Source organism: Candidatus Enterovibrio escicola (genome assembly GCF_002464935.1).
In the GTDB taxonomy this organism is placed as follows: Bacteria; Pseudomonadota; Gammaproteobacteria; order Enterobacterales; family Vibrionaceae; genus Enterovibrio; species Enterovibrio escicola.
Window position 1 is genome coordinate 1 of sequence record NZ_NBYY01000022.1, and the last position, 57671, is coordinate 57671.

At 39.6% G+C, this 57671-nt stretch carries 36 protein-coding genes and 17 pseudogenes (1 of these 53 running past the window's edge); 35 read left to right on the plus strand and 18 right to left on the minus strand.

Annotation, left to right across the window (positions count from 1 at the left end):
• Together BTN49_RS22285 and tsaB are read left to right on the plus strand one after the other, a co-directional pair.
• Nucleotides 1-402, plus strand: a pseudogene (locus BTN49_RS22285) (transposase); the annotation flags it as partial.
• A gap of 824 nt (nt 403-1226) precedes the next feature.
• Entirely contained in the window at nt 1227-1943 is a 717-nt protein-coding gene (gene tsaB / locus BTN49_RS07630; protein ID WP_097356684.1) for a tRNA (adenosine(37)-N6)-threonylcarbamoyltransferase complex dimerization subunit type 1 TsaB, read from the plus strand.
• A gap of 171 nt (nt 1944-2114) precedes the next feature.
• On the opposite strand, the gene BTN49_RS20845 is transcribed toward tsaB, so the two are convergent.
• Nucleotides 2115-2279: a hypothetical protein gene (locus BTN49_RS20845; protein ID WP_158523688.1), complete on the minus strand. Its 165-nt coding sequence runs from the start codon at nt 2277-2279 to the stop codon at nt 2115-2117.
• Nucleotides 2280-2301: 22 nt separating this feature from the next.
• Nucleotides 2302-3177 (minus strand): annotated as a pseudogene (locus BTN49_RS22290) (IS982 family transposase).
• Between the two features lie 1174 nt (nt 3178-4351).
• Here BTN49_RS22290 and argS point away from each other — a divergent pair.
• Entirely contained in the window at nt 4352-6082 is a 1731-nt protein-coding gene (gene argS, locus BTN49_RS07645; protein WP_097356686.1) for an arginine--tRNA ligase, read from the plus strand.
• Between the two features lie 983 nt (nt 6083-7065).
• Nucleotides 7066-7682, plus strand: a pseudogene (locus BTN49_RS07650) (IS5 family transposase); the annotation flags it as partial.
• Between the two features lie 560 nt (nt 7683-8242).
• Here the strand turns inward: BTN49_RS07650 and BTN49_RS20855 are convergent.
• Complete coding sequence (locus BTN49_RS20855; protein ID WP_097356688.1) at nt 8243-8533, minus strand: transposase; 291 nt, start codon at nt 8531-8533, stop codon at nt 8243-8245.
• Nucleotides 8534-8707: 174 nt separating this feature from the next.
• Nucleotides 8708-8998: pseudogene (locus BTN49_RS07660) on the minus strand (hypothetical protein); the annotation flags it as partial.
• A 455-nt stretch (nt 8999-9453) separates the two neighbouring features.
• Between BTN49_RS07660 and BTN49_RS07665 the strand changes: the two are divergent.
• The 6 genes from BTN49_RS07665 to BTN49_RS07685 all read left to right on the plus strand — a co-directional run bounded on the left by BTN49_RS07665 (nt 9454) and on the right by BTN49_RS07685 (nt 15599).
• Nucleotides 9454-9567 carry a transposase gene (locus BTN49_RS07665; protein WP_263363879.1) on the plus strand — a complete coding sequence of 38 codons (114 nt, stop codon included), beginning with the start codon at nt 9454-9456 and terminating at the stop codon, nt 9565-9567.
• A 137-nt stretch (nt 9568-9704) separates the two neighbouring features.
• Nucleotides 9705-9827 (plus strand): hypothetical protein, encoded by a 123-nt coding sequence (locus tag BTN49_RS19190; RefSeq protein WP_263363874.1) that lies wholly within the window; start codon nt 9705-9707, stop codon nt 9825-9827.
• 219 nt (nt 9828-10046) lie between these two features.
• Nucleotides 10047-10541, plus strand: a complete 495-nt coding sequence (gene lrp, locus BTN49_RS07670) for a leucine-responsive transcriptional regulator Lrp (protein WP_097356691.1) — start codon at nt 10047-10049, stop codon at nt 10539-10541.
• A 301-nt stretch (nt 10542-10842) separates the two neighbouring features.
• Complete coding sequence (locus BTN49_RS07675) at nt 10843-13641, plus strand: DNA translocase FtsK (protein WP_097356692.1); 2799 nt, start codon at nt 10843-10845, stop codon at nt 13639-13641.
• Between the two features lie 14 nt (nt 13642-13655).
• The gene (lolA, locus tag BTN49_RS07680) at nt 13656-14252 is read left to right on the plus strand and encodes an outer membrane lipoprotein periplasmic chaperone LolA (RefSeq protein WP_097356693.1); all 597 of its coding nucleotides are present in this window, start codon (nt 13656-13658) and stop codon (nt 14250-14252) included.
• Between the two features lie 15 nt (nt 14253-14267).
• Nucleotides 14268-15599 (plus strand): replication-associated recombination protein A, encoded by a 1332-nt coding sequence (locus BTN49_RS07685; protein WP_097356694.1) that lies wholly within the window; start codon nt 14268-14270, stop codon nt 15597-15599.
• A 121-nt stretch (nt 15600-15720) separates the two neighbouring features.
• On the opposite strand, the gene BTN49_RS19195 is transcribed toward BTN49_RS07685, so the two are convergent.
• Entirely contained in the window at nt 15721-15846 is a 126-nt protein-coding gene (locus tag BTN49_RS19195; protein ID WP_263363875.1) for a hypothetical protein, read from the minus strand.
• Nucleotides 15847-16188: 342 nt separating this feature from the next.
• On the opposite strand from BTN49_RS19195, the gene BTN49_RS20860 reads away from it, so the two are divergent.
• Nucleotides 16189-16353 carry a hypothetical protein gene (locus tag BTN49_RS20860; protein ID WP_223823793.1) on the plus strand — a complete coding sequence of 55 codons (165 nt, stop codon included), beginning with the start codon at nt 16189-16191 and terminating at the stop codon, nt 16351-16353.
• A gap of 381 nt (nt 16354-16734) precedes the next feature.
• Here the strand turns inward: BTN49_RS20860 and BTN49_RS13180 are convergent, their stop codons facing one another.
• Entirely contained in the window at nt 16735-17016 is a 282-nt protein-coding gene (locus BTN49_RS13180) for an ISAs1 family transposase (protein WP_146679284.1), read from the minus strand.
• A 99-nt stretch (nt 17017-17115) separates the two neighbouring features.
• Here BTN49_RS13180 and BTN49_RS17955 point away from each other — a divergent pair.
• A pseudogene (locus BTN49_RS17955) lies at nt 17116-17955 on the plus strand (IS5 family transposase).
• A 2-nt stretch (nt 17956-17957) separates the two neighbouring features.
• On the opposite strand, the pseudogene BTN49_RS17960 reads toward BTN49_RS17955, so the two are convergent.
• Both BTN49_RS17960 and BTN49_RS17965 read right to left on the minus strand, forming a co-directional pair.
• A pseudogene (locus tag BTN49_RS17960) lies at nt 17958-18500 on the minus strand (IS982 family transposase).
• Nucleotides 18395-18781: a hypothetical protein gene (locus BTN49_RS17965; RefSeq protein WP_223823787.1), complete on the minus strand. Its 387-nt coding sequence runs from the start codon at nt 18779-18781 to the stop codon at nt 18395-18397. Before BTN49_RS17965 ends, BTN49_RS17960 begins: the two are co-directional and overlap by 106 nt.
• Nucleotides 18782-19528: 747 nt before the next feature.
• Between BTN49_RS17965 and serS the strand changes: the two genes are divergently transcribed.
• The 3 genes and pseudogenes from serS to BTN49_RS20865 all read left to right on the plus strand — a co-directional run.
• Nucleotides 19529-20806 (plus strand): serine--tRNA ligase, encoded by a 1278-nt coding sequence (gene serS / locus BTN49_RS07705; RefSeq protein WP_097356697.1) that lies wholly within the window; start codon nt 19529-19531, stop codon nt 20804-20806.
• Between the two features lie 291 nt (nt 20807-21097).
• Nucleotides 21098-22663, plus strand: a complete 1566-nt coding sequence (locus tag BTN49_RS07710; protein ID WP_097356698.1) for a methyl-accepting chemotaxis protein — start codon at nt 21098-21100, stop codon at nt 22661-22663.
• Nucleotides 22664-22824: 161 nt separating this feature from the next.
• Nucleotides 22825-23639, plus strand: a pseudogene (locus BTN49_RS20865) (IS982 family transposase); the annotation flags it as partial.
• Here BTN49_RS20865 and metG read toward each other — a convergent pair.
• Nucleotides 23576-25653: pseudogene (gene metG, locus BTN49_RS07720) on the minus strand (methionine--tRNA ligase). The pseudogenes BTN49_RS20865 and metG sit on opposite strands and share 64 nt — an antisense overlap.
• Before the next feature lie 922 nt (nt 25654-26575).
• Here metG and BTN49_RS22295 point away from each other — a divergent pair.
• Nucleotides 26576-27361 (plus strand): annotated as a pseudogene (locus BTN49_RS22295) (IS982 family transposase).
• A gap of 104 nt (nt 27362-27465) precedes the next feature.
• On the opposite strand, the gene BTN49_RS07730 reads toward BTN49_RS22295, so the two are convergent.
• A complete protein-coding gene (locus BTN49_RS07730) occupies nt 27466-28434 on the minus strand; it encodes a TerC/Alx family metal homeostasis membrane protein (RefSeq protein ID WP_097356699.1) in 969 nt (322 codons plus the stop codon).
• A gap of 409 nt (nt 28435-28843) precedes the next feature.
• Between BTN49_RS07730 and BTN49_RS22300 the strand changes: the two are divergent.
• Nucleotides 28844-29577: pseudogene (locus BTN49_RS22300) on the plus strand (transposase).
• Nucleotides 29578-29624: 47 nt separating this feature from the next.
• Here the strand turns inward: BTN49_RS22300 and BTN49_RS07740 are convergent.
• Nucleotides 29625-30422, minus strand: a complete 798-nt coding sequence (locus BTN49_RS07740) for a ParA family protein (RefSeq protein WP_097356700.1) — start codon at nt 30420-30422, stop codon at nt 29625-29627.
• 243 nt (nt 30423-30665) lie between these two features.
• Nucleotides 30666-31093 (minus strand): annotated as a pseudogene (locus BTN49_RS17985) (transposase); the annotation flags it as partial.
• An 86-nt stretch (nt 31094-31179) separates the two neighbouring features.
• On the opposite strand from BTN49_RS17985, the pseudogene BTN49_RS20875 reads away from it, so the two are divergent.
• The 3 genes and pseudogenes from BTN49_RS20875 to BTN49_RS17990 all read left to right on the plus strand — a co-directional run.
• A pseudogene (locus BTN49_RS20875) lies at nt 31180-32066 on the plus strand (IS982 family transposase).
• A 507-nt stretch (nt 32067-32573) separates the two neighbouring features.
• Entirely contained in the window at nt 32574-32912 is a 339-nt protein-coding gene (locus tag BTN49_RS07750) for a hypothetical protein (RefSeq protein ID WP_097356701.1), read from the plus strand.
• A 167-nt stretch (nt 32913-33079) separates the two neighbouring features.
• Nucleotides 33080-33786 (plus strand): annotated as a pseudogene (locus BTN49_RS17990) (IS5 family transposase); the annotation flags it as partial.
• Between the two features lie 526 nt (nt 33787-34312).
• Here the strand turns inward: BTN49_RS17990 and BTN49_RS07760 are convergent.
• Together BTN49_RS07760 and BTN49_RS07765 are read right to left on the minus strand one after the other, a co-directional pair.
• Complete coding sequence (locus tag BTN49_RS07760; protein ID WP_223823789.1) at nt 34313-34465, minus strand: hypothetical protein; 153 nt, start codon at nt 34463-34465, stop codon at nt 34313-34315.
• Nucleotides 34466-34632: 167 nt separating this feature from the next.
• Nucleotides 34633-35022: pseudogene (locus BTN49_RS07765) on the minus strand (DUF3164 family protein).
• Nucleotides 35023-35397: 375 nt separating this feature from the next.
• Between BTN49_RS07765 and BTN49_RS07770 the strand changes: the two are divergent.
• The 6 genes and pseudogenes from BTN49_RS07770 to BTN49_RS20890 all read left to right on the plus strand — a co-directional run.
• A complete protein-coding gene (locus tag BTN49_RS07770; RefSeq protein ID WP_097356702.1) occupies nt 35398-36318 on the plus strand; it encodes a manganese-dependent inorganic pyrophosphatase in 921 nt (306 codons plus the stop codon).
• Nucleotides 36319-36484: 166 nt separating this feature from the next.
• A pseudogene (locus BTN49_RS22305) lies at nt 36485-36676 on the plus strand (IS982 family transposase); the annotation flags it as partial.
• Between the two features lie 960 nt (nt 36677-37636).
• Nucleotides 37637-38326: a DUF2786 domain-containing protein gene (locus BTN49_RS07775; protein ID WP_097356703.1), complete on the plus strand. Its 690-nt coding sequence runs from the start codon at nt 37637-37639 to the stop codon at nt 38324-38326.
• 1030 nt (nt 38327-39356) lie between these two features.
• Nucleotides 39357-39545 (plus strand): hypothetical protein, encoded by a 189-nt coding sequence (locus BTN49_RS07780; protein ID WP_097356704.1) that lies wholly within the window; start codon nt 39357-39359, stop codon nt 39543-39545.
• Nucleotides 39546-40038: 493 nt separating this feature from the next.
• Nucleotides 40039-40317 (plus strand): hypothetical protein, encoded by a 279-nt coding sequence (locus BTN49_RS20885; RefSeq protein ID WP_339378841.1) that lies wholly within the window; start codon nt 40039-40041, stop codon nt 40315-40317.
• A gap of 392 nt (nt 40318-40709) precedes the next feature.
• Nucleotides 40710-41051, plus strand: a pseudogene (locus tag BTN49_RS20890) (transposase); the annotation flags it as partial.
• A 123-nt stretch (nt 41052-41174) separates the two neighbouring features.
• Here the strand turns inward: BTN49_RS20890 and BTN49_RS22310 are convergent.
• Nucleotides 41175-41845: pseudogene (locus BTN49_RS22310) on the minus strand (transposase); the annotation flags it as partial.
• 481 nt (nt 41846-42326) lie between these two features.
• On the opposite strand from BTN49_RS22310, the gene BTN49_RS07795 reads away from it, so the two are divergent.
• A complete protein-coding gene (locus tag BTN49_RS07795) occupies nt 42327-43220 on the plus strand; it encodes a hypothetical protein (RefSeq protein ID WP_097356706.1) in 894 nt (297 codons plus the stop codon).
• A gap of 681 nt (nt 43221-43901) precedes the next feature.
• Here BTN49_RS07795 and BTN49_RS07800 read toward each other — a convergent pair.
• Together BTN49_RS07800 and rne are read right to left on the minus strand one after the other, a co-directional pair.
• Entirely contained in the window at nt 43902-45461 is a 1560-nt protein-coding gene (locus BTN49_RS07800) for a SulP family inorganic anion transporter (protein ID WP_097356707.1), read from the minus strand.
• 245 nt (nt 45462-45706) lie between these two features.
• Complete coding sequence (gene rne / locus BTN49_RS07805) at nt 45707-48592, minus strand: ribonuclease E (RefSeq protein WP_097356708.1); 2886 nt, start codon at nt 48590-48592, stop codon at nt 45707-45709.
• Between the two features lie 501 nt (nt 48593-49093).
• Between rne and rluC the strand changes: the two genes are divergently transcribed.
• Complete coding sequence (rluC, locus tag BTN49_RS07810; protein ID WP_097356765.1) at nt 49094-50044, plus strand: 23S rRNA pseudouridine(955/2504/2580) synthase RluC; 951 nt, start codon at nt 49094-49096, stop codon at nt 50042-50044.
• A 650-nt stretch (nt 50045-50694) separates the two neighbouring features.
• On the opposite strand, the gene BTN49_RS20895 is transcribed toward rluC, so the two are convergent.
• Nucleotides 50695-50904 carry a zinc ribbon domain-containing protein gene (locus BTN49_RS20895; protein ID WP_097356766.1) on the minus strand — a complete coding sequence of 70 codons (210 nt, stop codon included), beginning with the start codon at nt 50902-50904 and terminating at the stop codon, nt 50695-50697.
• Between the two features lie 1581 nt (nt 50905-52485).
• On the opposite strand from BTN49_RS20895, the gene rpmF reads away from it, so the two are divergent.
• From rpmF to fabF, 7 genes are all read left to right on the plus strand, one after another.
• Entirely contained in the window at nt 52486-52656 is a 171-nt protein-coding gene (gene rpmF, locus BTN49_RS07825; protein ID WP_097356710.1) for a 50S ribosomal protein L32, read from the plus strand.
• Between the two features lie 9 nt (nt 52657-52665).
• On the plus strand, nt 52666-53691 hold the full coding sequence (plsX, locus tag BTN49_RS07830) for a phosphate acyltransferase PlsX (protein ID WP_097356711.1): 1026 nt from the start codon (nt 52666-52668) through the stop codon (nt 53689-53691).
• A gap of 5 nt (nt 53692-53696) precedes the next feature.
• A complete protein-coding gene (locus BTN49_RS07835) occupies nt 53697-54650 on the plus strand; it encodes a beta-ketoacyl-ACP synthase III (RefSeq protein WP_097356712.1) in 954 nt (317 codons plus the stop codon).
• A gap of 13 nt (nt 54651-54663) precedes the next feature.
• Nucleotides 54664-55587 (plus strand): ACP S-malonyltransferase, encoded by a 924-nt coding sequence (fabD, locus tag BTN49_RS07840; RefSeq protein WP_097356713.1) that lies wholly within the window; start codon nt 54664-54666, stop codon nt 55585-55587.
• Between the two features lie 56 nt (nt 55588-55643).
• Entirely contained in the window at nt 55644-56378 is a 735-nt protein-coding gene (gene fabG / locus BTN49_RS07845; protein ID WP_097356714.1) for a 3-oxoacyl-ACP reductase FabG, read from the plus strand.
• A 157-nt stretch (nt 56379-56535) separates the two neighbouring features.
• On the plus strand, nt 56536-56772 hold the full coding sequence (acpP, locus tag BTN49_RS07850; protein ID WP_097356715.1) for an acyl carrier protein: 237 nt from the start codon (nt 56536-56538) through the stop codon (nt 56770-56772).
• Nucleotides 56773-56869: 97 nt separating this feature from the next.
• A protein-coding gene (gene fabF / locus BTN49_RS07855) for a beta-ketoacyl-ACP synthase II (RefSeq protein ID WP_097356716.1) crosses the window boundary here: on the plus strand, nt 56870-57671 show its 5' portion. Its footprint extends 449 nt past the window's final position; the window shows 802 of its 1251 coding nt (coding positions 1-802); its start codon is at nt 56870-56872; its stop codon lies off the right edge, out of view.

Here is a 57671-nt window from a genome sequence, read left to right on the forward strand (position 1 = left end):
GCATTATCTCAATCAAAGTGACGACGACTAACATGGATGATAGAAATCCTGTATCAAAATGGCTAACGAGCTTTGAGGGGATTTATACGGAGATAAAGGTTATATTTCTAGTCCATTGGAGCGGGAGCTCGCAGACAAGGGAGTGACACTAATAACGGGTGTGAAAAAGAATATGAAACCCAAAGTAATGAAATTTTGGGGCCGCCTGATGCTCCGGAAACGATTTATTATTGAAACCATTTTTGACCAACTAAAAAACATATCTACATCAAGCATTCTCGGCACCGTAATTGTATCAGCTTTATGGTCAATTTGCTGGTAGGGATCCTCGCGTATTCATTCCAATCAAAGAAGCTGAGTATCAAGATGACTCGGCTTGATAAGCAAGCGCTTATGAAGATCGGAGGTTATGTTTGTTTGAATATTTATCCTCGTTGGTTGCAGGAACAATTCGCGAAAAAAACCAGTATCAATAAAGTACCTATATTTTAAACCGATCATATTTGCGGTGATCGATGATTACAGCCATTTCAGCTATCGATTTGCCTTGAATTGGCAGAGTCGTTAGCCTTACCGAGGACATTTAATTGTAACGCCTATACAATTTTGGGTGTTCCTTGTTTTCTACTGGAACTGAACAGTTAAAGATGTGTAGATAAACTGGTTGATATGTTGCTGTATGGGATTGAGAAAGAATGCGATGCTTCTCCTTTTGCAGCAGACCTAGTTGGAGAAGATTTATCAGAAAGGTTCCACGAGAAACTTGATTTTCTATCTTGGTACTAGTAAGAGAAAGGGAAGCGGAACTATTAGGTTAATTCAACGAAGACGGTAACGTACTATGAATAGTAATGGGGTATCGACATTAGAGGCAGAGCGTTGAGCTATGTTATTATTAACATATTACTGTTTCCTGTGTAGGATGAGCCCTTGTTAAGGCGAAAATTCAAGTCTGCCAGCTACAAGTCGTCCTTGTGGGGTTGAATCCCTGATTTAGTGATTATGTTCAAACAGGGTGGGGTATTTTTTACGATTAATCTGAGAAAACGCATTGATCAACTGCGACAACTCTTTATTGAGACTATATGATATTGTGGGAAGTTGTTACTACTCGGGTTACTGCGAATCTAGAGAACACAGTACTAAGTAAAACTCAGAGAATCTCTCACTGTATTAATATAATATTATTATGATGATGCTGAATTTTAGTATCGGTTAGGACGGAAATGACATCTAAAATTTTAGCTATTGATACGGCTACCGAGAACTGTTCCGTTGCACTCATGGTGGATGACAATATTATCGTGCGTTCCGAAGTGGCGCCACGCGAACATACGAGGAAAATCCTACCGATGGTAGACAGCGTACTTGCTGAAGCTCAGTTAACGTTGACGCAGCTAGACGCATTGGTGTTTGGACGTGGACCAGGTAGTTTTACAGGCGTTCGAATTGGCGTTGGTATCGCACAGGGTTTAGCGTTTGGTGCTGATTTGCCAATGGTTGGTGTTTCCACATTGGCCGCTATGGCTCAGCGCGCCTACAACTTGACACAGTCGGCACAAGTACTTTCTGCTATTGATGCACGAATGAATGAAATCTATGTTGGTGGGTTTCACTGCCTTGAGAATGGTGATTGGGTAACGATTCAAGAAGAAGCTGTGTTGGCGCCTGAGCTCCTTATCCAAGTTTTTTCTGAACGTGTACAAGCGTTCTCCATGGGTGCTTGGTCGATCGCAGGAACGGTTTGGAAAGCCTACCCAGAACTAGCAAGCCAACTACACCTACAAATAAGTGATAGCGGTGTACTTTACCCCGAAGCACAAGATATGTTGGTGTTGGCGTATCATGCGTTGGCACGTGGAGAAGAGGTGAATGCTGAACATGCTAGCTCTGTGTACCTGCGAGATACGGTCACATGGAAGAAATTACCGAATAGAAAATAAATCCAAGATAATTGCTGATAAGGTCTGCCATGGTTTCTATTCAAAAATTATCACAATCCATCCAGCATTCCCCTAACGCTAGATGTAAAAAGAACGACAATGTTTCTAGAAGCGTTGGAATACCAAAGCGGTCGCTTGTTGGAACTGTAAGATCAGCTAGTACTCGAAAGCTTAGTTTTGTCGAAGAAACACATCACCTAATTCAATATTATTTGCCTGATGGAAGAAGTCGCTTTGCGCTTGCGTCGTATATGGACGTAAAAAATCAAGCAAAACGTGAACAGTTGACGATACTTTTAGGGGTGGATGTCTTTGCCTGATATGGTAAAAAATCAACTAATCGTACCTATTTTTAACCTCAGATCTTCATAAGCGCTTGCTTATCAAGCCGAGTCATCTTGATACTCAGCTTTTTTGGTTGAAATGAATACGTGATGAACCTTGCCAACAAGTTGACCGTGAAGCTGATACAACTACGGTGCCGAGAATGCTTGATGTAGATATGTTTTTTAGTTGGTCAAAAACGGTTTCAATAATAAATCGTTTCCGGAGCATCAGGCGGCTCCAAAATTTCATCACTTTGGGTTTCATATTCTTTTTCACACCCGTTATTAGTGTCACTCCCTTGTCTGCAAGCTCCCGCTCCAATGGACTAGAAATATAACCTTTATCTCCGTATAAATTCCCTCAAAGCTCGTTAGCCATTTTGATACAGGATTTCTATCATCCATGTTAGTCGTCGTCACTTTGATTGAGATAATGCCACCTTGGTCATTGATAATAAGGTGTAATTTGGAGCCGTAGAACCACCCCCTCGTTCCTTTTCCTCGCTTCGTGGTACCTTTAAAACCTGATATCTGAAAATGCGTAGGTTGTGATAAACTTGTAGCTTGGACGAATCAACGAAGGAAATCCCTATCGGCCTTACCTGACGGTGAGTGAGGTAAGAGAAAAGCAGAACATCTTGCATGAGCTTGCGCATTTTCGTGTAGCTGATTAATTCAGGAAATTGATTGGTGAGGTAGCAACAAACAAAGTGGATGTAATAGGTTTTGAAGTCTCGATACCCCGATTGATGGAAAACTATCACTATCGTCATCACTCCGCTAACGGAGAGGAGAAAAGGCTTATTTCTTTGTTTGATAACGGAAGAAATTAGGTGTTTTTTCCATGCAGGGAGGAAAGTCTAGCAGAAGTCATCGACATCGACGAAAATAGCGTCTAAGTTATTCATGCACAAGTCCTTATGCAGGCAATAGTTTTTTAAATGATCAGATCGCGACTTGGATATTTAGTTCATTTCTTATGCGTAGTTTAGGTTGATTACCTCAACTACCCTACTGGGCAAACAGAAACAATGGCAAAAACACCACTGGTGTTGATTGAAAGCTGGTCTAGCATATCCCAGACAAATATCTTAAAATAATCCGCTATTACGATTTTTTAGCTACCAACCACTTCTGGGATATGCCATTTAAGACCTCCGAGGCGCTAAGCCTAGAAGTAAGGAAAAAGACGGTGACACTAGATTATGCCACTATACTGAAGGCATGTTATTAAAGTGTGGTTCCAGATGAATCATACTGTTCGGACGAAGGCTGGTTTGTACGGGGTACTGAGTGGAATATCAGGGGATTAGTTACCGACAAGTGCTATAACTAGGGATTAAGATGATGCAGGCTTCACGGATTAGGACGCGACGGGTGTGTCTAAATGATGTACCAACAGGCTGGAAACAGTCTATATTTATCTATAATTTATCCTGTATGGATTATTGTTAGGATCCAAAAACAATGAAGATAAGCCTTTTAAATCTGATCATTACGCCTGATAAAAAACATTAAATATGCCTTAGCTTCAAGCTAAAAGCTTTTATTACATAATGGGCAACGATATCGGTGGTATACACACCCCTACCAATGCCATATGCTTGAACAGCACTAGTTTGCTGACAAGAACGGCATTGAACGTCAACATTAACCACAATTAATTATCTTAATAAAATAGGTATTTTTAAACGAATATCAATTTATTGGATTCCTGACAGGAAATCTTATGGTCAACATTCGCTCTTCTATCCGTAATATCGACCGTGCTTCAGATTGTTTCCTAGCATAAAATCTAAGAAAGTCAATGGCTCTGATACACTTCGAATAAATCCGAAATTTTTAATGAGATTTGAGTTTCACCCCATACCTATTTAAGAGTATTATAATGGACAGTTTTACACACCAAAAATCAATATCAAAACTTTTCGCTCAACGCCGTTAAACATGTTCTGAAATTAACCAATCTCATTGAAGATTTCTGGCTAAATTGTCTTCAGCACCAAGTTAAAGTAACCCATAAAAGTGACCTGACTAGGCAACATTAGTTATCAGGTATCAAAATAAAAGTAAGGTACGTAAGTGAATATTCAAGCCCTTCTCAATAACAAAGTATCAGCAGCGATGGTTGTCGCTGGTGCACCAGAAGGCAGCCAAGCTGCCGTTCGTCAGGCAGTGAAATCACAGTTTGGTGACTACCAAGCGAATGGTATAATGAGCGTTGCTAAGAAATTAGGCTGTAACCCTCGCAAATTTGCTCAAAAAGTTCTAGATGTATTAACGCTTGACAGTATTGCTTCCAAAACAGAAATTGCAGGCCCAGGTTTCATTAATATCTTCTTGGATGAAGAATGGCTTGGTACTCAGGCTGACAAAGCACTTGCGGATCACCGATTAGGGGTATCGGAGGTTAAAAAACAAAATATAGTCGTTGACTACTCAGCTCCAAATGTTGCAAAAGAAATGCACGTTGGTCATTTACGCTCAACTATAATAGGCGACGCTGTTGTCCGTACGCTGGAATTTTTAGGTCATAATGTGATCCGTGCCAATCACCTAGGTGATTGGGGTACTCAGTTTGGTATGTTGATTGCTAACCTTGAACGTTGTGAAGTAGATGGTGGCAACATTTCAACAGATCTGCGCGATATCGAAGGATTTTACCGTGAATCAAAAAAACTGTATGACGAAGACGAAGAATTCGCAAAGACTGCCAGAAATTATGTTGTGCGTCTGCAAAGTGGGGATGAATACTGCACAGAAAAATGGCAAAAATTAGTAAAAATTACTCTTGAGCAAAACCAATGCAACTATGATCGTCTGAACGTGTCATTAACGAACAAAGACGTGATGGGTGAAAGCATGTACAATGTAATGCTATCTGGTCTAGTTGAAGACCTTAAAGAGCAAGGTCTAGCTGTAGAAGACGATGGCGCCATCGTAGTGTTTCTTGATGAATTCAAGAACAAAGACGGCAATTCTATGGGTGTGATCATCCAGAAAAGCGACGGTGGTTTCCTGTACTCAACTACGGATATAGCTTGTGCTAAATACCGCCACGAAGTCTTAAACACGGATCGTGTATTGTACTTCATCGATTCACGTCAACATCAACACCTGATGCAGGTATGGGCAATCGTTCGTAAGGCAAACTATATACCAAAATCCATGAGTCTAGAGCACCATGCAATCGGAATGATGCTAGGTAAAGATGGACGTCCATTTAAGAGTCGTGCAGGTGGTACAGTTCGTCTGGCGGATCTACTAGATGAAGCAGAAATACGTGCGTACAAATTGACTGAAGAAAAAAATCCAAGTCTATCTTCGGAAGAAAAAGTCAACGTTGCACAAACCCTTGCTATGGCAGCTGTAAAGTACTCTGAGTTATCTAAACATCGTACCACTGACTATATCTTCGATTGGGATAATATGCTGACCTTTGAAGGAAACACTGCGCCTTACATGCAATACGCCTACACCCGTGTCGCATCTATCTTTAATAAAGCTGGTATCGATCCAAGCAAAATTGATGGCAAAATATTTATTACGGATAAAAGAGAAAAGGCACTTGTGTCGAGACTCCTACAATTTGAAGAAGCCGTTCAGGCTGTCGCACGTGAAGGTCAACCTCATATTATATGTGCTTACCTGTTTGAACTCGCGGCTACATTCTCTAGCTTCTACGAAGCATGCCCTATATTGAACGCAAAAAGTAAAACCAAGAAAAGCCGATTAAAACTGGCATCTCTTACAGCAAAAACCATCAAAAAGGGTTTAAATCTACTCGGTATTAAAACGCTAGAGCGTATGTAATATAAAAATGAGCGTATTCAGAACAACATAAATCCCTAATTAGAAGGTTCTAAGTTTTGTCATTTAGGTGCTAACGTACGGTGTACTTTAAACGTACTATTGTTTTTTTTAAAAAAACTCGAGAAACAATACCAGCGCATCCATAATTTCTGAAGTGCTGTAAGTCTTCCAACATGTTGGGTCTCTAATTATCAAATACAAGATACAAGATACCAAACGACCCTCCCTATTTGATTTTTTGTATGTCCCTTAATTCAGATAAGGGCAGAGAAACTTATAGTTTAGCGAAAGTTGAAAAGCTCCCTTAATAGGGGTGTTTATTGCCATGAAATTGCTCAAGATCTATCGATGAATAAGCGCAAGAGAGCAAATAAATGCAACATACCTCCAGATCAAAAAGATTTCGTTTATCTGTTTTTCTAAAATGATCGGAGTCCAGAGCAAATATTGTACGTACTAACTAACTTAATCTGCATCTGCGCATAAAAAATCAACTAGATGCCTAAGGCACAATCTGATCGTTTAGATCAACTCATCAGCCGAGAAATGATTTTAGGATACATAAGTTGTACGGTATTTTTACCGATATCGACGTTTTATGTCAAATTTTCCTTCCTGCTTTAGGGAAACACAGGATTTCAGGTGTAACAATAAGAAATAAACCTTCTTACCTTTCAATCAGTGAAGTTATAACGATCATTATATCTTTTCATCAATCTTGCTTTCGCAATTTTTAAACGTATTACACGTAATTTGTCTACCGTCACCTAACAGGTGAATTTCCTGATGTGATCATCTATACACTGATACTTAAGTTGATGCAAAGTGCTCTGGTTCCCCTTAGCTCTTATGTCGACCCACCGACAAGCAAAACCTGCTGATATTGCATTCGTTGATTCTACCAAGTGGTGTTATTTTTCAAATATATGAACTTATCGCAATTTCTATGATTAGAACATCATGGAGTTAAGTAGGAGGTAATGATGGGAAAAGCCAAGCACAAGATCAGCTTTTGGAAACAATATAATCAAGCATTAGTAAACCGTGGGTTTATATTTTCGGATAGCGCGATTGAAACATCACTGATGATGAAAGGAATTTTTAAGCTCCAACTTCGTGGATTATACGGCTTTCTCAATTCGGTTTTTACGTTGATGAATGTCCCGCTGAAATACCTTACATACACCTGCATTAGTAAGCGTTCGAAGACCATAAAAGTTAAGTACTGTTTGCCGAGTCGAGGAGCAGTCGTCCACGTCATTATTGATGCTACAAACCGTAAAATATACGGTGAAGGTGAATGGAAAACGCGTAAACAAGGTAAGGAGAAGCGACGTATATGGCGTAAACGGTATCTTGCCGTTCATGTGTTTACCCATGAGAGGATTGCTGCAGAAGTTAGCCTGGTTTCTATGGGGTAATGAGGTTTTACCTATATTACTTAATCCATTACGACGAAAGACACAGCAAGTCAGTACTGATGGAGTCTATGACACAAGAGCATGTCACCACGTACTAAAGAACAAAGGAACAACGCCTAGTATTCCACTTAGAAGCAACGCGGGGTACTTAGGAGGAAGGGCATCCTAGAAATGTAGCCGATTGGCGTACACGCCAAGTATTTTTAATACGAGTCGTTTCTTCATTTTCTTGCTATAGTAAATATCGACGGCTAAGCGGGGGTGACTCGCGTATGCCAAATATCTAAGCCAACACCTGTTGTGTCAATGACGATGTGTGTCACATTATATCGCGCAAACATCATCTATCAATGCCTAATTGATATTAAAAATTGATCCTCGCTAAGTGTGTTTTTCTAGAATCCTGAAACAGTCAGATTCTGCAAAAGTCGGAACAATAACGAGAACAAAAACCATATCAATTAACCACTATCGGAAGCAAATAAATCGAAGAACACACTATGCTTTGGGTGGGAGAACCAAATCAACTCAATCTCTCTCCAAAAAACACTAATTTTAAGGGATTACGACCTGCAACCTCTTCGAGAAGCCCTACATAGCTGATACGTTTGGTGTAGTTCATCATTGTATCTACCAAGTCTCCTACTGCCCTCGCTATCACTTCATACCACTTCTTAAAGCTCGCTGTCGCTTGAACGCCTTAATATCTCACTCGTTGAAATTTTTTAGGAAGAATGTGCTAAACTAACCTGCCAACAAATACCTGAGCATCCACTGTCTCATACGTTTTTAACTTCGTTTTATGTGATTGATAGTAATACTTGAGTTGACGACCTTCATACCCAACTATCCTAGATAAGCCTATGGGCAGGGATGACAAATAGTTGGTTAAGTATCGTATTAACCTTCGGTAGCTTTTACTTGGGACTTTATTTCTATGACCATTTCTAGGATGGGCATAGAAACCATCAGGATAATTAATCCATAGGGTTCTAATCACATATTGACGTGCCGGAAACTCAATCTCCATTAACTTTAGTAAGTGTTTTTGTCAAAGTAATCGTAGCTGAGGTAATGATAAATGCTGAAATTATTTCTAATCCTAGTTTGAAGGAAAGCATGCACTTTTAGCCAGTATCACATGTAAATGCGGATTGTAGTTGCCATTACGACTATGGATATAGATGAAAACAATGACGGCGATTTAACACTCATCGGTCTTAAAATGTGTCAGAATTAACTCTGATAAGCAGGCTTCCGCCAAGACCATAAATCTAGAATACAAACGCTTCTGATTAAAGTTATTATGGAAAGAAATATGAAGTTGCTCAGGAAAGGTTAAGACAACTTGCGGATAGCTCACGCTAGGAAACGGGCGGATACCTATTTTGGCTATACTCTCCCGTGCATAACGCTTTCCACATTGCGAACAAACTTTCCCCTTATAACTAAAGTTAACTTTATGTTGTCCTTGACCGCAACCCAAGCATTGGTAAGTGGCAAAGCCTTTTTATGAGCTTCCACATTTCAGTATTTTTGCGATTTATGAATGATAATAATCGGTATCATAGTGGGGATGACTGGATACGAATATGGCCAAATTCATAGTGAAAATACGTTTAAATCGAAGCAGCTTCGATTTGATACCTTTAAAATTCATTCATGCCTTTTATCTGTTCAATCGTGTTCAGTCTATCACAGAAAGGGACATGCCTTAAGCCCCACCACATATAGTTTCTGGAAGGAAATTCCTAGATAAAATGAAATAAAAAGTTGCTGAGCCTGAAACTTACTCTTCGTAACTAACCTGAGCTACGCATAAGAAATGAACTAAATGCCCAAGTCTTTATGCAGTCGATAGTTCTTTTCAAAAGACTCAGATCGCTACTTTGCATTTAGTTCATTTCTTATGCGTAGCTCAGGTTAGTTATTAATGACTAAGGTGGCATTATCTCAGTCAAAGTGACGCCGGTTAACGTGGCTGATAGGAAGCCTATGCCAGAAATGTCTGACAAGCTTTGGGGATGTTCATACGGAGACAAAGGTTATATTTATGATCCATAGGAGCGGAAACTAGCAAACAAGGGAGTACACTGATAACAAGTATAAAAAACATGAAACCCAAAGTGATGAAACTTTAGGATCGCCTGATGCTCCGAAAATGATTTATTATTAAAACCGTTTTTGACCAACTAAAAGACATGTTCCAAATCGAGCATTCTTATCACCGTAATTCTATCAGCTTTACGGTCAATTTGCTGGTGGGGCTTATCGTGTATTCATTATCAACCAAAGAAACTGAGTATCAAGATGACTCGGTTTGATAAGTAAGCGCTCTTCATACGGGTTTAATTTTTTATGTATACCAATGATCATTCTAATTCCTTTACTGTTTATAGAGTTATTAGCTTTTTTTTTGTAATATTGCTATATTTTTTAATCGGTATAGTTTGTATGAAGCCCTATGTGATGCTAAAGATAACGGTCATGTTAGGGAAAAGGACATTTAAGATTGCAAGTATGAGTTAAAGGTGGAATAAGGAATGGTTGAGACCAACAAAAAATCCTCCAAGGAATTGGATCGTATTGACAGAAACATCCTCAATGAACTACAGAAAGACGGTCGAGTATCAAACGTTGAACTATCAAAGCGAGTAGGCCTTTCGCCTACTCCTTGTTTAGAGCGTGTGCGTCGGTTGGAGAAACAGGGTTATATTAGTGGATACACAGCGTTATTGAACCCAAAGTTTCTCGACGCATCCTTGTTGGTGTTCGTTGAGATCACCTTAAATCTTGGAGATTCCGACGTTTTCGAGCAGTTTAATAAGGCTGTTCAGCAGCTCGATGATATTCAGGAATGCCACTTGGTTTCCGGTGACTTCGATTACCTTTTGAAAACGCGTGTTTCTGATATGTCGGCTTATCGTAAGTTACTGGGGGAAACCTTGTTGCGTCTCCCTAGCGTGAATGATACACGTACTTACGTGGTCATGGAAGAGGTAAAACAGAGCAATTATTTGGTGATTAAAATGAGTTAAGATAATAACGCTGTTCGAATATTACCTGCGTAAGACGTATTATATTCAATAAACCAAGCAGGTTATTGCTCGGTTTGTTCCCTATTTAGTGTATTGGTGTAGACCTTTTTAGAAGGTCTCTGTTAACCGTTATTCGCGTTTAATGTTTAACCATTTACGGTAGGGGGTTTGCAACAGACTAGCTGGGTAATAACATGTAATTTTCCAATAGTATACAATATGGGAATTCAAGTGTAATAACTAAGCTGTCGTGTTCCCCTTGGAACTAAATATTCAAGATAGGTAACAATGGAGTTTATTTTTGCGTCAGGAGCATAAACAAACAGACACCACACGTCGATTAAGTGGAAGGCAACGCTTAAAAGAGACTGTACTCATTTTGGCATTATTATCTGCAGTATTTATTCTGGTTGCTCTTTTGAGTTACGACTATACCGATCCTTCGTGGTCCCAAACTGCATGGGATGGCGTTGTACAAAACGCTGCAGGTACTTTCGGTGCTTGGGTGGCGGATACATTGTTTTTCATGCTGGGTACGCTTGCCTATCCGTTTCCTCTATTTCTTGTCTTGGGGGGATGGGTCTTCTTCTATCGACGTGGTGATTCGGAGGCACCAAATTTTACGATTACGGCTACACGTTTACTGGGTGTTGTACTCCTATTTCTAACTAGCTGTGGTCTTGCAGACCTCAACTTTGATGATTTCTGGTATTTTTCTTCCGGTGGCGTGATTGGAGATGTACTGAATAGCATTACACTACCGTTATTTAACTTGTTGGGCTCGACGCTGGTTTTTTTATTCTTGTGGGCCACGGGTTTCATGCTTTTTACGGGCATATCTTGGTTAACGATTGTTGAAACTCTTGGTGAAAAAACTCTTTTATCAGTGACCTTGGTAGTGGATCGCCTACGTGGAGATAAGCCATGGACGCTAGGCATAATGGTGAATACGTCAAAATCCGTTGATGCAACTGACGTGGATAAAAATGATCCACTGTTTACCAAGTGCCTTGGCAACGATGCAAGAGAGGTGACTGATCAGAAGGAGTTTAATAAAATTAAACACATCAACCAATTTGGCAACAAATCCGATATTCCGAGCATCCATACTCCTTCTTCTGTACCAACCGAACTAAAACGAAAAGAGACTATTATCACCTCTGTCGTAATCTCTGAAGAAACTAAGTCTGATGAGATTAATGGATGTATTGAAGATGCATGGTCGCTTTCTGATAGGGCAACAACGGACTGTCCAAATGATACTGTGATTAAATCGAACGACGAAGACGTTCAGACGCAAGGTATAATTCACACATTATCAGGGTTATCGCCAGAGGCGCCGATGGTTAATGAGTTTCTGAATGATGGAATGTTTATTAAAGAAAAGTATGTAGACGCTTCATTTTCGGATGAGAGCAACAGTAAAATCAAGATTAACAATACCGACGATTTGTCTTGGTCTGACAGTGAACAAATAAGGCCGATGATACTGGATGAGTATAATCCGTTCTTTGGAACCCCTAGGGAAGACGAAAATAATTTTGCTGGCACATTGCATCCATTTTTGGTTAAAGACGAACCGAACTTGCTAAAACCTAAAGAATCACTGCCTACGATTGATCTTCTTGATCCACCACGAAATATTATGACCCGTGCATCTGACGAAGAATTGCAATATCTGGCTAAGCTGATAGAATCGCGCCTTGAAGATTACAAAATAAAGGTCACAGTGAAAGGGATTTTCCCAGGACCAGTCATTACACGCTTCGAATTAGATCCTGCTCCAGGTGTGAAAGGGAGTCGAATTGTCGGACTAGCAAAAGATATCGCCCGATCACTTTCTACTAAAGTGGTACGTGTTGTCGATGTGATCCCAGGTAAGCCCTATATTGGACTTGAACTACCAAACACTAACCGTGAAACTGTGTACATGTCTGACGTGATTGCTAGTGAACGATTCCAATCATCCAAATCTCCTCTAACTGTAGTACTGGGTAAAGATATTGCGGGGGATGTCATTGTTACTGACCTATCAAAAGCACCACATATGTTGGTTGCGGGTACGACAGGATCTGGCAAGTCTGTGGGCGTTAACGTAATGATTATCAGCATGCTCTATAAAGCTAGCCCTGAAGATGTTCGCTTTATCATGATTGACCCGAAAATGTTAGAACTGTCTGTATATGAAGGTATCCCACATCTGTTGACGGAAGTGGTTACGGATATGAAAGATGCAGGTAACGCACTTCGCTGGTGTGTAGCCGAGATGGAACGTCGATATCAACTCATGTCTGCACTAGGTGTTCGAAATATTGGCGGTTTTAATGACAAAGTAAAAAAAGCCAACGAAGAAAATCATCCGATTCCAGATCCCCTTTGGAAACTTGGTAATAGAATGGATGAAACTGTACCAGTTCTCGTTAAACTTCCTTATATAGTTGTCATCGTTGATGAATTTGCTGATCTAATGATGGTGGTGGGTAAGAAAGTGGAAGAATTGATTGCACGATTGGCACAAAAAGCACGTGCGGCGGGTATTCACTTAGTCTTGGCCACTCAACGCCCGTCGGTTGACGTGATTACAGGGCTTATTAAAGCAAATATTCCAACTCGTTTGGCGTTCACCGTATCGACGAAAATTGATTCTCGCACTATTTTGGATCAAGGAGGTGCAGAATCACTACTCGGTATGGGTGATATGTTGTTTATGCCAAATGGCTCGAACCACCCAGCACGCATTCATGGTGCCTTTGTTAACGACGACGAAGTGCATAGAGTTGTGAGTAACTGGAAAGCGCGAGGGAAACCTCAGTACTTCACTGATATTACTAACGGTGATCAAGGTTCGGAAGGGCTCTTGCCTAGTGAAGTGGCAGAAAGTACTGATGACGAAAATCTAGACCAATTGTTTGATCAAGTGGTTATTTTTATAACTGAATCACGTCGAGCATCAGTCTCAAGTGTACAGCGAAGATTTAAAATTGGTTATAATCGTGCTGCTAGAATTATAGAACAATTAGAAGCACAGGGCATTGTTAGCCCACCAGGGCATAACTCAAATCGAGAGGTGTTGGTACAATCCCCACCTTTAAAAAATTGATTGGAATAATACGAATGAAGAATATCCTGTTGTCTCTTCTGCTGGTCACATCAGTGGTGTTTGCTTCAGCACAGCAAGAACTAATTACTCGGTTAGATAAGATGAATAGTTTTACCGCGATATTTAATCAAACGGTAATCAGCCCAGAGGGTGAAGTAATCAGTGAAGCCGAGGGAAACCTAGCAATGCAGCGACCTAACTTGTTCAATTGGAAAACGATCTTTCCAGATGAAACGTTGTTAGTATCAGACGGTAGAACTTTGTGGTATTATAATAACTTTATTGAACAAGTAACTGCTATGTGGCTAGATGATGCTGCGTCACAAACTCCATTTGTTCTGCTCACTCGCAATAACCCAAGAGACTGGCAAAATTATAATGTACGGCAAAATGAGGATACGTTTGTATTGTCCCCGAAGAACTTATCAAATATGGGCAAATTTGTTGTCAGTGTACGTAAGGATGGTTGCATTATTGGATTCTCAGTGGTTGCAGAAGATGGTCAAACAAGCTTTTTTACACTGAAAAATGTCAAGGATGAGTTGCCGAGCATTTTACTTTTTCGTTTTACTGTTCCTGAAGGTATAGAACTGGATGACCAACGACAGTAAGACGAGTACCCAACAGTGAGTAATTTAATCTCCGACTTTATCGAAGATGTTCGTCCATTGGCTGCCCGCATGCGACCTACTACTTTGATTGACTATATCGGTCAAAAACATCTTTTGGGTAATGGAAAACCGCTCCGACGCGCGTTGGAAAGTGGTCAACTGCATTCGATGATCTTATGGGGCCCTCCGGGTACGGGAAAAACCACGTTTGCTGAAATGGCTACCAGCTATTCGAACGCTAAAATTGAACGTGTTTCTGCTGTTACTTCTGGTGTTAAAGATATTCGTCTTGCTATTGAAAAGGCCAAGAAAAGTCAACTTGTTGGTCGACATACTATTTTATTCGTTGATGAGGTACATCGTTTTAATAAAAGGCAGCAAGATGCATTTTTACCACACATTGAAGATGGTACAATTACGTTTATTGGTGCGACAACCGAAAACCCTTCGTTTGAACTGAATAACTCATTGCTTTCTCGCACCTGTGTCTACAAACTAAAATCCCTCGATAAAGACGAGATTTGCGAGGTGATTGATCAAGTACTTTCAGACACAACACGTGGTCTTGGTAATGAAAATATAATCTTTTTGTCTAATGTTAAAGAGCAACTTGCTAACATTACGTCGGGTGATGCTAGAATGGCACTTAATTATCTTGAGCTGTTATCAGATATGGCGGAGCCTGATGATAAAGGTATGAAAGTCATTACGCTAGCACTCTTAGCGGAGGTGGTTGGCGAAAACATATCGAGATTCGATAATAAGGGAGATTACTGGTACGATTTGATTTCAGCTTTTCACAAATCGGTACGAGGATCAAACCCTCATGCAGCCTTGTATTGGTATGCCCGTATCATTACCGCAGGTGGTGATCCGTTATATGTAGCAAGACGATTGTTGGCAATTGCCTCTGAAGACATTGGCAATGCTGATCCACGTGCGATGCAAATAGCCATTAATGCGTGGGATTGTTTCACGCGTGTAGGGTCGACGGAAGGGGAAAGAGCGATAGCGCAAGCAGCTGTTTATATAGCATGTGCCCCTAAAAGCAACGCAGTGCATTCCGCTTGGGAACATGCGTTATCTGATGCAAAAATGTATCCAAATTATGATGTCCCTAATCATCTTCGCAATACGCCAATTAAATTGATGAAAGAAATTGATGGTGACGGGTATCATTACCCACATGATGAACCAAATGCGTATGCTGTAGGGGAAAACTATTTTCCTGCAGAAATGAAAGGGAAACAGTATTACCAACCAGTGCATCGTGGGCTAGAAATTAGAATCTCTGAGAAACTGACATTCCTTGAACAGTTAGAGGCTAATAACTCCCAAAAATGCTAGGAAATAGATAGGTATTTGGTATTGCGGCATCTGCAGGAGTATTTATTATTGGGAGCCTTGTTGATTAAATCAGGCCTAAAAAGCACTGATCCAAATCTTTTTTACAGTCTTAATTTGTTTGCTAGCGAACAAGTATATAGAGTCTTATAACTTTGTTCATCACTTTCATATTTACCAGCGCTTTACTAACTGGAGCATTGTAATCAACCTCAGATCTGCATAAGTGCTTGGCTTTTCCCTTTCCCATTATAATTTCCCGCTTAACTCTAGGATGATCTTATCGTAGGAATTGCGATTAGTTTAGATATTTTGGAAACAACACCATGATCATGGTAGCTACCATTACCGTTGAATATCGTTTTTCCACGTATAAAAACGGTTAAAAATTAAGGTGTTGGCCGTGGTGGATATAACACTATCGTGGACAGTACTGTTTCAAAACCTTCCAGATTGGATATGCATCCACGGATTATCATGCGAGGATGAAAGACCAACTTGTTGAACTTGCTATGAACAATGGTTTCTCATGGATAACAAAAATAACCATCGCTAGCTCTGGTATGTTTAGAATCCTCGATTAAGAAACATAATTCCTTACGCATTCGTTTGTCATGGAAGAGAAAAAATTAATTTCCTTCTCAATTTGTTATCTATATGCAATATTGCATTTTATCACACGGATAGTGTCCATGTGTACGATATTATTCCTGAGAATAAACACATTGTTAGCAAACTCCATACTCAATGTATTTGAGAGGAAAATTTGCCTTCCGTACACGCTTGAAATGACTAAATCTAAAAAAATTGGGTACCAAAATAACTGGGGATGCACGATAAAGTGAATGGTACATTCATTAAATGTGAATATTATCTTTGATATATAATCAATTTATTGAATACATGACCAACATTCTCGGTATCGAATGTGGTGTGAGTTTTATAATCAACACGATTACTGGACTCATTGCTTATACGTTACAACAAAAAACTCGCCTTAAAATTGCTCGGCTTAAATAAAGATGTGCTTGTACAGATCTGAAGTTAAGTTACCTTTTTTGCCTTTAACTGCTCATAAATAGTCATCGTCCTGTATGGAGGATGTCCTTGATAAAATTAAGTTTTACATTCGATAGCATCAAGGGTGACAAAAGCACCTCTCAAGTCGAGCCTTTTTAATAAGGGCAGGAATAGCGGTGATTTTATTGCTTTTGTTGTTACTTCTCACGTGTCCATATACTAACTGACTGATATTAAAATAAGCAACCATATGGATAGCACTATGGCGATTATTTTGATTAAAGGAGCCACGTAAGGTTTTGCCATCAATTGCAATAACTTTTCTATTCATTACCCGATGAACGGTATTCATACATGCTAAAAAGCACTCCCGCAACTCTTTAGAGTTGATAGCAACAATGAGGAGAGAAAAGTATTATTAATAGGGACTTTGTTTCCTAACTATCTGAACTAATCGCAATGACTACGATAAGAACATCATGGAGTTAAATGGGAGGTTATAAGGGGAAAGACCAAGCACAAGATCAACAACTGGAAACAATATAATCAAGCATGAGTAAACCGTGGCTCAGTAACTTGTTAGATAGACGTCGCTGCTATTAAGGCATGGCATGGTCTAAAACATCACGGTCATCGTGGCTGTAGGTTTATATTTTCAGATACCGAGATTGAAACGGCACTGATGGTGAAAGGTATTTTTAATACTCCCACTTCGTGGATTCAAAGGCTTTCTCAATTCGGTTTTTACGTTGATAAATATCCCGATGGAATTCCCTACGTAGACCTGTATTAGTAAGTATTTGAAGACCGTAAAAGTTAAGTACCCTTTGCCGAGTCTAGGAGTTGTCGCCCACATCGTTATTGATGCCACGGGCCTAAAAGTATATGATGAGGGTGAATGGAAAATGCGTAAACACCGTAAGGATAAGCAGCGTATCTGACGCAAAATTCATCTTACCGTTGATGTTTATACTCATGAGGTTATTTTTGCAGAAATTAGCCTAGTATATGTGGGTGATAATGAGGTTTTACCTATATTGTTTAACCCATTACTACGAAAAATACAGCAAGTCAGTGCTGATGGAGCCTATGACAAAAGAGAATATTACCACGTACTGAAGAATAAAGGAATAACGCCCCGTATTCCACCTCGAAGCAACGTAGAGTCCTGGGAGGAGGGCATCCTAAAATGAAGCTGTAAAGACGTTAAAAGAGGACAAACTGTCGGAGTGGAGAAAGGACATGGGTTATCATAAATGCTCATTGAGCAGAGACAGCAATGTTTCGCTATAATCGATATAAACAGTTGCTCAGCCCTAAACTCACTCTTCGTAATTAACCTCAGATCTGCATAAGCGCTTGCTTATCAAGCCAAATCGTCTTGATACTCGGCTTCTTTGGTTGAAATAAATATGAGATGAACCCCGCCAGCAAGTTGATCATAAATCTGATACAACTACAGTGCCGAGAATGCTCTATTTGGGATATGTTTTTTAGTTGGTCAAAAACGGTTTCAATAATAAATCGTTTCCAGAGCATCAGGTGGTTCTAACGTTTCATTACTTTTGGTTTCATATTCTTTTTCATACTGGTTATTAGTGTCACTCTCTTAATCTGCAAGTTCCCGCTCCAATGGACCAGAGATATAACCTTTATCGCCGTATAAACACCCCAAAGCTCGTCAACTATTTCCGACACAGGCTTTCTATCATCCACGTTAGCAGTCATCACTTTAACTGAGATAATACCACCTTGGTCATTGATAATGAGGTGTAATTTTAAACCGTAGAACCACCCCATCGTTCCTTTTCCTCGCTTCTCTGTACCTTTAAAAACCTGATGTCTGAGAATGCGTAGGTTGTGATAAACCTGTAGCTTAGACAAATCAACGAAGGCAAGCCCTGTCGGCCTTGCCTTACGGTGAGTGAAGTAAAAGCAAAGCGGAACCAAAACACACCTTGCATGAGCTTGAGCATTCTCGCGTAGCTGCATAATTCAGGAAATTCATTGATGGGAGAGCAGTAAACAAAGTGGATATAATAAGTTTTAAAGTCTCGGTACCCCGATCGATGAAAAGTTATCACTAGCGTCATCACTTCGCTAACTGAGAGGCGAGAAGGTTTGTTTCTTTGTTTGACATCGGAAAAATTAGGTGTTTTTTCCATTCAGGAAGGAAAGTCTAGCAGAAGTCGTCGACATCGACGACAAAAAGCGTCTGAGTTATTCATGCTTAAGTCTTTATGCAGTCAATAGTTTTTTTTAAACTATCAGATTGCGACTTTAGCATTTACTTTATTTCTTATGCTCTGCTCAGGTTAATTGCAATTCTCAAGTTAGTGAAGTGCTGGCAAATATGAAAGCGATGAATAAAGGTATAAGACTCTGTATGCCTGTTTGCTAGAAGACAAATTAAGACTGTAAAAAACATTGGGAGCAGTGCATTCTAGGCCTGATCTAAGCAACACACCATTAACAAACCTCCTTTCTCAAACAGCTTTTTCTTGAAGAACCAATCGCGATGAGCAAACATATATTCAACCATGGGCGTCGGTAATCACGATGCAAATCGAGATAAAGAGTATGTCAAAAAATGGATCATCCACTTTCGTTCTTTTAAGTGGATTTCGAATCACACTTATATGCTATTTTATTTCTTTAATATTCAGGGTTCCTCCTTAAAATAGGAGCATAAGATTACAGGATCATCAGGAGGTGAAACTATTTTATAAATTGGATAAAAAATGTCCATAACCTTGCTCTAGATTTGGTATTGTTCAAACTCATGAATGCGGTGATAAAGTCTAGACATTCTCTATACAGGAACCTAAAATCCCATATTATTATAATATAATAGTGAATGGTGGGGCCACCTCTTTTTCAGGCACTGTTAGTTAACGATTTACAGGATTAACATGCTAGATTCCAAACTACTTCGTATCAAGCTGGATGCAACAGCTGAAAAACTAAAATGTCGTGGTTTTAAGCTTGACGTTGATAAACTCCGTGACTTAGAAGAAAAGCGCAAAATGCTACAAATCCGTACCGAGGAGCTACAGGCTGAACGTAATTCACGATCGAAGATCATTGGTCAAGCGAAGGAGAAAGGAGAAGATATTGGGTCTTTACTAGCAGTATTTGATAACTTGAGTGATAAACTTAACCGAGTAAAAGCAGAATTGTCTTCTCTTCAGGATGAATTGAACCGTATTGTACATTTCGTACCTAACGTACCCGACGAATCTGTACCTGTGGGTAAAGATGAGACTGAGAACGTTGAAATGTCTGTTTGGGGGAAACCTAAGCAATTTAATTTTAAAGTGAAAGACCATGTTTCACTGGGTGAGTTATCTGGTGGATTAGATTTTGCTAGCGCAGTTAAGATGTCTTGCTCACGTTTTATTGTGATGAAAGGTCAGACGGCGCGTTTGCACCGTGCAATTGCACAGTTTATGCTGGATCTTCACACTCATGAACACGGCTATACAGAAATGTATGTACCGTATTTGGTCAGTGCAGATAGCTTGTTTGGCACTGGTCAACTCCCAAAATTTTGTGAAGACCTATTTCAGGTTGAGCCTGTGACAAAAAAAAGTCTGGGTATGTTTTTAATTCCAACCGCTGAAGTTCCATTAACCAACATGGTTCGTGATACCATCGTCGATGAATCTGATCTTCCTATCCGTATGACAGCTCATACCCCATGTTTCCGTTCAGAAGTGGGTTCTCATGGTCGTGATACTCGTGGTCTGATTCGCATGCACCAATTTGATAAAGTTGAATTGGTGCAAATCGTGAAGCCTGAAGATTCAATGCAGGCACTAGAAGAACTCATTGGGCATGCGGAAAAAGTCCTGCAACTATTGGCTCTACCTTATCGTAAAGTGATCTTGTGTACAGGTGATATGGGTTTTAGTGCGGCTAAGACTTACGATTTAGAAGTGTGGCTACCTGCTCAGAATACATACCGTGAGATTTCTTCATGCTCAAACATGACAGATTTCCAGGCTCGTCGTATGCAAGCGCGCTTCCGTCGTAAATCTCAGAAAAAACCAGAATTTCTTCATACGTTGAATGGATCAGGTCTCGCAGTTGGTCGCACTATGGTGGCTATTCTAGAAAATTATCAGCTAGAAGATGGTCGTATTGAGGTACCCAAAGTACTCCGCCGATATATGGGCTCTTCTGATTGAGGAGAGTTGATTTCTCTCTTTATTTTTTGAGAAAAACACAAGCTATACGTTTACATTTATTGGTTAATTGGTCAATTAACTCAATTTATATCTATATTAGAATACGTATATATAGCGTACTATCTTGGATAAACCGCGCATCATATAGGTATGTACACTTGAAATTATGAATGATTATCTTAAAGTGCGATATAAGTAACTTATTTACCATCAACTTGTCATTTAGCTTTGAATAATTGGTCTAAAATTATATATAAGAATATTATCTTATTGATTAAATGGTAGTGTCGTATGCGAGTCAATAAACCTGTAACAGATAAGGAAGTTCAGTTTCCTCATGAGTTTAATTTGCTCTCCACAACTGATACACGCGGGATCATCAAATATGCGAGTAATGAGTTTTGTGAAGTTGCGGGTTACACACGAAAAGAGTTGGTAGGAAAACCCCATAATTTAGTTCGTCACCCTTCCATGCCCCCTACAGCGTTCCAAAATATGTGGGAACAGATAAAAAAGGGTCGTTCGTGGATGGGTATTGTTAAAAACCGTACTAAATCTGGAGATTATTACTGGGTTAACGCATTTGCTTCTCCAATCCTGTTGAATGGAAAGATCGTTGAGTATCAATCTGTACGGATGGTTCCAGATAGAAAAGCTGTTGAACGTGCCGAAACGGTATATCCAAAACTGTCAGCAGGAAAAACACCTGTGGCATTAAAAATGCCACGGAGTCGATTATGGCAACGTGTCTCTATGTGGTTCTTACTTGGTGTTGTTGCTGTCCTGCCTATTGGTTTTTTCTTTGGTTTTATTGCATCTATTTCGGTGCAATTTGTTTCTTCCATTATTGTGGTATTCATGCTTACTCGCCGTCTAGAAAATATCAGCAAGATTGCTAGGAAAGCATATGACAATTCACTGATGGAATATATATATACTGGATCAATTGACGATATTTCTGAAATTGAACTGGCATTAAAAATGCGGGAGGCACAATTGAATGCCGTGGTCGGACGAATTATGGATGGTAGTGATCAGGTATTGGCAGCGGCAAATTTAGCAAAGGAGAACGGTTTGAAGACATCGAGTAACCTCGATAAGCAAAATGCAGAAACAGATCAGATCGCAACTGCACTTAACCAAATGTCATCAACTGCGAATGACATGGCGAATAATACCAAAAGCGCTTCTGATGCTGCTATGGAAGCGCAGGATGCAACATTAGTAGGTATGGAAACAGTTGGAAAAACTGTGAATGCTATTCATCACCTTGCTAGACAACTGAACGGTGCATCTAGTGTTATTTCTGAGTTGGAAGCGCATGGAAAACGCATTGGTGCCGTATCTGATGTTATTCAAAGTATTGCTGAGCAAACAAATTTACTTGCTCTGAATGCAGCGATTGAGGCAGCTCGTGCGGGTGATCAAGGTCGTGGTTTTGCTGTCGTGGCAGATGAAGTTCGGGCATTAGCACAACGAACACAAGAGTCGACATCTGAAATTCAGGATGTAATCTCTCAAATTCAAAACGGAACGCAGAAAGCAGTTGATGCGATGGAACGAGGTACAGCATTGTCAGTGGAATGTGTGACGAGTGCTGAGAAAGCGGGTGAAGTGTTGCGCCGTTCGCAAGAATTAGTTTCGGATATCAATGGTCGAAATCAACAGATCGCGACCGCAGTACAACAACAAGCCGCAGTATCGACAGAAATGAGCAGCAGTATTCAATCAGTATCAGAACTATCACAGAAGACGATAAACATTGCAGGGGAATCAGTTGAAGAAGCAGGGAAATTGTATACTGCATTGGAAGAACAAAAATGCTTGGTATCTCAATTTAGACAAATGAGATCTTAGGTCTGCTTGTATTGGACGTTGAGAAACCTTGATTAACCAACCTAATCTGCGCATGAGAAACTTATTAAATGCCCCAGTCACGATCAGATCATCAGTTAAAAAAGGACTTTAGCATGAATAATTTAGTCGCTATTTTTACCTATAGCGACGATTTTTATTAGGTTTTTCTTCCTGCTAGAGAAAAAACTTAGATTTCAGATTCCAAAATAAGGAATAGACCTTTTTACCTCTCAGTTAGCGAAGTGATGACGATAGTGATAGCTTTCTATCAATCAGGGTATTGAGACTTCAAAACTTATTACATCCACTTTTTTTGCCACTGCCTCACCAATAAATTTCCTGAATTAGTTAGCTACATGAAAATGTTCAATCTCATGCAAGGTGTTTTAGTTTCGCTTTGCTTTTATCTCACTCACCGTCAGGGATTGCCTTCGTTGATTCGTCTACGCTATAGGTTTGTCATAACCTACGTATTCTCAAACATCAGGTTTTTAAAGGTACCTCGAAGCGAGAAAAAGGAACGATAGGTGGTTATACGGTTTTAAATTATACCTTATTATCAATAATAAAGATGGTATTATCTCAGTCAAAGTAACGACAGCTAACGTGGATGATAAAAAGCCTATATCGGAAATGGTTGACGAGCTTTGGGGTGTTTATACGGCGATAAAGGTTATATCTCTGGTCCATTGGAGCGGGAACTTGCAGATAAGGGAGTGATTCTTATAACGGGTATAAAAATATGAAACCCAAAGTGATGCAACTTTGGAACCGCTTGATGCTCCGGAAACAATTTATTATTGAAACCGTTTTTGACCAACCAAAAAACATATCTCAAATCGAGCATTCTCGGCACCGTAATTGTATCAGCTTTATGGACAACTTGCTGGCTGGGCTTATCGCGTATTCATTTCAACCAAAGCAACCGAGTATCAAGACGACTCGGCTTGATAAGAAAGCGTTTATACAGATCTGAGGTTCAAGCAACCATAAGTTTTTATCACCTGGCCCAGCTACTAGGAGCATTCCTTCAGACATGCCAAACCTCATCTTACGAGGCTTCATGTTAGCAACAATGACCGTGTACTTACCTACCAAGTCTTCTGCTTTCATACGCAGATTTAATACTCGAAAATACTTGACGGATTTCACCACTAATATTTAATTAGAATTTTAGCAAATTATCAGCCTGTGGTACTTCTTCGCATGAAATGAATTCTGCAATTCGCAGATCTACTTATGAAATCATTAAATCCAATTTCTGCAGCAATTAGTTTGTATTCGAGAAAGCCTCTAACTTTTACTGTATCAACCTTTTCTGCAATAACTTATTCATCAGTGATGTTTTCTTTTGATGCTTCGAGCATGGCTTCAACGTGATTAGGATCAATGCGTTTAAATAGTGTTTTGAAAGAATTAACACGGTGGTCGGTTAATGGTTGTGCAATACCATACCAGCTTAGGCTGTCATTTAAGAATACTTCTGAACGTGAAACCAGTCTCGGCATGACGGGTTTTAGGTAAGTCATTAAAACTCGGAATAGGTTGATACCTGTGGAGCAAATTGCTTGAAGCTCAGCTTTTTTACCTTTTTCTTTTGCAACAATCCAAGGTGCTTTTTTATCAACATATTGATTAGCTTTGTCGGCTAGTGCCATTATTTCTCTAATAGCACGGCTAAACTCGCGTTTTTCATATAAATAACCAATATGATCTGCTGCACCAGCGAATTCTGCATACAAGGCAGGCTCAGTACACTCAGCTGATAATTTTCCTTCGAAGAAGTTAGTTATGAAGCCTGCATTACGTGAGGCAAGGTTCACCAATTTATTTACTATATCTGAGTTAACACGATGAATAAAATCATCCAAATTCAAATTAAGATCGTCGATGCGGTTATCTAATTTTGCTGTGTAGTAGTAACGTAGGCATTCAGGATCCAAATATTTTAGATAAGTACTTGCTTTGATGAAAGTACCTTTTGATTTCGACATCTTAGCTCCGTTGATAGTTACGTAGCCATGTACAAAAATATTGGTTGGTTTTCGGAATCCTGAGCCTTCTAGCATGGCAGGCCAGAATAAGCTGTGGAAGTAAACAATGTCTTTACCGATAAAGTGATAGAGCTCAGTATCGCTGTCTTTGTTCCAGTATTCATCGAAATCGATGCTACTGTTCTTATCACAAAGATTCTTGAAAGAACCCATGTAACCTATTGGTGCGTCTAACCAGACATAGAAGTATTTACCTGGTTCGTTAGGGATACAAAAACCGAAGTAGGGTGCATCCCTAGAAATATCCCATTGTTGCAGACCTGACTTAAACCATTCATTCATTTTGTTAGCGGTTTCTTCTTGCAGTGTACCCGAATTCGTCCATACCTTTAACATGCCCTCAAATTGTGGTAAATCGAAGAAAAAGTGCACAGAGTCTTTTATCACTGGTGTCGTACCGGTAATCGTTGATTTTGGATCTATCAGTTCGGTTGTTGTGTAAGTTGCACCACAGTTTTCGCAGTTGTCTCCGTATTGTTCTTTTGTTTTACATTTTGGGCATGTTCCTTTTACGAAGCGGTCAGGTAGAAACATTTCTCTTTCAGCATCGAATAGTTGAGAGATGGTGCGGCTATTAATAAAACCATTGTTTTTAAGTTGTGTATAAATATAAGACGCTAGCACGCGGTTTTCATCACTATGAGTGCTGTGATAGTTATCAAAGCTAATATCGAAGCCCCTGAAATCTGTTTCGTGTTTTTTTTGCATCTCAGTAATCATGATTTCTGGTTCAATGCTCAATTGCTGAGCTTTCAACATTATCGGTGTACCGTGGGCATCATCTCCACAAATGAAGTTTATAGTGTTGCCACGGAGGCGTTGAAAACGAACCCATACATCTGCTTGGATATGCTCAAGCATATGCCCTAAATGAATAGGACCATTTGCGTAAGGCAAGGCACAGGTAACTAGAATTTTTCGGTGGGTTACAGACATAATTTAGAAAGTTTACCTTTGATAAAATTAATCGGAAGATTGATATAGATCTTACTTGATACAAGAGGCATTGCCTAGCTTGCGTTGTGTATGACTCATGGAGTCATACTTGTCAAAGTTGGGAGCTTTCTCTTAAATTTAAGTCTGAAGTGCAACACTGTCCAAGCAAGCTGCTAATGCCATTTTCATTGAAAAATAACGACATACTGCTTAAACCATAACCATTTCTTAGGCCAATGATTGATCCTTGTTTGAGCTAATGTAATATCTTCATCCGTGACCATTTTTGAGTCTGTTACTTTTTTCGTACTGTCTAAGAAGATTATTGGTTTTCTTATTTTCCCATCATTTTCCTATTGGAAGAGGAAGAGTGGAAAAGTAAGATCTTAACATCCAAAGATTTTACTATCTTTTCAGGGTAAGCAAACTCTCTACCATTAGTTGGTGTGGTGACATACGCTGCCCATTACGCTGCCAGTAATTTAATTAAATAAGAACGACTTTTACGTTCATAATAGAATTATGATAGCACCCATACCATTTTTCCTAAAACTGTATCAGTTTCTCAATTAACCTGAGTTTCGCATAAGAAATGAACTAAATACCCAACTCTCGATCTGATCGTTTAAATAAAATCATTAGTTGTAAAAGGACTTTATCATAAATAAGTTAGACAATATTTTTATCGATATTGACGACTTTTATCAGGTTTTTCTTCCTGCCTAGGTAAACACCAAATTTTAGATTTTAAAGTAAGAAATATACCTTCTTGCTTTTTTATCAGTGAAGAGCCCTTCGTTAAGTGAAATGCATAACCTAGCGGAGATTTAATCAACCTGAGCTACGCATAAAAAATGAATTAAATACCCAAGTCGTGATCCAATCGTTTGAAAGAAACCATTGACTGAACAAGGATTTGGGTATGAATAACTTAAACGATGTGTGCCATATTTTCCTCCCTACATGGGAAAAACACCTAATTTTTCCGGTAACAAACAAAGAAACAAGCATTTTCGCCTCTTAGTTAGCAAAGTGATGACGATAGTGATAGCTTTCCATCAATCTGGGTATCAAGACTTCAGAACCTATTACATCCACTTTTTTTACCGCTACCTCACCAACGAATTTCTTGAATTAGTTAGCTACATGAAAATGTTCAATCTCATGCAAGGTGTTCTGGTTTCTATTTGCTCTTATCTCATTCACCGTCAGGAATTGCCTTCGTTGATTTATCCAAGCTACAGGTTTGTCATAACCTACAAATTATCAGATATCAGATTTTTAAAGGTACCGTGAAGCGAGGAAAAGAAACGATGGGTAGTTCTACGGTTTCAAATTACACATTATGATCAATGATCAAGGTGGCATTATCTCAGTCAAAGTGACGACGGCTAACATGGATGATAGAAAGCCTATATCAGAAATGATTGACGAGCTTTGGGGGTATTTATACGGAGATAAAGGTTATATATCTGGTCCATTGGAACGGGAACTTTCAGACAAGGTAGTGATACTGATGACGGATATAAAAAATACGAAACCCAAAGTGATAAAACTTTAGAACCGCCTGATGCTCCGGAAATGATTTATTATCGAAACCGTTTTTGACCAACTAAAAAACATATCCCAAATCGAATATTCTCAGCACCGCTGTTGTATCAGATTTATGGTCAACTTTCTAGCGGGGCTTATCGCGGATTCATTTTAACCAAAAAATCCGAGCATCAATATGGCTAGGTTTGATAAGAAATCGCTTATGCAGGTCTGAGGTTAATTAGATACATCTTCGTTAGATGCCAAACATATATGGGTTTATGGCAGTATTTTTTCTAATTTCCATCGCTTCCAAATCGATGCAACAATCCCGACTACCAGTGATGTGATTATAACACCCAGAGACATAGATGTTGCAATGGCAAATGGAGTGTCGATGAGCAACATCTTCGTGCCGATAAAACAGAGCATAAATGCCAATGTATGGTGTAAGTATGCAAATCTTGTTAACATGCCACCTAGCACAAAATACAGTGAGCGAAGACCCAGCAAGGCAAAGACATTGGCTGCAAGTACCAAGTAAGGTTCTTGTGTTACAGCAAAGATTGCTGGGATAGAATCCAAGGCAAACATCACGTCTGTCATTGCTATAACTATCACAACTACCAGCATGGGTGTTGCTAAAATCCCAATGTCATCGCGAATAAATAGTTTATTCCCAGAATAATCAGGGCTGACACGAAGGACTCTTTTTATAAACACCACGGTGAAATTATCCGAAAAACATTTGCTCTCTTGACCATGTTGACTTTGATGTAACATTTTGATACCTGTCCAAATTAGGAAGAAACCAAATAGGTAGAGTATCATATGAAATTCTGCAATCAGGGGTGCACCCACAGAAATCATAAGGGTGCGCAGTATTAGTGCACCCAAGATACCTAACATCAGTATACGTGGTACGTTCTTATCGGGTACTTTGTATTGACTAAAGATCAGCGCAAATACAAAGAGATTGTCGACGCTTAATGATTTTTCGAGTAAGTAACCGGTGACGAATGCTGTAGCAGCTTCGCTTGAAGAGAGCAGACTTGCTGGCGACAGATCTGACCAAAGGAAGTACATAGCCCCTGCAAATAAAAACGCTAACGCAAGCCAAAATATACTCCAAATGGTTGCGGAACGAAAACTGATACTGCTTCTTGTTAGGAATAAATCGATGCCAAGCATCAACAGTGTCAGCATTAACAGGCCTTTGTAACCTGAAAAAAGTTCAGTTAAGAACATGGCACCTCCGTGTTACAGGGAAATAGTACACACCTAGTCAACCGTATAGCTGAACGATAAAATAAAATATATGTGATTGGTATTATCAAAACAATGTTACTGACATTTGATTGCAAAAGGAGTGGAATAACTACTATTGGTAGAATGAGTACTCCCAAAACTTCGCAAGTTTAGTGTGTTTATGACAAATAGAGAACTAAAAAATGGCAGACAGTAATTAAATATGGAAGAAAGATTGAGACAGCAAATAATGTTAGGGTAGAACATCTAAATAACCTGAGCTGTGCATAAGAAATGAACTAAATATCCAAGTCACGATCTGATCCTTTGAAAAAACTATCGACTGCATAAGGATTTGAGCATAAATAATTTAGACGCCGTTTTCGTCGATGTCGACGACTTTTGCTAGATTTTTCTTCCTACATGGAGAAAATACCTAATTTCTTCCGGTGTCAAAGCAATAAACCTTTTCGCCTCTCAGTTAGCGAAGTGACGACGATAGAGATATCTTTCCATCAATCGGGATATCGAGACTTCAAAACCCATTACATCCACTTTGTTTACTGCTATCCCATCAATGAATTTCCTGAATTATGCAGCTACACGAGAATGCTCAAGCTCATGGTAAGGTGTTCTGGTTCCGCTTTGCTCTTACTTCACTCACCGTAAGGCAATCCCTGTCGGCCTTGCCTTCGTTGATTTGTCCAAGTTACAGGTTTGTCATAACTTACGCATTCTCAGACATCAGGTTTTTAAAGGTACCGAGAAGTGAGGACAAGTGACGACAGCTAACTTAGATGATAGAAAGCCTGTGTCGGAAATGGCTGACGAGTTTTGGGGGTGTTTATACGGAAACAAAGGTTATATCTCTGGTCCATTGGAGCTAGAACTCGCAAACAAGGGAGTGACACCGATAACGGATATGAAAAAGAATATGAAACCCAAAGTGATGAAACTTTGGGACCGCTTGATGCTCCGGAAACGATGTATTATCGAAACCGTTTTTGATTAACTAAAAAATATATCCCAAATTGGGCATTTTTGACACCGTCATTATATTAGCTTTATGGTCAATTTTCTAGCGTGTCGTATTCGTTTTAACCAAAGAAACCGAGTATCAAGATGATTCGGCTTGATAAGTAAGCGCTTATGCAGATCTGAGATCACTTACTACTTTCAAAAAGGCAACGTTAACGGTATTCCAAGTTTCTTTCTTCAGCTTGCATTTCTAGCCTCTTATATAAAGTAGCAAAGCTTTGCGACAACTTGTGTTGTGGAGCGAAATGCACCAACGGGCATTGATTATAATGTGATTCCTTCATTTTAATCGATTGAGGAAGGAAAGGTTCCAATACAGGTAAACCAATATCTCGTACTTTTTGGATGATTTGAGTGGGAAACTTAGCCTGCGCATTAAACATATTTACCACAATACCTTCCAATATAAGCTTACGGTTATGATCGTCACGTAGCTCAGCTAAGTTATCTATCAAAGTTAGTAAAGCCTGATGGGAGAAACTGTCACAATCAAAAGGGATCAGTAGCCTATGCGCGGCAATTAGACCTGCCTTACTATAGAAATTAAGGTTTGGGGGAGTATCAATATAAATGCGGTCATATTCTCTTTCTAGTTCATCAAGCGCGTCTCTGAGCTTGTAAATTTTATAACGCCGTTCCAGCTCAACTTCAAGTGTAGCGAGATGAGGGCTGGATGAGATGATATCGAGATTTTCGTAAACTGTCGGTTGAGGAAATTGCTTAATCGGTGCAGACGTTGAAAACCATGATATGGTTCGATCGAGTAAACCTGCAACAGTTCTATCACTCTTCTCGTTGATATCAACACCTAGGTAATTACTACTATTGCCTTGTATATCTAGATCTATTAACAGTGTTTTCTTCCCACTCTCAGCGCTTAAGGCTGCAAGATTAACCGTGATGCTTGACTTTCCGACACCACCTTTTTGGTTAAAAATAATCCGTCGCATGATTCCTACCTTTTTAGTCTTTGAAAAGAACGATTACGAATTGTACGTATATATTAATAATATCAGTTTGTTATGCCAAAACTACATCAAGATGTTTGTTTTAATAAGATTAAATTGTTTCATGGAGAGGACACAGATTTACCAAGATAGTAGGCTATATTAATATAAGGATAACGTCCCTTCTAGGGGCGTTATTGATTAATTTATGCCTATAACGCACTGATCTAAATATTTCTTATGGTTTTAATTTGTCTGCTGTCGTACATGCATACCGAGTCTTAGAACTTTGTTCCTTGCTTTCACATTTACTAGCACTTCACCAACTTGAGTATTCGTAATTACGAAAAGTGAGTTTAGGGCTGAGTACCTATTCATAGCGAAATATTGCTGTCTCTGCTAATAAACGTTTGTGATAACTCCTGTCCCTTTTTCCACTCCGCTAGTTTGTCCTTTTTCAATGCCTTTACAGCTTCATTTCTAGGATGTCTTTCCTCCCAATACCCCGCGTTGCTTCGAGGTGGAATACTGTGCGTTATTCCTTTGTATTTTAGTACGTAGTGACATGCTTTTGTGTCATAGGTTACATCAGCACTGACTTGCTGTATCTTGTGTTGTAATGGGTTAAGCCATGTAGGTAAAATCTCATTGTCACCTACAGAAACTAGGTTAACCTAAGCTGCGCTTAAAACATAAACTAAATGCCAAAGTCGCGATCTGATCATTTGAAAAAACTATTGACTGTATAAGGACTTGGCCTTTGAATAACTTAGACGTTGTTTTCGTCAATGTCGACGACTTCTTCGAGACTTTCCTCCCTGCATGGAAAAAACACCTCATTTTTTCCGGTTCTAAATAAAGAAACAAGGCTTTTCTCCTCTCAGTTAGCGAAGTGATGACGATAGTGATAGCTTTCCATCAATCGGGGTATCGAGACTTCAAAACCTATTACATCCACTTTGTTTACTTCTACCGCACCAACGAATTTCCTAAATTATTCCGCTACACGAGAATGCTCAAGCTCATGCAAGGTGTTCTGGTTCCGCTTTGCTCTTATCTCACTCACCGTAAGGCAAGGCTGACAGGGATTGCCTTCTCGTTGATTCATCTAGGTTACAGGTTTGTTATAACTTATACGCATTCTCAGACATCAGTTTTTAAAGGTACCTCGGAGCGAGGAAAAGGAACGATGGAGTAGTTTTGTGGCTTCAAATTACACCTCATTATCAATGACCAAGGTGGTATTATCTCAGTAAAAGTGACGACAGCTAACGTGGCTGATAGAAAGCCTGTGTCGGAAATGTTTGATGAGTTTTGGGGGTGTTTATACGGAGACAAAGGTTATATCTCTGGTCCATTGGAGCTGGAACTCGCAAACAAGGGAGTGATAACGATAACGGATATGAAAAAGAATATTAAACTCAAAGTGATGAAACTTTGGGACCGTATGATGCTCCGGAAACGATTTATTAACGAAACCGTTTTTGACCAACTAAAAAACATATCTCAAATCGAGCATTCTCAGCACCTTAATTGTATCAGCTTTATGGTCAATTTTTAGCGGGTCTTATCGCGTATTTATTTCAACCAAAGAAATCGAGTATCAAAATGCCTCGGTTTGATAAGCAAATTCTTGTGCAGATTTGATCTTAAGTCAGAGACAGAAACAACAGCGAAAATGGCGCCAAAACAATGGGTTAGTCATTAAAAATGAGATCAATCATCATTGATGAACGCCCCGCGTTTGTAAATGGTCGGGAAGGGTCATATATTTAATAGGTTTTTCTTCGTGTAGAATACCTACTTTATGAATAGTGATAATTATAGTTAGCGGTGACATTAGATGTCGTTTTCACTAGGACACAAAAATAGTTAGAAAGCATGATATAGGACATGGTGGATACCAAACCTACCGAGATAGTTTTTTATTTGCTAAACGTGTGCGTAAATGATTTGTGTTTTACAGTGTAAGATCAAGTGACACTTAACTTATGAATTCAGTCTATAATCCTTCTACTCATTGGAATAGTAGTATTTTTAGCTGTGTGCGCCAATATAATAACGGCTATTTTAGAGTTTAAGGAGTAGTGATAAAAAGTGAGGTTGTATGTTCTGTATAACTTATTATGGGATTAAAAAGGAGTACTAATAATAATGCGTATGAAATTAATTTTCTTATTAAGCATAATCTACCTACCGGTTTCGGCACATTCAAAAGATAGCACTTGGGATCAAACAAAAGAATCTGCTACAGAAGCATGGAAATTGGCAAAAAAAACTAGTGATAGTAGTTGGAAGACTCTCAAAGAAAAAAGCAGCATAGTTTGGGAAAGAACCCTAGAAAAAATCGGTAAATGGGCTGACGAAGCTAATAGGAGAACCGATGAAATATTAATACAAAAACCGAAAAAGTCAGTGCCTGAAGAGACTGAAACTGTACCAGTAAATCCGTTAATTTTAAAGTCTTTAGGTGTATTTAATCAACAGGCTTGATTCAAGAAAGCACTTTATATATTCAAAGAATTTAAAGAGGTGTTGTTTCCAAAATATCTAAACTAATCGCAATTTCTACGGTCAGATCAGCATGGAGTTAAAAAGGAGGGGATGATAAGAAAAGCAAGCAAAAGATCAGTAACTGGAAATAATATAGTCCAGCATTAATAAACTGTGGCTTAGTCACTTTTTGGATAGACGACGTTGCCATTAAGGCATGGCCTTATCCAAAGTATCCTGGTCATCGTAACCGTGAGTTTATAACTATCGATACTGCAATTGAAACAGCACTGATGGTGAAAGGTACTTTCAAGTTTTGCCTTGAGCGTTAAAAGGCTTTCTCAATTCGGTTTTTACGTTGATAAATATCCCGCTGAAATCTCCTACATATACTTGTATTAGTAAGTATTTGAAGACCGTAGAAGTATAAGTAACATTTACCGAGTCGTTATTGATGCCAGAGGCCTAAAGCTATACGGCGAAGGTGAATGGAAAACACGTAAACACAGTAAGGAGAAGCGGTGTATCTGACTTAAACTTCATCTTGCCGTTGATGTGTTTACTTATGAGGTTATTGCTGCAGAAGTTAACCTAGTTTCTGTAGGTGATAATGAGATTTTACCTACATGGCTTAACCCATTATGACGCAAGATACAGTAAGTCAGTGCTGATGTAACCTATGACACAAAAGCATGTCACTACGTACTCAAACATAAAGGAATAACACCCAGTATTCCACCTCGAAGCAACGCTGATTACTGGGAGGAAAGGCATCCTAGAAAATGAAGCTGTAAAAGCATTGAAAAATGATAAACTAACAGAGGTTAAATCGGATAATGGTTATTACAAACGCTCATTAGCAGAAACAGCAATTGTATCTCTCATAAGCAGCCTACTTAACCGCATCGGTTTTTTTCGTATGAGCGACTTATAAACTCTGCAACACATCTTGGGTTCTCCTGTATAGCGACCAGAATAAGCTGTATTAAGGCCAAAACTCTTGTCTTGACAAGGGGGACACTATTTCTGCAAGCATAGTTCAGCATTTTGTGTCGTACTAGTTGATCATTAGTGCCTAGAGCGGTTGCTAGGCAGACAAGCCATGTTCGCTTATTCTTTAAAATACCTTTCTTTTGTAATTGGTTTGCTCATTCTTCATATTCCTTTTTATTGCTTGATATTGATGTTATTCGCTTCTCTTTGGGCAGTGTCGTATTGCGTCAATCACCGCAATTGTTATTTACCCATTGTTCTGCTTCGGGTTGAGAGCAGTGGAGAAACTTCATGATGTATTTAATTCATTGGTTAGGCCGCTTCACTTTCGTCTTTCCATTAGAGTTCCTACCTCATCTCGTCGTACTTTTCGCGAACGTTCGAACCTGAGTGATCTAGAATGAACTTCAGTGCTGCGATGTAACATTTTTCAAATGTGCAATCTGAAAACGAAATGCCGTTTTTTCAATTAAGGCTTCAGCCATTTCAATTTCTCGACCAATCATGCTGCGAGTTTGTGCGGTAGTGAAAAAACCTTGCAGTGGGTTAGCTCTATGCATATTGGAACCCTCAATTCCGTTAGTCATAAATGATCACGATGTTGTTGTTTCTCATAGGGCAACTCACGTTTATCTCTCCATGTAGGGTGCTTATCAGTAACATTTACACCTCGCTACAGCTTGGCGATATCAAGGACGATTTGTTTATACTGACCATCACATTGGTGTTAATAGATGAGTAGGTAAGGCCTTTTTCCTCCATCGTAAATTGAATTAGCAATGGTATTCATAGCTTTTAACCAATCTTGGTCGGTAATGTTCAGTTGGCGAAGGCTAAGCACTTGGTTTACAGCGATGTGACCTTGCTTGTTTATACGGAAAGACAAATCAACTAGGGCTTTAACCGCATCACTTGAATTCTCATTCTAGCGGTTAATTCCTTCGTCAATTTTTGTCTTAGCAGCTTGGATGTGTTCATCGAATACACGGTGTTCTCCGATTGAGCGTTGCTCTTTATTTTTTCCATCAAATGAAAGCAGGATAATGTTTCTTTTGATGCCACCGTATTTCACATTAAATTCGGCATAGCTTAAGTTTATAAAATAGTGGTTCTTAATGTGCTTGCTGCAAAAGCTTCCCTAACTGAAAGTTGTGTAAGAAAAATTCCTTGTCTCGATTGCTTTAGTTGACGAACCTATCTATCAATCGTGGACTCACCCAAATTCATTACTCTGCTGTTTCATCAACAAAGTTGTTTTGATCAAGAATACGTAGGGTAACTTCGTGGTTACATTTTTGGTTAAATATTATTTTGGTACGTTTATGATTATTATCACCTGTTCGCATTTAAGAGGATGATGTCACCATAAATCGAATGGCATAATTGAATGTGTCACTTCAAAACTTAAATCAAACAGCGGGATCAATGTACATTTTATGCCACTCTGATAAAGTTCTATTACATTTAAATATAAGCATGATGAGAGATAACTATGCCAATCTATGTAGTGGGACACAAAAACCCAGACTCTGATTCAATCTGCGGTGCTATAGCACTTGCCTACTTGCAAAACGAAATTAACCAACCTGCGGTTGCTACCCGATTAGGTACCTTGTCTCCAGAAACAATATTTATTCTGGAACGCTTTGGTTTCGAAGCACCTGAGTTAAAACTTAGCTATGCGAGGGAAACAGTATACATTGTTGACCATTCGGAACTTATTCAGGCACCAGACGATATCGAACAGGCGACCATCATGGGTATCGTTGACCACCACAAATTGGGTGATCTAACCACATCTACCCCATTGGAATGCTGGATCCGCCCTGTGGGCTGTTCCAATACTGTCATAAAAATGATGTACGACTTTTATGAAGTGGTAATTCCAAAAAACATCGCCGGAATTATGCTGTGTGCAATCCTAAGTGATACAGTTATCTTGAAATCACCAACTTGTACTACAGCAGATATTCGTTGTGTAAAAGAACTTGCTGAAATTGTGGGTATTGAAGATACCAAAGCACTGGGTATGGAGATGTTTCACGTAAAATCTGCAATTGCAAACACCCCAGCTCTCGATCTGGTTATGCGTGATTTCAAGGACTTCAATATGAACGGTAACCTAATTGGCATTGGTCAATTAGAAGTGATTGATTTAGAAGTATTTAATGAAATAAAACCGGCTCTGGAAACAGAAATCGCTTCACTGAAAGAAAAAGGAAATCGACACTCTGTCATGCTGTTACTAACCGATATCATGAATGAAGGCTCTGAGTTGCTGGTTGTTTCTGATGACATTACGACCATCGAACATGCATACGGTATCAAAATAGAAAACGGTCGTGTTTGGCTAGAAGGTGTATTGAGCCGAAAGAAACAAGTGGTACCAGCGCTTCAAAAAACGTTTGCATAATACCTCTTTGTTCCAAATAACGGCAGTATCTACTGCTATCTCTAGTGATGTTTTCCCTGTTTCATCCTTATTTAATTAACCTGAGCTGCGCATAAGAAATGAACTATATGCCCAAGTCGCGATCTGACCGTTTGAAAAAAACCATTGACTGCATAAGGACTTGGGCATGAATAACTCAGACGCTATTTTCGTCAATTTCTGCTAAACTTTCCTCCCTGCATGGAAAAAACACCTAATTTCTTCTGGTGTCAAACAAAGAAATAAGCCTTTTCATCCCTCAGTTAGCGAAGTGATGACGATAGTGATAGTTTTCCATCAATCGGGATATAGAGACTTCAAAACCTATTACATCCACTTTTATCTTCACGGTACGTTGTATGGTTCTTTTATAGCAGGATTCTTTCAACCTCTTGGTGTGTGTAAGTAACATCTAGTTCATTGACAAACGCTGACCGTAAAGATCTTGATTATCGAAGTGTGTTTACTTCTCTTTAGAAATTAAGCCAATAACGCAAATTCAACGTCTTCCGGTAAAAATTTCCTTTCTATCTCTTCGCGGATAATAATCCGTGAGAGGTTTCCCGTACTGGTTTATGGAGCCAGCTCTTTTTTAAAGCCAAAGACAAGGATAGCTACTGGCGCCATGCCTCAATTTTATCTGCTATTACGGGCTTTTATCGACACGCCGTTGCGGGGATCTGTTGCCTAAGGTTTATGGTACCTTAGGCATGGCGATAAGAGAGAAGACGGAAACCTTGAATTATACGGAGATACTGAAGGGATATATGAAGGTGAATCAGTATGAATGCATACTGTGGAGTAACAGGTTGATTTTTTAGTGTTACGGTACAGTACACTGGTGGTTGAATTAGTGGTAAGCGATCTAACATAGACCAGTGTGATGCTAGGCCGAAACCCGAAGACAAAATAGGTGCATATTAAGAGGTAAAAACTAGCAAAATGATAGGCCATTATTTATTTTGTATGGTGTTATCATACTCCGAGTATAAGAAGATTGATCTTTTTACTCTGGTCATTATATCCAATTAGAAATATTGAGATGCCTTACCTTTTAACACACTATATTGACAACCTGTTTACATCGATGTGCCTCGTTCTTTTATTTTCCACACTTCTGCTAGAAAATCAGATAAGCACATCTATCAGACTCTAATTGAACCTTTCTATACTGTGATTCCTCGCGAATAACACAGAACAAGTGCCAAGTAACACAAGATTTTCTAATCAATGTAGTTATACGCGTTGGTAAAATGCGTCACAATAGGTAGAATAATGCTCTTTTTTTGTGGTGAAATGAATGTCTGAAGCAAAATGTAAGGCTCTTAAGAAGATTGCAAAATGTCTTGAGCTAAGTAATTCGGCTAACATCAACGAAGCTGCACAAGCTATTAAAATGGCTCAGAGTTTAATGAAAAAGTATGGATTAGATCAAGATGACATTGATTTTATTAAGATGGGTAAAACGACATCTAAAACCATTTTGCCAACGTCTATTAACGAATCAATTTTAAGAATCATTCGTGGTATTAATACTAGATTTGGGGTAGAATGTGTCCTCACTAATTTTAAAGGACTAAAAAAAGCCGAGTTCATTGGTGATGCCGATCGTGCTATTTTTGCTGCCTTTGCATTTGATATCGTTTATCGTGAAATGAACGAGCATATTGGACAATTCCGTAGTAGCTTTACGGGTTCTGGTATGCCTCAAACAGAATTGACGCGTCGCATTCAATCATTTACCTTTGGATGGTTGGAAGGTGCACTAGAAAAACTGCCTAATATTACACCAGACGGAGATGTGAATAAAAAGATCAAAGACTATATCGACAGTCAATTTAAAAATATTGACCGTGAAACTTTTAAACAGCAGTTGAGAGATGTTATGAAGGGTATCACAGACGACTATAAAAAAGGCATTAAAAAAGGACAGCAAATTTCAGTTAACCGTCCCGTATCTGGTTCAAAAGAACCCAAGCTTCTTGGGTAACCGCCTTAACCACCTTAATCGGTGAGTGTCAGCACTTTTCAGTTTCACAGAGGAATAATACGTATACACCCTTAATTGAATTTCAAGCATTGATTACATAATTCTATCAAGTCAAGTATATCGTTTGTCTATGCTCAAGATATTTTGTTAACTCGATGCCGTTTCCAATCACTATCATGTCTGTAACAGACTTATTAATAAGGGTAGATCTACCTAAGTGTTAAGATTTGGTACCTTTACGATGGTTTCCTGATTTTAGACGACTTTGCCCCTGTTAAGAAAATGACCGTCGGTTTTGTATATCTTTCTCTAACCTTATTTTTACTAATATATCTCGACATAAATATTCTTCTAACCGTATAAAAACAGTCTTCCTAATCATGCGTTCAATAGATTATTTTTTGTGTAAAATACCTGTTTTTGCATGGTCACCTTGCTAGCTACCGTTAATGTTAAATGTCGTTTTTACCAGCAGATAAAACGGTTAAAAACCATAGTATCAATATTGGTGGACACCACCGCTATCGTTGCACTTCATGTTGCCCCTGAATTTAGATAATAACTGCGACACTTAGGGTCTAGCGTAGAAGAGGAAACCAATTATAGAAAGTGGTACATTATTCTCTCTGAGGAAACAAGTAGTACTACGATCAATTAACCTGAACTGCGGATAAGAAATGAACTAAATGCCAAAGCCGTGATCTGATCGTTTAAAAAACTATCGACTGCATAAGAACTTTGGCATAAATAACTTAGACGCTGTTTTCGTCAAAGTCGGCGACTTCTGCCAGATTCTCCTCCTTGCCTGGGCAAAATACCTCATTTCTTCCGGTATCAAACAAAGAAACAAGCCTTTTCTTTTCTCAGTTAGCGAAGTGACGACGATAGTGATAGCTTCCCATCAGTTTGGGTATTGAGACTTCAAGACTTATTACATCCACTTTATTTGCTTTTGCCTCACCAACAAATTTCCTGAATTAGTCAGCTACCCGCGAATGCCCAAGCTTATGCAAGGTTTTCTGGTACCGCTTTGCTCTTACCTCACTCACCGTTAGGGATTGCCTTTGTTGATTCGTCCAAACTACAGGTTGATTACAATGATCAAATTGGTAAAGCGTTGGCAAATGTGCAAGAGATGAACAAAGTCATAGGACTCGTATACTTGTTCGACAACAGACAAATTAAGACTGTAAAAAAGATCGGGATTAGTGCGTTATAGGTCTGATTGAATCAACAACTTTGGTCGATTATAGAAATGACGTGAGCAAAAGTATCATCAATAGATGACTCTCTTATCAAACAGCTTCTTCTTGAGGAACCAATCGTGATGAACGAAGAGATATTCGTGAATATTTGTCCAACCCAGAGTACCCACAATCACCACGCAGCCTGAGACAAAGAGTCTACCAAACAATGTTTAATCCACTTTTACATTTTGTGATTCATATCGAATCACATGAAAATACTGTTTTATCGCTGTGATATTCATGGTTTTTTCTAAAAATAGTCGTATAAGATTACGAGTTATAGTGATTTCTGGTAGACAGGTAGGAAATAATGAGGTGTAACCTGTTGATTGATCTCACCCGATTAATAACCAACAAGGAAGACAGCGCAGGGACAATAATCATCATGTTACCGAGCTTAATGAACTGCTGAAATAAAGCGCACAGCAGTTGTTGACTCAAGCTATAGAAACCGAGGTTCAATCCTTGCTCGATAATTTCACATCACTCCAAGCTAACGGAAAGCAGGGAGTGGTTTGCAGTGGCCATTTGCCTGATCGGTACCTACAAACTTGGTTCGGCGACATTACCATCAAAGTTCCAAAGGTTCAAGATAAAACAGGGAGCGGGATCAAGTTCAATAACACACTGGTTCCACCCTATCTCACAGTGAACCAAAAACATAGAAGAGCTTATCCCTTGGCCCTATCTGCATGGGATCTCAACGGGAGATATGTATCCAACCTAGAAATCGCTCTTAGATAAGCAAGCCAAAGGGTTATCAGCAAATAGTGTTTCTCGACTCAAGAAGCAGTGGGAAGCAAAATACAACCAGTGGCATAAGCGCGACCTAAGTAAACGGCGGTATGTCTACATTTAGACCGATGGTATTTACTGAAAAGTTTGGATGGATGACAAGCTTTTTCTTATTGTTGTCATCGGCATCTATGCGGTTGGCCGCAAGGAAGTGCTAGACGTTATCAATGGGTATAGGGAGTCAGAGGTCAGTTAGCTTTAAGTTCTGTCACAGCTGATGTACCAAGGTGTCAGTATCGCTCCTGAACTCGCCCTTGGTGATAGCGCTTTCGGTTTTTGGAAGGCAGTGATAAAGCATTTGGCTAACGACGCGTCATCAGTGCTGCTAGGTACACAAAACGGGCAATATATTAAACAAAGTCCTAAAATCTGTTCAACCAAAAATAAAAGAAACGCTTCACGATATCTGGATGACGGAGACACAACAAAAGGCACATAAAGCCTTCAGACAGTTCGAAATACGATATGGTGCTAAATATCCAAGAATAGCGGAGTTCCTGACCAAAGACAAAGTGGTAATGCTGATATTTTGTGATTTCTCCGCTGAGCACTGGACACCTATTCGAACGACAAACCCCATTGAATCAATGTTTTCAACGGTGAGCTTACGAACAAACAAAACCAAGAATTGTGGAAATCTAAAAACAACACTGGCAATGGCCTGCAAACTACTGAGGCTTTAAATTACTCGCGGATATCATCAAAGGTATGAAAATTAGAGATAGCATTCGTAAAAAACGTCAATCATTAGGATACGGCTCTGGAAGCCGTACACTAGATTTAACCATAGCTCATAAGAATTACAGGATGAGCCCCGCCAGCAAGTTGACCATAAAGCTGATACAACTACGGTGCTGAGAATGTTCGATTTGGGATATGTTTTTTAGTTGGTCAAAACAGTTTCAATAATAAATAATTTCCTGAGCATCAAGCAGTCCTAAAGTTTCATCACTTTGGATTTCATATTTTTTTCACACTCATTATTAGTGTTACTCTCTTGTCTGCAAGTTCCCGCTCTAATGAACCATATATAACCTTTATCGCCGTTATAACCACTCATTGTTCCTTTCCTCGCTTCGCGGTACCTTTAAAAACCTGATGTCTAAAAATGCGTAGGTTGTGACAAACCTGTAGCGTGGACGAATCAACGAAGGAAATTCCTGTTGGCCTTGCCTGACTGTGAGTGAGGTAAGACAAATCGAAACCAGAACACCTTGCATGAGATTGAGCATTCGCGTGTAGCTGACTAATTCTCGTTGGTGAGGCAGAGGCAAACAAAGTGGATGTAATAGGTCTTGAAGTCTCAATACCCAGACTGATGGGAAGCTATCACTATCGTCGTCACTTCGCTAACTGAGAGAAAAGAAGGCTTGTTTCTTTGTTTGATACCGGAAGAAATTAGGTATTTTGCCTAGGCAGGGAGGAGAATCTGGCAGAAATCGCTGACTTTAACGAAAACAGCGTCTAAATTATCTATGCCCAAGTTCTTATACAGTCAATAGTTTTTTAAACGATCAGATCGCAACTTAGGCATTTAGTTCATTTCTTATGCGCAGCTCAGGTTAAGTTAAACTAATTTATAAATTGAATGAAAAACGCTTTATGATTTTGCCTTTATGTTTGAAATAGTTAGCGGTGTATTCACAAAGTTACTTTGTAATGGCACACCGTTATTATTTGAATATAGGTGTTGATTTCTTTAAACGCCTCACAAAAAATATATAATGAACTAGGTATATTTATTCTGCTATCTAGTTCTATGTACAGATAGTTAATTGGAGAGTGTATTCGATAAGTTTAAAAGTGTGACTGTTAACTCGGTATTCTTGGTGTCTATCAATGCAGATATCATGTTTTTTAATAAAAGTTGTCACCATTAATCAAATAAGGACAAGTTCTGCACTGAAACTAACTTATTGAACAGACGATCATTAATGTATCTAAAAGGATGATTATAAATGACTATTATAACGAAAGATCGTGACCAACAGTTTGACACGTGGCTAAGTGACGTAAAGGAACTACGGGTACCGAAAGAGTTAATGCCTGTACGAAATAATTTTGTACTGTCGGATTTATTTAGTGACAGTACTGTCACGGGACAAAACTCAATAGGTTGCGGTATTGATGCAAATGAGCAATCAAAACAAGGTAAGTTGGTCGATGAAGCGAAAGAAAGAGGAGACCTAGTTGAATTAACTAATCTATTAGCTTCTTCAACAGGTAATGCTGTATCGAGTATTTTAGGTTTAGCACAATCACGTACTGACTGGAATCCGCAAGATCCTTGTAATATTAACAATCCTAATGGCTTCATAAAATTTATTGAAAAATTACTTACAATGCCTTACTTTCTTGCGGCTAAATCAGAGAAAACAGGTGTTCATTATGATAATAATAATTATGATAGTCTTATAAACAATATAGTGGATCTCTATACTGGACTTACTGAGTCTGATAAGACTCTAGTAAAATCTAGTGTTATAAGCTTAGCGAAAGCTTGTACGAGTCGCGTAAATACAAAGAATACAAAAACTTTGTTCATTCAACAGACCTTAGATGCATCGGATCGAAACATAGTAGTGAGGATTCATCAAACCTTTATGATCATGGAGTACGACAAGCAAAATAACAAAGGATGTCCTACATCCCATTTTGGGACTGATCTGGACGTTAATGTTTTAGAATTAACCTTTCAAGGTAATTTGTGGTCTAAAGAGGCCGCTAAAAAATTAGCGAACGTATTTGTACAAAGTTGGGATGACTGGCTCCAATACACAACAACTCCGAGTTTGGATGAGAAACAACCAAAAAAATACTGTTTCGATAAACCTGAACTGATAATGGAGTAATCTTATTATTTTAATGTTCTAATAAAATCTTGGAGAGTGTTCTGAATTCTGTATAAGTGTCTAAACTTTAGCTATATCGGCTAAAGATAGACTTAATTTTAGGACATGCCTCCAATTAATTGCATTAGTGGTAAAATTCACGTTCGATAAGAGTGTCTATCATCTTGTCAGGTATTATTGTGGATTTAGAGAAACCACATGATACTTCAATAATTGCCATAGAAACCTCTAGATAGAAACATTTAAACGCAGATATTCTATCAGAATTTTAAGAATTGGAGGCATGGTCCATGCTTCGACTTGTCATAATGATCACTATAATATTAAGTTGCTTTGTGTTGTTTTCTAAATGTTTGAACTAATCGCAATTCCTACGATCAGATCATCATGGAGTTAAGGGGGAGGTAATGATGGAAAAGGCTAGGCATAAGATCAGCAACTGAAAATAATTTAATCAAGCATTAGTAAACCGAGGGTTTATATTTGCGGATACCACGAGATTGAAACGGCACTGATGGTGAAAGGTATTTGGAGCCTATTGACGCAAGAAGATGTCAGCATGTACTGAATAACAAAGGAATAACACCCAGTATTCCACCGAGAAGTAACACGGGTTACTGGGAAGAAGGACATCCTAGTAATAAAGAGGACAGGGTTTATCACAAATTATTAACTGGAATGTCATTGTCCTCGAATATTATCAGTAACTTTATAGTTTTGATCTTCAATATGGTTGATTTCAACCAAACTCCCTGCTTTAGTAAGCAGGGATAAACAGTCTTGGGAAAGATGGCGTAAGTGCAGAGTCTTGTCCACCTTAGTGTAACGTTCAGCCAGAGTTTCAATCGCTTCAATGGCAGAATGGTCGGCAATGCGTGATCTATGGAAATCGATAATTACATCCTTCGGATCGCTTTCTGCGTCAAATATTTCAAGACAATTAGCGACTGAACCAAAGAACAGAGATCCGTTAATTTCATAGATTTTCGAGCCATCTTCATTGATATGACTTACTACATAAATGTGTTTGGCATGTTCCCACGCAAACATCAGGGAAGATACTATAACACCAATGATCACTGCAATGGCAAGATCAGTCGTGATAGTGATGACTGTTACCAATACGATGACAAAAAAATCCTTCTTGGGAACACAGCCAGCAAGTCTAAAAGACGTCCATTCGAATGTGCCAATAACAACCATGAACATCACACCAATCAGCGTAGCAAGTGGAATAATTTCAATCAATGATGACGCAAACAAGATGAAACACAGTAATGTTAGTGCAGCGATAATACCGGACAAACGTCCACGCCCGCCTGATTTCACGTTTATCATTGACTGACCAATCATAGCACAGCCTCCCATGGCACCGAACACTGCGCAGGTTATATTTGCCACACCTTGACCAATACATTCTCGGTTACCGCGACCACGGGTTCCTGTCATTTCATCTATAACAGTTAGTGTTAGCAGTGATTCAATCAAACCAACTGCAGCAAGGATTAGGGAATACGGCAGAATGATGTAAAGGCTTTCAAGGTTGAATGGAATATTTGGGATTGATAGTCTTGGCAGACTACCTGCCAGCGTTGTGTTGTCATCACCACTCATTGAGTGTAGGTAGTCAATTACGGTGTAGGTATCTAAATCTAGTAGTATCATGGCAGATGTGACCGTAACTATTGCGATAAGCGATGAAGGTACGGCCGTAGTTAACTTTGGTAGGAAGTGGATTATTGCCATTGTGATAGCGACTAAACTCAACATAAGGTAAAGCTGTTCGCCTTGTAGCCATTGAAGTGAGCCTGATGTGTCTGGTATTTGGAACAGCCTAAGCTGTGCTATAAAGATCACGATGGCAAGGCCATTTACAAAACCAATCATCACTGGATGTGGTACCATGCGAATAAATTTACCCAGTTTGAAGGTACCAAATATGACTTGAATTAAACCAGAAAGCAAAACTGCAGCAAAAAGATATTGAACACCGTGTTCGAATACAAGTCTAGCCATAACGACAGCCATGGCTGCAGTAGCACCAGAAATCATACTGGGTCGTCCGCCTAGAATGGAGGTCAAAAGACCCATAATGAAAGCAGCGTATAGACCAACCATCGGATCAACGCCTGCAACAAAAGCGAAGGCAACCGCTTCAGGAACAAGAGCAAAAGCGACAGTTAACCCCGATAATACGTCATTTTTTACTGAGTAGTGTGGTAACTTGTAGAATTCAAACATTATAATGGCTTATTTTTCTTCTTTTTTATAAAAATTGTAGTAAATCGAGATATCCAACGATTAATCGGTATTTGTTCGGTGATACCCTAAAAATACTAGAGAAATACGCTGTATCGTGAATATTGATGTGATGTTGTTTTGTTAAAAAATTAACTTTCATCATCACATCTAATAACTGAACAAATTATAGGGTACCGTACCAATACACCTGTTCAGATAGGTTCTTTTTCCAAATTAGTAAAACTTTATAAGTTTGGCTTAGTTATTGGAGAAGTCGAACGGTTTGTTGCCGCCTCACAGCCAGCTTTCTTAGTTTGTTTAAGCTCAGTACGGAATTGTGCAATTGTGAGGATAATAGGTATAGAATTTCTTCTCGGTGCGGGTGCTCTCGCCATTGGTGCTGTTGAGTGATTGCAACGGATAATAGGTGAACCTTCTGATGTAATAACTTTTACTATAGGGTTTTCACTGGATTCAATCACATCTGGTTCCTTTAACCTAACTGGAAGTTCTCCACTTAGCATTTCCTGAATTTCTAATTTAGTTTTTACCTCCAAAGTCGTTGACACAGAATAACGAGGGAATACTCTACCCATAGCTATTTCTGGAAAAGCAACACCGCCAAGAGAAGGTGTTGTTTTAACCATATCTTTTACTTGTACGCTCGTTACCACTACATCATCAATCACATTTTTGGCACTGACAGGAACTTTAGTATCTGTCTTAAATTGTCGTACTTTATCCACTGCTATTTCTGGCGATGTGAGGTTTGTTTTCAGATCAACGTCGTTATGTTTATCAAAAATATAGATTGATGTTTCCATCATGTTGAGTTGATCAAGAGTATGTTTTGTATATTTAGCTTCGTTTTCTTCTTGATTGTTAGAATGATGCCGCTGGCTACTTATGCGTAAGTGACGAGGAGAACGGCGGTTACGGCGTTTATCGCCATGTTGTTCAGTTTGCGTTGTTGTAGTTGTAACCCTGATATTTATATCCGCTTGTTTGGTTTCTATTGCTAAGACTGGATCTATTTCCTGCAGTGAAGTTACTGCAACAACTGCCTGCTCTTGTAAGATATCGACAACACGTATTCTTTTATCGAGTTTACGTTGTTGACGGCGTTGATTCACTTTTTCCGTATGCTCTGTTTTCACTGCAGCTGTAATTGGAGTAATTTCATTCATCTTTTCTTGGCGCAAATCAGTTTGCGCAGTTGGATTAATATTCCGGTCTTTACTAGAATATTTCTGATGTTCCGAAGACTCAGGTTTCTCTGTATGACGCTGTTGCTTCTTCTTGGAACGTTCTTGTATTCTGCTGTCTTCATCCAGCTGGCGATTACGTGAACCATGAGGAGTACGATCTTGTAAACATCTGTTATCACGACGTTTGCGATTATCTTGTTTTTGACTTTTTTGCTTTTCTTTTTTTGAATCAGCAGTAAATAGATATGATATGAAAGATACTAATTGTGAGAATAAACTAACTTTGTTTTCTTTCGTCGCTGATTTAGCAATAGGAACTGGTTTGGCTGGTACCGTGAAACCTTGTAGCGCAGGCTTTTCAAGCTTTTTTACTAAATATGCTATTGGAGCATCGTATTTTCCCTCAGCTTCGCGTATTGCTTCTAGTTGTTCAGGCAAACGGTAAGATACCGTTGTGTTCTCATCACCACTACGGATACGTATCACTTCAAAGTGAGGTGTTTCCATGTAAGCATTAGGCACAATGATGACACGTACATTGTGGTACTTCTCAACGTATTGTACAGAACGCCGTTTTTCGTTCAATAAGTAGGAAGCGACAGGGACAGGTACCACAGCCATGATTTGTGCTGAATTTTCTTTCAGAGATTCTTCTTCGATCAAACGAAGAATAGACAGTGATAGTGATTCATTATCACGAATTACACCTGTACCAGTACAACGAGGACAGATATGGTGGCTCGCTTCTGACAGAGAGGGGCTTAAGCGTTGACGAGACATTTCCAAAAGGCCAAAACAAGAGATGCGACCGATTTGAACGCGAGCACGATCCATTCGTGCCGATTCACGTAGGCAATTTTCTACCTCACGTTGATTACGGACAGGGGTCATATCGATGAAATCGATAACAACCAAACCACCTAGATCACGCAGACGTAGTTGGCGTGCGATTTCATCAGCAGCTTCTAAGTTTGTTTGCAGCGCAGTGTCTTCAATATCAGAACCCTTAGTTGCACGGGCTGAGTTGATATCAATAGAGGTCAGTGCTTCAGTTGGGTCGATAACAATCGAACCACCAGAAGGTAAACGAACCTCACGTTGGAATGCGGATTCAATTTGAGTTTCGATTTGGTAGTGGCTAAATAAGGGGACTTCGCCTTCGTAGTGCTTCAAGCGTTGAATGAAGTCAGGGCGAGTTGCTATAATGCGCTCACGTGCTTGATGGTATATTGTTTCGTTATCAATGAGTACTTCTCCGATGTCACGGCGCAGATAGTCACGAAATGCACGTGCAATTACATCGCTTTCTTGGTAAATGAGAAAAGGCGCTGGTGCGCCTGCAGCATCGATAATACGTTTCCAATTATTAAGCAGATAGTTCAAATCCCACTCGAGTTCTTCGGCAGATTTCCCCACACCAGCAGTGCGGACAATAAGACCCATACCCAGTGGTAACTGGAGACCGGACATAGCCTCTTTCAACTGGTTGCGCTCTTCACCCTCAATGCGACGAGAAATACCGCCAGCACGTGGGTTGTTAGGCATAAGTACGAGATAGCTACCTGCAAGAGAGATGAAGGTTGTCAGTGCGGCGCCCTTGTTGCCACGCTCCTCTTTATCGACTTGAACAATGACTTCATGTCCTTCTTTTAGGACATCTTTAATGTGTGGACGACCTCTGTAACTGTAATTGTCTGAAAAATATTCTCTTGCAATTTCTTTTAGGGGAAGGAAACCATGTCGGTCTGAGCCATAATCTACGAACGCTGCTTCAAGACTTGGTTCAATACGTGTTATACGTCCTTTATAAATGTTAGATTTTTTCGATTCATGGCCGAGGCTTTCAATATCTAGATCGTACAAGCGCTGACCGTCAACTAATGCGACGCGCAACTCTTCTTTTTGAGTTGCGTTGATCAACATTCTTTTCATATCAAACTTTTCTCAATTATCTTTCGTTGTTATTAGTTGTTGGCTTCGAGGTTAAAAACGCAAAGTTTCTGGGTTCAAAAGCTGACATTAATATAACCGCATAGCTGGGAAATTAGGGGATACTTTTACCCCAAGATACAAAAACATTTCGGTCGACTCAGTCGGCTCTACTTCACATAATGACGATCGTTTCCTCAACTATTGGTTATTTATTCCATGTGCCAACAAACTAACGGGTACTTTATCCATCATGTCTTATGCCAATTGCAGCACGATTAAAACTCGTTGAACTATCAGTGAATCAGCACTATTTAGAGATATTGCCATGAATGGACAATCTGTTTTGGATAAAGCGGTAAATTTACTATACTTTGCCGGTATTCTTACCGTGGTGTGCAAAAAATCTGCAAACTTATCTGCATTACGGCGCAACTATAGCAGGGACATTTTTTTGCAGCAAATTTGTTTGTTACGATGTAGTATATGTCTCTTATGAATAGAGAAGAACCCAAAGTGCAGTTTATCAAGATTTCTGATGACATTGCGGGCCAACGGATCGATAATTTTCTCCGAAATAGGTTTAAAAAAGTCCCTAGCAGTATGATTTATCGTATTCTCCGTAAAGGGAGGGTGCGCGTAAATAAAAAACGGATAAAACCGGAATATAAGCTAAAAAATGAGGATGTTATACGTCTTCCACCGATTAAGATCCAAGAGACCATGGAGGTTACGGTACCTAACACCAATTTAGAGTTTGTGACTAGACTAGAAAAATGTGTGGTGTATGAGGACGATCACATACTGATTCTCAATAAACCATCTGGAACTGCCGTACACGGTGGGAGTGGTTTGTGTTTTGGCGTGATTGAGGCGATGCGTGCGCTTCGTCCATATGTACGTTTTCTGGAATTGGTGCATCGTATTGATAGAGATACATCAGGTATTCTTTTAATTGCCAAGAAACGTTCTGTACTGCGCCATCTTCAAGTACAGTTCCGCGAAAAAACTGTAAAGAAGCACTACTTTGCTTTAGTAATGGGAAACTGGAAACCTACAATGTGTAAAGTGACTGCTCCATTGTTAAAAAATGAAATGAATAGTATTGTTCGTGTTAACCAAAGCGGGAAGAAATGTGAAACACGCTTTAAAGTACTAGAACAGTTTGAAGAAGCCACCTTGGTGCAAGCCACTCCGATCACGGGACGTACACATCAAATCCGTGTGCATGCGCAGTACTCGGGTCACCCAATTGCTTGGGATGGTAGGTATGGTGACCAACGCTTTGACGCATACACTAAGCAGTTTGGATTGAGTCGATTGTTCCTGCATGCTGCAAATATTAAGTTCACGCATCCGGTAACTGAGGAAAAAATGGATATATCTGCACCAATGAATAAATTATTGGAAGGTGTAATTGAAGGACTAAGATCCTGTTGTAGCTAGATCAAAATAAATGGGCATAATCCACGTGCTGATAAAATAACTGATCAATGGAACAGCGCTCTTTCCTTCTTACTAGACTTCACCTCTGCCCATTTATGTTCTATTGGGTTAAGATCTGGATCTGTAAGGAGGAAGCCATTCTAAAGTACAAACACGAGCTTCAGTATTCTTCCAGTGTATCGCTACGTTTATGAAAACTCGCATTATCCATAACAATCACAGCTTGCTCTGGAACTTTCGGAAGTAAATCTTATTCGATTCCTGCATTAAATACCTCCGTATTAATACTTTCAATTACTAAGCTAACCTGAGCTGCGCATAAGAAATGAACTAATTGCCTAAGTCACGATGTGATCGTTTGAAATAAACTATAAAAAGTGTCCCTTATTTCAGCAAATATAGTAAAAAAATCGTCGAAATAGGAAATATCAGAAAACCAGCTTTGTTACCAATTTCCATCCGGTTGCAATTGCTGAGAACGAAGCTCGGAAAGTAGTAATGACGAGAGAAAAAACTCTAAATACAGTTGTATCCCCGAAGCAGGCTTTTAAATCCTTCCAATGTTAACATCCTCCCCCCACGTTCGTGCTTCGCGACTACTTAAGGGGATTCTCATTACTGGGTGATACTAAATGGATTTAGTGGCGGTTTCATGTTGCTGTCGGCATTGTTGTACCTCTCACTTCACAGGCTAATAAGCGATGTCCTCGCTCTAAAACATTTATAGAGCCAACAACATCAGCGTTGTTGGCGTAATTATACCCTACGCATTCAAAGATCGCTTGTGTCTTCCGATTTTCCCGTGAGACATGACCGCAACACAGACAAGTTTGACTTATGTAATGAGCAGGAACGGCAATAACTAAGCCACCCTTTCAAATTTGCTTATACTCAATCTTCCTTTTGAACTCATACCAACCATGATCTAAGATGGATTTATTAAGTCCTGATTTTACCCTGATATTTCTACCATATTCTTCTGACACCTGAAATCCGGCATTCCCCCTAAGGAGGAAGGGAAATCTAATAAAATCGTCGATCTCGGTGGACATTGTGTTTAAATTATTCATGTTCAAGTCTTTTTATGGCGGATGCTTTGATTCAAACGATGAGATCGCGACTTGGAAATTTAGTTCATTTCTTATGCGTAGCTCAGGTTAATTGAGTATTTAACCCCGTGATTATTGAAGATGCTTGATTTTTAATCAAAAATGAAGATTAGGCTACGCACTACGTAAGTGCCTCTAACCAAGAAGCAAAAATAAACATTCGAAACCCAGCAGGATACAACACTTGATGGTCAAGTCTGCAACCGCATACAAGCACAGGGTGATAACATCAGTACTTAATGTGCACCCAAAACTGTAGGTCATGTATTCAATTATCGGCCTAGGAAATGTTTAGGGTTTTAGCATCCTGCTGTTCTTTTTAAAGAAAGAGCATTAGCAGCTTGATTGGGAAACCTTGCCTTTCAGACTTAAATTTAAGTCTAAGGATGACCCTGTATTGAATTATACATATACGTGGGTTATTGTAATGTTTTAAACATTAGTTTTGTAACTAATAAGTTGGATAGGTGTCAACCTTACTTACAACGTGGTAGTGTTGGTGTCCATACATGGTAGATACCATGCTTTTAACAACACTTGTTATCCTGATAAAACAGGACGTTTACACTCAAACTCGCTTATTTGTGGTACACATTAAACTTTAATAAGTGTAATAAACATCCTGTGTTATTGAGCCTTTTATCTATAGGCAGTTTAACTTTTGCTAAGTACCTATTGTTCGTGTTCGGAAAATTATATCCTCGTTTTTGAATAGGCGTATTTATTTTAGGTTAAAGCTGTAAAGGATAAATTTATTTGACTAAGACTGTTTTGGAAGCATAAAATGTGCATCCGATACAGCAGGTAAGGCTACCACAGCAGTTAACCTGTTTAGAACTGACAGATAGTAGTTTGGCCAATAGGGTCATTATCATAGTTAAATATCTTATAGCGTCTTACAGAGGAAACCAAGGGGGTTATCAGTCATGCGTTTGTCAGACTCACGTTAGAATTCGATGAACAAGGACTCAAACTTTTAGTTTTCGTACAAAGGTCATCGTTAGTATTGAGTGTAAACCTTGCTGGACAGTCTATGTCTATATAGGTTGTTATGATGTAAAACTTGTTTACAGTCCGATTATTCAATAAAATAGCAACTTACTCATTTTCTGAAAACTTATGAATGAGTATTTTTCGATGAAAAAGGGTGGAGTTAACCTAGGTCAACTTATCTAAGATAAGTTGATTATAACTTTGACACCGATTTCTATGCATGAAAATGTACGATTGTAAGGCCGATGGTATATCATTTGGTAAAATCCTACTCGATGATCGTTTTAAATCCATTTGCCATTTTGGAAAACTTAGAAAACGTAGTGAGGAGTAGGGTTAATGGCAGTACAAAAGAGTAAAAAATCACGTTCTATGCGTGGCATGCGTCGCTCACACGATGCACTAGGGGCTTCCGCTCTGTCAGTCGATGTAACCTCTGGTGAAACTCACCTGCGTCACAATGTAACTTCTGATAGTTACTACCGTGGCCGCAAGGTAATCAACAAGTAAGGTTAAGCCTTGATTGGTCAAACCATCGCACTTGATGCTATGGGTGGAGATTTTGGATCTCAGGTAACAGTGCCTGCCTCCGTGCAGGCATTGTTACGTTTCCCGTTGTTAAACGTCATACTCATCGGCGACCAGTTTGAAATTTCACGTCGGCTTGTCTTGCTGGGTGAAGAACAGGCTTCACGCATTTCTATTGTCCATGCAGAATACTCCATTGCTAATGATATGAGACCTTCACAAGCACTTCGTACCAGTAAAGGTTCATCAATGCGTATTGCTTTGGAATTAGTTGCTGATGGCAAAGCAGATGCTTTTGTCAGTGCCGGAAATACCGGTGCGCTGGTAGCATTGTCTCGTTCTTTGTTAAAACTTCTTCCTGGTATAGACCGACCTGCCCTTGTTTCTGCACTCCCCTCACTTGGTCATCACCAAAGTTGGTTGCTAGATCTTGGTGCAAATGTGTCTGTTGATGCGGATACCCTGTTCCAGTTTGCCGTCATGGGCTCGGTATTAGCAGAAGAGCAGCTTGGATATCGTCCAACTGTTGGCTTGTTAAATATAGGTGAAGAAGGAATTAAAGGAAACGATTTAGTAAAATGCTGTTCTAAAATGCTACAGCAATGTTCTGCGGTCAATTATATCGGCTATGTTGAGGGCGATCAGATCTATACAGGAAAAGCTGATGTAATTGTCTGTGATGGGTTTGTTGGCAATGTGAGCCTTAAGACTAGTGAAGGGGTTGCTAGACTGTTTCTGGAAAACCTAAAAATGCATGTTCTAGAAAGTCCTTTCAAAAGACTGGTGGCTAAATGGTTACTTAGTAGGCTCTTTAACGCACTAAATCACCTGAGTCCAGACCAATACAATGGCGCAAGTCTGCTAGGATTACGTGGAATTGTAGTGAAAAGCCACGGGCGTGCTGATATTACCGCTTTCCAACACGCTATAGGGGAAGCGGTTCACGAAGTTGATCGTCAGCTACCTAAAAAGATATGTGAGCGCTTGGAAGAAGTACTACTCGAGAGGCATTATTAGTCTTCATGTACAGCAATATTTTAGGTACAGGCAGTTTTTTGCCTGAAAAAATTCGGAGTAACAGGGATCTCGAAAAAATGGTAGATACCAGCGATGAGTGGATTGTTGCTCGCACTGGTATTAAAGAACGTCGAATCGCTGCCGCTGATGAAACAGTGGCCACCATGGCTTATCATGCAGCTTGTCATGCCTTAAATATGGCCAAGCTTGATAAACAAGAAATTGACCTCATTGTTGTAGCCACTACTAGTGGTGAAAGTGCTTTCCCTTCCGCTGCCTGTGATGTACAAGCTATGTTGGGGATTAGTGGTTGTCCTGCATTTGATATAGCAGCCGCCTGTTCTGGTTTTGTCTATGCGCTTAGCGTTGCAGACCAGTATGTAAAATCTGGTATGTCGCGTAATTCGTTAGTTATTGGTTCTGATCGTCTTTCACATATGTGTGATCCTACAGACCGCTCAACAGTTATCTTGTTCGGTGATGCTGCTGGTGCGGTGGTTGTTGGTGCCAGTGAAGAACCTGGAATTATCTCTACCCATTTACGGGCTGACGGAAAGTTTGGTGAATTTCTTAACCTGAAACACCTAACACGCAGTCAAGTAGAAGAAGACGCTTGGCTAGCAATGTCGGGTAATGATGTGTTTAAAGTGGCGGTAACGCAACTTGCAAATATTGTTTCTGAAACGTTAGATGTTAACCGAATGAATAAGTCTGAAATCGACTGGTTGGTGCCTCACCAAGCCAACTATCGTATCATTAAGGCTACCGCGAAAAAACTATCCCTGTCTATGGATCAGGTAGTTCTTACCTTGCATAAACACGGTAATACATCAGCTGCTTCTGTTCCGACTGCTCTTGATGAAGCCGTTCGTGATGGGCGTATTCAACGTGGCCACATGATATTGCTCGAAGCATTTGGAGGTGGTTTCGCTTGGGGTTCTGCTCTAATTAAGTTTTAATAAGGAACACACTATGTCTAACTTTGCTATAGTTTTTCCAGGACAAGGCTCACAAACTGTGGGTATGCTAGCAGCATTATCAAATCAATTTGATGTCGTCAATCAAACATTTGCAGAAGCATCTTATGTACTTGGTTACGATCTTTGGGCATTGGTTCAAAATGGACCTGATGCGGATCTAAATCAAACCCATCGAACCCAACCAGCATTACTGACAGCGTCCGTGGCAATTTGGCGGGTGTGGAAACAAGAAGGGGGTGGACAACCATCTGTGATGGCCGGTCATAGTTTGGGTGAATACTCAGCACTGGTTTGTGCAGGTGTGATTGACTTTAAACAAGCAGTTAAGTTGGTTGAACTGAGAGGGTTGTGGATGCAAGAAGCAGTTCCTGCTGGTATTGGTGCGATGTCTGTAATTATTGGCCTAGGCAAGGATGCGATCGCAAAGGCATGTGAAGCAGCATCGCTGGATCAAGTGGTGTCTCCTGTTAGCTTTAACTCACCAAATCAAGTGGTAATTGCGGGGAATAAGGAAGCCGTTGAACGTGCGAATGAGTTGTGTGCAGCAGCAGGAGCTAAATGTGCATTACCATTGCCTATCTCGGTTCCGTCGCACTGTGCATTGATGAAGCCTGCTGCAGAGAAATTAGCGAAAGCCCTTGGACATATTAAATTTTCTCCACCATCAATTCCAGTATTCAATAATGTTGATGTATCTGTAGAGACAGATCCAAAGGCGATTAAATCAGCACTTGTACGTCAAATGTTTAATCCTGTGCGCTGGACTGAATGTGTTGAGAAAATGGTAAATAAAGGCGTTAAAAATTTACTTGAAATGGGTCCTAGCAGGGTACTGACGGGGTTTACGAAACGGATCGACCGTAAACTCTGTGCCACTGCCGTTAACGATCCTGCTTCTTTAGTCGCTGAAAAGTAATTTCTGATTATTATAGCCAGTGGTTGTTGGCTACCGCATTTAAGGAATGTATAAAAATGACCATGAAAGGTAAAATTGCTCTTGTTACGGGTGCAAACCGTGGTATCGGTTGTGAGATTGCAAAAATTTTGGTCGAACGTGGTGCGACGGTTGTAGGTACAGCAACGTCAGAAAGCGGAGCCTCTGTGATTACTGGGTTTTTAGGTGAGAGTGGCAAGGGTTATGCCTTAGACGTAACGTCTACTGAGGCTATTAAAACTGTATTGATAGACATCAAGGAGGATTTTGGTGATATTGATGTCCTAGTGAACAATGCGGGTATCACCCGTGATAATTTAGTGATCCGAATGAAAGAAGACGAATGGCAAGATATCATGGATACTAACTTGACCTCGGTATTCCACATGTCAAAAGCGGTAGTGCGTGCAATGATGAAGAAACGTTGTGGGCGTATCATTAATGTAGGGTCTGTCGTCGCTGCAATGGGCAATGCAGGTCAAGTCAATTATGCAGCGTCTAAAGCTGGCGTAGTTGGCTTCACAAAATCTATGGCTCGAGAAGTTGCCTCGCGCGGTATTACCGTAAATACCGTTTCGCCAGGTTTCATCGAAACCGATATGACAAAGTCTCTGAACGCATTTCAGTTGGCTGAAACACTGGCAAAAATCCCTGTTGGACGTCTAGGTGTACCGAGAGATATTGCAGCTACAGTGGCGTTCTTGGCGTCAGATGATGCTGCTTATATTACTGGAGAGACACTGCATGTCAATGGAGGCATGTACATGATTTGAACACTAATGCTACAAGGCTGAATGATACAGATCAAACTCCAGCCGTTTATGATGAAATTTATGGTTTGACCAGCATTAAGGGTGTTGCAACTTCCACGTTATTGAATAAACTACTGCACATATCGCAACTGCGAATTTTGTAAGGAATGGTATTAATATGAGCAACATTGAAGAACGTGTTAAAAAAATCATCATCGAGCAACTGGGTGTAAACGAAACAGAAGTTAAGAATGAAGCATCTTTCGTTGACGATTTGGGTGCAGATTCGCTGGATACCGTTGAGCTGGTAATGGCTCTGGAAGAAGAATTCGATACCGAAATTCCAGACGAAGACGCAGAGAAAATCACTACTGTTCAAGCAGCAATCGATTATGTTGTAGGTACGTCTGAATAATCAAAAACAAGTCTTTACAGGCGGTCATATTGGCCGCCTAAATTTTTTCTAGCACTCCGATATTTTGTAATATCATCTTTTTCCGGAGAATAGCATCGTGTCTAAGCGTCGTGTTGTGGTCACTGGCATGGGGGTGTTATCACCTGTAGGTAACACTGTTGAATCATCTTGGAAAGCCCTTCTCTTAGGGAAAAGTGGTATTCAAACTATTGAGCATTTTAATACCACAGGTTTCACAACGAAATTTGCTGGTTTGGTAAATAATTTTAATCATGAAGGTTACATATCTAAGAGAGATGTACGCAGAATGGATTTATTTATCCAGTACGGTATCGCAACCAGTGTTCAAGCACTTAAAGATTCTGGCTTAGTAATCACTGAACAAAACGCTGATCGTGTAGGTGTTGCGATAGGTTCTGGTATTGGTGGATTGGGTTTAATCGAAAAAAACTATCGTGCATATCTAGAAAAAGGCCCACGTAAAATCAGCCCATTTTTTGTACCGTCGACTATCGTAAATATGATTGCCGGTCACGTTTCAATTAATTATGGCTTGCGTGGTCCAAATATTGCGATTTCGACGGCATGTACAACGGGATTGCACAATATTGGTCACTCAGCACGTATGATCTCATATGGTGATGTGGATGTAATGGTTGCAGGTGGTGCAGAGAAAGCGTCCACTGAACTGGGTATTGGAGGGTTCGCCGCAACGAAAGCATTGTCTACACGTAATGAGGATCCACAAGCAGCTTCTCGTCCTTGGGATAAGGATCGTGATGGTTTTGTTTTAGGTGATGGTGCGGGTGTTATGATTGTTGAAGAGTACGAACATGCGAAAGCCCGTGGCGCAAAGATCTACTGTGAGTTAGTTGGTTTTGGTATGAGTGGAGATGCGT

Excerpts from the sequence above, each read along its gene's own strand:
- BTN49_RS07730 (WP_097356699.1), bottom strand. The coding sequence starts at position 28,434 with ATGTTCTTAACTGAACTTTTTTCAGGTTACAAAGGCCTGTTAATGCTG.
- lrp (WP_097356691.1), top strand. The coding sequence starts at position 10,047 with ATGGTTGAGACCAACAAAAAATCCTCCAAGGAATTGGATCGTATTGAC.
- rluC (WP_097356765.1), top strand. The coding sequence starts at position 49,094 with ATGAATAGAGAAGAACCCAAAGTGCAGTTTATCAAGATTTCTGATGAC.
- BTN49_RS19195 (WP_263363875.1), bottom strand. The coding sequence starts at position 15,846 with ATGGGAAAGGGAAAAGCCAAGCACTTATGCAGATCTGAGGTTGATTAC.
- acpP (WP_097356715.1), top strand. The coding sequence starts at position 56,536 with ATGAGCAACATTGAAGAACGTGTTAAAAAAATCATCATCGAGCAACTG.
- BTN49_RS19190 (WP_263363874.1), top strand. The coding sequence starts at position 9,705 with ATGTTCCAAATCGAGCATTCTTATCACCGTAATTCTATCAGCTTTACG.
- fabD (WP_097356713.1), top strand. The coding sequence starts at position 54,664 with ATGTCTAACTTTGCTATAGTTTTTCCAGGACAAGGCTCACAAACTGTG.
- lolA (WP_097356693.1), top strand. The coding sequence starts at position 13,656 with ATGAAGAATATCCTGTTGTCTCTTCTGCTGGTCACATCAGTGGTGTTT.
- tsaB (WP_097356684.1), top strand. The coding sequence starts at position 1,227 with ATGACATCTAAAATTTTAGCTATTGATACGGCTACCGAGAACTGTTCC.
- rpmF (WP_097356710.1), top strand. The coding sequence starts at position 52,486 with ATGGCAGTACAAAAGAGTAAAAAATCACGTTCTATGCGTGGCATGCGT.
- BTN49_RS07750 (WP_097356701.1), top strand. The coding sequence starts at position 32,574 with ATGCGTATGAAATTAATTTTCTTATTAAGCATAATCTACCTACCGGTT.
- BTN49_RS07775 (WP_097356703.1), top strand. The coding sequence starts at position 37,637 with ATGTCTGAAGCAAAATGTAAGGCTCTTAAGAAGATTGCAAAATGTCTT.
- rne (WP_097356708.1), bottom strand. The coding sequence starts at position 48,592 with ATGTTGATCAACGCAACTCAAAAAGAAGAGTTGCGCGTCGCATTAGTT.
- BTN49_RS07835 (WP_097356712.1), top strand. The coding sequence starts at position 53,697 with ATGTACAGCAATATTTTAGGTACAGGCAGTTTTTTGCCTGAAAAAATT.
- BTN49_RS07795 (WP_097356706.1), top strand. The coding sequence starts at position 42,327 with ATGACTATTATAACGAAAGATCGTGACCAACAGTTTGACACGTGGCTA.
- BTN49_RS20855 (WP_097356688.1), bottom strand. The coding sequence starts at position 8,533 with ATGGAGATTGAGTTTCCGGCACGTCAATATGTGATTAGAACCCTATGG.
- BTN49_RS07800 (WP_097356707.1), bottom strand. The coding sequence starts at position 45,461 with ATGTTTGAATTCTACAAGTTACCACACTACTCAGTAAAAAATGACGTA.
- BTN49_RS07760 (WP_223823789.1), bottom strand. The coding sequence starts at position 34,465 with ATGCATAGAGCTAACCCACTGCAAGGTTTTTTCACTACCGCACAAACT.
- BTN49_RS07740 (WP_097356700.1), bottom strand. The coding sequence starts at position 30,422 with ATGCGACGGATTATTTTTAACCAAAAAGGTGGTGTCGGAAAGTCAAGC.
- BTN49_RS17965 (WP_223823787.1), bottom strand. The coding sequence starts at position 18,781 with ATGGAAAAAACACCTAATTTTTCCGATGTCAAACAAAGAAACAAACCT.
- BTN49_RS07770 (WP_097356702.1), top strand. The coding sequence starts at position 35,398 with ATGCCAATCTATGTAGTGGGACACAAAAACCCAGACTCTGATTCAATC.
- fabG (WP_097356714.1), top strand. The coding sequence starts at position 55,644 with ATGACCATGAAAGGTAAAATTGCTCTTGTTACGGGTGCAAACCGTGGT.
- BTN49_RS07710 (WP_097356698.1), top strand. The coding sequence starts at position 21,098 with ATGCGAGTCAATAAACCTGTAACAGATAAGGAAGTTCAGTTTCCTCAT.
- serS (WP_097356697.1), top strand. The coding sequence starts at position 19,529 with ATGCTAGATTCCAAACTACTTCGTATCAAGCTGGATGCAACAGCTGAA.